The organism is Roseomonas sp. KE2513 (assembly GCF_016107305.1).
Classification (GTDB): Bacteria; Pseudomonadota; Alphaproteobacteria; order Acetobacterales; family Acetobacteraceae; genus Roseomonas.
In genome coordinates this window covers 57,672-107,485 of sequence record NZ_RCVR01000020.1, presented here as the reverse complement: position 1 = coordinate 107,485, position 49,814 = coordinate 57,672, and the positions used below count along the sequence as shown (strand labels likewise).

40 protein-coding genes (1 of these 40 only partly in view) are annotated in these 49,814 nt (G+C 70.0%); 22 read left to right on the top strand and 18 right to left on the bottom strand.

What is annotated here, in order from left to right; all coding sequences use genetic code 11:
- Positions 1-382 precede the first annotated feature (382 nt).
- From D9599_RS19315 to D9599_RS19280, 8 genes are read left to right on the top strand one after another with little or no spacing between them, the layout of a single operon-like run.
- Positions 383-1,990 carry an ABC transporter substrate-binding protein gene (locus D9599_RS19315; protein WP_198382915.1) on the top strand — a complete coding sequence of 536 codons (1,608 nt, stop codon included), beginning with the start codon at positions 383-385 and terminating at the stop codon, positions 1,988-1,990.
- Between the two features lie 7 nt (positions 1,991-1,997).
- Positions 1,998-2,993, top strand: coding sequence for an ABC transporter permease (locus D9599_RS19310; protein ID WP_198382914.1), 996 nt, complete (start codon positions 1,998-2,000; stop codon positions 2,991-2,993).
- Positions 2,993-3,832, top strand: coding sequence for an ABC transporter permease (locus D9599_RS19305; protein WP_232480688.1), 840 nt, complete (start codon positions 2,993-2,995; stop codon positions 3,830-3,832). The genes D9599_RS19310 and D9599_RS19305 overlap by 1 nt, the downstream gene beginning before the upstream one ends.
- Complete coding sequence (locus tag D9599_RS19300; RefSeq protein WP_198382913.1) at positions 3,829-4,830, top strand: ABC transporter ATP-binding protein; 1,002 nt, start codon at positions 3,829-3,831, stop codon at positions 4,828-4,830. Before D9599_RS19305 ends, D9599_RS19300 begins: the two co-directional genes overlap by 4 nt.
- Positions 4,827-5,777, top strand: coding sequence for an ABC transporter ATP-binding protein (locus tag D9599_RS19295; RefSeq protein ID WP_198382912.1), 951 nt, complete (start codon positions 4,827-4,829; stop codon positions 5,775-5,777). The genes D9599_RS19300 and D9599_RS19295 overlap by 4 nt, the downstream gene beginning before the upstream one ends.
- A 20-nt stretch (positions 5,778-5,797) precedes the next feature.
- A complete protein-coding gene (locus tag D9599_RS19290; protein ID WP_198382911.1) occupies positions 5,798-8,203 on the top strand; it encodes a xanthine dehydrogenase family protein molybdopterin-binding subunit in 2,406 nt (801 codons plus the stop codon).
- A 27-nt stretch (positions 8,204-8,230) separates the two neighbouring features.
- Complete coding sequence (locus D9599_RS19285) at positions 8,231-8,881, top strand: TetR/AcrR family transcriptional regulator (RefSeq protein WP_198382910.1); 651 nt, start codon at positions 8,231-8,233, stop codon at positions 8,879-8,881.
- Positions 8,878-9,507: a TetR/AcrR family transcriptional regulator gene (locus tag D9599_RS19280; RefSeq protein WP_198382909.1), complete on the top strand. Its 630-nt coding sequence runs from the start codon at positions 8,878-8,880 to the stop codon at positions 9,505-9,507. The genes D9599_RS19285 and D9599_RS19280 overlap by 4 nt, the downstream gene beginning before the upstream one ends.
- On the opposite strand, the gene D9599_RS19275 is transcribed toward D9599_RS19280, so the two are convergent.
- Positions 9,501-12,395 carry a PAS domain S-box protein gene (locus tag D9599_RS19275; RefSeq protein ID WP_198382908.1) on the bottom strand — a complete coding sequence of 965 codons (2,895 nt, stop codon included), beginning with the start codon at positions 12,393-12,395 and terminating at the stop codon, positions 9,501-9,503. The genes D9599_RS19280 and D9599_RS19275 overlap by 7 nt on opposite strands.
- Positions 12,396-12,904: 509 nt before the next feature.
- On the opposite strand from D9599_RS19275, the gene D9599_RS19270 reads away from it, so the two are divergent.
- Complete coding sequence (locus tag D9599_RS19270) at positions 12,905-14,392, top strand: glycosyltransferase family 1 protein (RefSeq protein ID WP_198382907.1); 1,488 nt, start codon at positions 12,905-12,907, stop codon at positions 14,390-14,392.
- Between the two features lie 16 nt (positions 14,393-14,408).
- On the opposite strand, the gene D9599_RS19265 is transcribed toward D9599_RS19270, so the two are convergent.
- The 3 genes from D9599_RS19265 to D9599_RS19255 all read right to left on the bottom strand — a co-directional run bounded on the left by D9599_RS19265 (position 14,409) and on the right by D9599_RS19255 (position 18,012).
- Positions 14,409-15,125 (bottom strand): ribonuclease activity regulator RraA, encoded by a 717-nt coding sequence (locus D9599_RS19265; RefSeq protein WP_198382906.1) that lies wholly within the window; start codon positions 15,123-15,125, stop codon positions 14,409-14,411.
- An 11-nt stretch (positions 15,126-15,136) separates the two neighbouring features.
- Positions 15,137-16,927: an L-arabinonate dehydratase gene (araD, locus tag D9599_RS19260; protein ID WP_198382905.1), complete on the bottom strand. Its 1,791-nt coding sequence runs from the start codon at positions 16,925-16,927 to the stop codon at positions 15,137-15,139.
- Between the two features lie 104 nt (positions 16,928-17,031).
- Positions 17,032-18,012, bottom strand: coding sequence for a S1C family serine protease (locus D9599_RS19255; protein ID WP_198382904.1), 981 nt, complete (start codon positions 18,010-18,012; stop codon positions 17,032-17,034).
- 254 nt (positions 18,013-18,266) lie between these two features.
- On the opposite strand from D9599_RS19255, the gene D9599_RS19250 reads away from it, so the two are divergent.
- Positions 18,267-19,553 (top strand): NCS2 family permease, encoded by a 1,287-nt coding sequence (locus D9599_RS19250; protein WP_309228665.1) that lies wholly within the window; start codon positions 18,267-18,269, stop codon positions 19,551-19,553.
- A gap of 10 nt (positions 19,554-19,563) precedes the next feature.
- Here the strand turns inward: D9599_RS19250 and D9599_RS19245 are convergent, their stop codons facing one another.
- Both D9599_RS19245 and D9599_RS19240 read right to left on the bottom strand, forming a co-directional pair.
- Complete coding sequence (locus tag D9599_RS19245) at positions 19,564-20,178, bottom strand: 2-dehydro-3-deoxy-6-phosphogalactonate aldolase (protein WP_198382924.1); 615 nt, start codon at positions 20,176-20,178, stop codon at positions 19,564-19,566.
- A gap of 14 nt (positions 20,179-20,192) precedes the next feature.
- Positions 20,193-21,143 carry a 2-dehydro-3-deoxygalactonokinase gene (locus D9599_RS19240; protein ID WP_232480686.1) on the bottom strand — a complete coding sequence of 317 codons (951 nt, stop codon included), beginning with the start codon at positions 21,141-21,143 and terminating at the stop codon, positions 20,193-20,195.
- A 125-nt stretch (positions 21,144-21,268) separates the two neighbouring features.
- Between D9599_RS19240 and rutC the strand changes: the two genes are divergently transcribed.
- From rutC to D9599_RS19225, 3 genes are read left to right on the top strand one after another with little or no spacing between them, the layout of a single operon-like run.
- Positions 21,269-21,655 (top strand): pyrimidine utilization protein C, encoded by a 387-nt coding sequence (gene rutC / locus D9599_RS19235; protein WP_198382903.1) that lies wholly within the window; start codon positions 21,269-21,271, stop codon positions 21,653-21,655.
- Positions 21,652-22,425, top strand: a complete 774-nt coding sequence (gene rutD / locus D9599_RS19230; protein WP_198382902.1) for a pyrimidine utilization protein D — start codon at positions 21,652-21,654, stop codon at positions 22,423-22,425. The genes rutC and rutD overlap by 4 nt, the downstream gene beginning before the upstream one ends.
- Positions 22,422-23,090 carry an SDR family NAD(P)-dependent oxidoreductase gene (locus D9599_RS19225; protein ID WP_198382901.1) on the top strand — a complete coding sequence of 223 codons (669 nt, stop codon included), beginning with the start codon at positions 22,422-22,424 and terminating at the stop codon, positions 23,088-23,090. The genes rutD and D9599_RS19225 overlap by 4 nt, the downstream gene beginning before the upstream one ends.
- A gap of 4 nt (positions 23,091-23,094) precedes the next feature.
- Here the strand turns inward: D9599_RS19225 and D9599_RS19220 are convergent, their stop codons facing one another.
- Positions 23,095-23,424: a DUF962 domain-containing protein gene (locus D9599_RS19220; protein ID WP_198382900.1), complete on the bottom strand. Its 330-nt coding sequence runs from the start codon at positions 23,422-23,424 to the stop codon at positions 23,095-23,097.
- Between the two features lie 88 nt (positions 23,425-23,512).
- Positions 23,513-25,228, bottom strand: coding sequence for an ABC transporter ATP-binding protein (locus D9599_RS19215; RefSeq protein WP_198382899.1), 1,716 nt, complete (start codon positions 25,226-25,228; stop codon positions 23,513-23,515).
- A gap of 118 nt (positions 25,229-25,346) precedes the next feature.
- On the opposite strand from D9599_RS19215, the gene D9599_RS19210 reads away from it, so the two are divergent.
- The gene (locus tag D9599_RS19210; protein ID WP_198382898.1) at positions 25,347-26,939 is read left to right on the top strand and encodes an MFS transporter; all 1,593 of its coding nucleotides are present in this window, start codon (positions 25,347-25,349) and stop codon (positions 26,937-26,939) included.
- 299 nt (positions 26,940-27,238) lie between these two features.
- Here the strand turns inward: D9599_RS19210 and D9599_RS19205 are convergent, their stop codons facing one another.
- From D9599_RS19205 to D9599_RS19195, 3 genes are all read right to left on the bottom strand, one after another.
- On the bottom strand, positions 27,239-27,970 hold the full coding sequence (locus D9599_RS19205; RefSeq protein WP_198382897.1) for a glycerophosphodiester phosphodiesterase family protein: 732 nt from the start codon (positions 27,968-27,970) through the stop codon (positions 27,239-27,241).
- Positions 27,971-28,032: 62 nt separating this feature from the next.
- The gene (locus tag D9599_RS19200; protein ID WP_232480685.1) at positions 28,033-28,980 is read right to left on the bottom strand and encodes a nucleoside hydrolase; all 948 of its coding nucleotides are present in this window, start codon (positions 28,978-28,980) and stop codon (positions 28,033-28,035) included.
- Positions 28,977-30,155, bottom strand: a complete 1,179-nt coding sequence (locus D9599_RS19195) for a M20 aminoacylase family protein (RefSeq protein WP_232480684.1) — start codon at positions 30,153-30,155, stop codon at positions 28,977-28,979. The genes D9599_RS19200 and D9599_RS19195 overlap by 4 nt, the downstream gene beginning before the upstream one ends.
- A 75-nt stretch (positions 30,156-30,230) precedes the next feature.
- On the opposite strand from D9599_RS19195, the gene D9599_RS19190 reads away from it, so the two are divergent.
- The 5 genes from D9599_RS19190 to D9599_RS19170 all read left to right on the top strand — a co-directional run bounded on the left by D9599_RS19190 (position 30,231) and on the right by D9599_RS19170 (position 39,116).
- The gene (locus D9599_RS19190) at positions 30,231-31,793 is read left to right on the top strand and encodes an ABC transporter substrate-binding protein (RefSeq protein ID WP_198382896.1); all 1,563 of its coding nucleotides are present in this window, start codon (positions 30,231-30,233) and stop codon (positions 31,791-31,793) included.
- Entirely contained in the window at positions 31,790-33,565 is a 1,776-nt protein-coding gene (locus D9599_RS19185; RefSeq protein WP_309228664.1) for an adenine deaminase C-terminal domain-containing protein, read from the top strand. Before D9599_RS19190 ends, D9599_RS19185 begins: the two co-directional genes overlap by 4 nt.
- Positions 33,566-33,768: 203 nt before the next feature.
- Complete coding sequence (locus D9599_RS19180; protein WP_198382894.1) at positions 33,769-35,190, top strand: MBOAT family protein; 1,422 nt, start codon at positions 33,769-33,771, stop codon at positions 35,188-35,190.
- Between the two features lie 7 nt (positions 35,191-35,197).
- Positions 35,198-36,322, top strand: coding sequence for an alginate O-acetyltransferase AlgX-related protein (locus D9599_RS19175; RefSeq protein ID WP_198382893.1), 1,125 nt, complete (start codon positions 35,198-35,200; stop codon positions 36,320-36,322).
- A gap of 64 nt (positions 36,323-36,386) precedes the next feature.
- Entirely contained in the window at positions 36,387-39,116 is a 2,730-nt protein-coding gene (locus D9599_RS19170) for a tetratricopeptide repeat protein (RefSeq protein WP_198382892.1), read from the top strand.
- Positions 39,117-39,191: 75 nt separating this feature from the next.
- Here the strand turns inward: D9599_RS19170 and D9599_RS19165 are convergent, their stop codons facing one another.
- From D9599_RS19165 to galE, 4 genes are all read right to left on the bottom strand, one after another.
- Positions 39,192-39,911 (bottom strand): ABC transporter permease, encoded by a 720-nt coding sequence (locus D9599_RS19165; protein WP_198382891.1) that lies wholly within the window; start codon positions 39,909-39,911, stop codon positions 39,192-39,194.
- Entirely contained in the window at positions 39,908-40,924 is a 1,017-nt protein-coding gene (locus tag D9599_RS19160; RefSeq protein ID WP_198382890.1) for an alginate O-acetyltransferase AlgX-related protein, read from the bottom strand. The genes D9599_RS19165 and D9599_RS19160 overlap by 4 nt, the downstream gene beginning before the upstream one ends.
- A gap of 362 nt (positions 40,925-41,286) precedes the next feature.
- Entirely contained in the window at positions 41,287-41,934 is a 648-nt protein-coding gene (locus D9599_RS19155; protein WP_198382889.1) for a GDSL-type esterase/lipase family protein, read from the bottom strand.
- A 264-nt stretch (positions 41,935-42,198) separates the two neighbouring features.
- Positions 42,199-43,203 carry a UDP-glucose 4-epimerase GalE gene (gene galE / locus D9599_RS19150; protein ID WP_198382888.1) on the bottom strand — a complete coding sequence of 335 codons (1,005 nt, stop codon included), beginning with the start codon at positions 43,201-43,203 and terminating at the stop codon, positions 42,199-42,201.
- A 119-nt stretch (positions 43,204-43,322) separates the two neighbouring features.
- Between galE and D9599_RS19145 the strand changes: the two genes are divergently transcribed.
- A complete protein-coding gene (locus D9599_RS19145; RefSeq protein WP_198382887.1) occupies positions 43,323-44,690 on the top strand; it encodes a glycosyltransferase in 1,368 nt (455 codons plus the stop codon).
- Complete coding sequence (locus D9599_RS19140; protein ID WP_198382886.1) at positions 44,687-46,216, top strand: DUF6212 domain-containing protein; 1,530 nt, start codon at positions 44,687-44,689, stop codon at positions 46,214-46,216. Before D9599_RS19145 ends, D9599_RS19140 begins: the two co-directional genes overlap by 4 nt.
- A gap of 64 nt (positions 46,217-46,280) precedes the next feature.
- On the opposite strand, the gene pcaF is transcribed toward D9599_RS19140, so the two are convergent.
- From pcaF to D9599_RS19125, 3 genes are all read right to left on the bottom strand, one after another.
- On the bottom strand, positions 46,281-47,489 hold the full coding sequence (gene pcaF / locus D9599_RS19135; protein ID WP_198382885.1) for a 3-oxoadipyl-CoA thiolase: 1,209 nt from the start codon (positions 47,487-47,489) through the stop codon (positions 46,281-46,283).
- 67 nt (positions 47,490-47,556) lie between these two features.
- Positions 47,557-48,684, bottom strand: coding sequence for an MFS transporter (locus tag D9599_RS19130; protein WP_309228663.1), 1,128 nt, complete (start codon positions 48,682-48,684; stop codon positions 47,557-47,559).
- A 107-nt stretch (positions 48,685-48,791) separates the two neighbouring features.
- A complete protein-coding gene (locus D9599_RS19125) occupies positions 48,792-49,379 on the bottom strand; it encodes a GvpL/GvpF family gas vesicle protein (RefSeq protein ID WP_198382884.1) in 588 nt (195 codons plus the stop codon).
- Positions 49,380-49,642: 263 nt separating this feature from the next.
- Here D9599_RS19125 and ugpA point away from each other — a divergent pair, with 263 nt between their 5' ends.
- Positions 49,643-49,814 carry the beginning of a sn-glycerol-3-phosphate ABC transporter permease UgpA gene (gene ugpA, locus D9599_RS19120; protein WP_198382883.1) on the top strand. 710 nt of this gene lie beyond the right edge of the window, so the window shows 172 of its 882 coding nt (coding positions 1-172); its start codon is at positions 49,643-49,645; the stop codon falls past the right edge of the window.

Below are 49,814 nucleotides of genomic sequence, written 5' to 3'. Positions count from 1 at the left end.
AGGTGACAAAGCGCGGCGTATAGACTGCCCTCTCCGTCGGCCGGGCTGTCCCCTGGGCCTGGGCCGGCGCGACCGGCAACTGCGTGAGCCCGACGGCCGCGGCCCCCAATCCGATCGCACGCCGCCTGCCTGCCGAATGCTGGCTCATCGTTTCCCTCTTCGCGATTTGTCCGGGCTAGCCAGGAAACGGCCGCCGCGCTCGATCCAAACTGACACCGAAAGCGCCAGCTTCAAAGCGGCCAGCTGAGCGCCCGCCTCATGGAATTCGCTCCTTGCGCTTTGTGACCAAGCGGTAAATAGTCACGTGACAGCCGGCAGCCGACACGCCTCCCGAGCAGAGGTCGCCACGCGCTGGAGTGCGTCATCTCCCTGGAGGGCAGACATGCTTCGTCGTCAGTTGTTGGGCTCGCTCCCCCTTCTAGGCATCGGAGCGGGAGGTCTGGCCTTTCCCGCGGCGTCTCGCGCGCAGGGCTCGCGCGGCAATACCCTCGTCGTGGTGACGACCCCGGAGCCGACCGTCCTCACCAACGCCATCAACTCCGCGCCCTCCGTCGCGGAGGTGGCGACCAAGATCTATGACGGCCTGCTCGAATATGACATGCAGATGCAGCCCCAGCCCTCGCTTGCCGAGTCCTGGGAAACCTCGGGCGACGGCAAGTCCGTCACCTTCCGGCTGCGCCGCGGCGTCACCTGGCACGACGGCAAGCCCTTCACCAGCGCCGACGTCGCCTTCTCGCTGCTCGAGGTCGTGAAGAAGTTCCACCCGCGCGGCCCCGGCAATCTCGGCCCGCTTGAGGCGGTGGACACACCGGACGAGCACACCGCCATCCTGCGGCTTGCCCATCCCTACCCGCCGATGATGAAGGGGCTGTCGAGCCTCGAATCCCCTATCGTTGCGAAGCACCTCTACGAGGGTTCGGATATCCGCAACAACGCGGCAAACAACCGACCTATCGGAACCGGGCCCTTCAAGTTCGCGGAATGGAACCGCGGCGCCTCCATCGTGCTCGAGAAGAACCCGAACTACTGGCGCCCCGGCCGGCCCTATCTCGACCGCCTCATCTTCCGCTTCATCAACGACCCTGCGACGCGCGCCGCGGCGTTGGAGAGCGGCGAGGTGGACGTCGCCTTCTTTGGCACCATCACGCCCGCCGAGATGCGCCGCCTGGCCGGGCTGCCGAGCATCGAGATCGCGCAGGGTGGCTACGAGGCGCTGGCGCCGATGATGTTGCTGGAGTTGAACACGAAGAAGAAGCCGCTTGACGACAAGCGCGTGCGGCAGGCCCTCGCCTACGCCATCGACCGCAAGTTCATCGCGGACAACATCTGGTACGGCTTCGGCAAGCCCGCGGTCGGACCGATTTCATCGGTCTACTCAGGCTCCGGCCTGTATACCGATCAGGTGCTGCGCTTCGACGTGCCCGACCGCGTGGCGCGCGCCAACGCCCTGCTGGACGAGGCCGGGTACAAGCGCGGCGCGGGCGGCATCCGCTTCGAGCTGACCCAGGATGTCGGCCCCTACGGCGACGACTACCGCCGCATGGGCGAGTACATGCGCCAAGCCTATAACCGCATCGGCGTTCGCCTGAACCTTCGCACGGTGGACCAGGCCACCTACGTCCGCCGCGTCTACACCGACTACGACTTCGACATGACCTCCGGCTGGTATGTCGGCATGGGCGATCCCACCCTCGGCGTGCAGCGCCAATACGTGACGAGCAACATCCGCCAGGGCATCCCCTTCAACAACGTCGCCCAGTACAGCGATCCCGAGAACGACCGGCTCTGGGCGCAAGCGGCCGTGGAGACGGACCCAGCAAAGCGCGCCGGGCTGTTCCACGCCATCCAGCGGAAGCTGGTGGAGGACAGTCCGATTATCTGGATCATGGAAATGGATCTCGTCGCGCTGCAGAACAAGCGCGTGAAGAACCTCATTACCACCGGCCTCGGCGTGCGCGGTGGGTTGTACGAAACACGGCTGGAGGGCTGAGGCGGGCATGGCCGGAACGCGCGCAGCCGGCAGCCGGTGGCGTTTCCTTGGCCGGCGGGCGCTTCAAGCCCTGCCGACGATCCTGGTGATCATCACCGTCAACTTCTTCCTTCTCCGCCTCGCCCCCGGTGACCCAGCCAGCGTCATGGCCGGGGAAGCCGGCGCCGCCACGCCCGAATACATGGCCCAGCTGCGCGCGCAGTTCGGCCTCGACCGGCCGCTCGCGCTGCAATACCTCACCTACGTCCGGAACGTCCTGACGCTCGATCTCGGCTACTCCTTCCGCTACCAGGAATCGAATCTTTCGCTGATCCTGGGTCGGATGTCGGCCACCCTCCTGCTGATGGGCGCCTCCGTCCTCATCTCCGTCGGTCTAGGCACGCTGCTCGGGCTGGTCGCCGCGCTCCGGCGGAACCGGATCGAGGCGGCGCTGATCCTTCTCGCGACGGTGCTCGCCTATGCCTCGCCGATCTTCTGGCTTGGCCTGATGTTCATCGTCGTCTTCGCCATCCAGCTCGGATGGGTGCCGACCAGCGGCATGACCACGGCCGGGGGGCCGGGCGGCGGCATTGCCTACGCCCTGGATGTGCTGCACCACCTCGTGCTCCCCTCGGTCACGCTCTCTCTCTTCTACATGGCGCTCTATACCCGGCTGATGCGCGCCTCCGTGCTGGAGAACCTGCGCATGAACTACGTCGTCACCGCACGGGCGAAGGGGGTTCCGCCGCGCCGCCTCGTGCTGCGCCACGTGCTGCGCAACGCGGTGCTACCGATCGTCACCATGGCCGGCGTGCAAATCGGTGGCGCACTGGGCGGCTCAGTCGTCGTCGAATCGGTCTTCGGCTGGCCCGGCCTAGGGCAGCTTGCCTTCGAGGCGCTCTTCTCGCGCGACCTGAACCTGCTCATGGGCATTCTTACCCTCAGCTCGGTGGTCGTCATCCTGGCAAACCTGCTGGTGGACCTCGTGCACTCCATCATCGACCCTCGCGTGGCGCTGGCCTGATGCGGATGCCTCCGGCGCTCCGCCGTTTCCTGCGCCAGCCGGCCGCCGTCGCCGGCGCGCTCTTGCTGCTCGCCGTCATCGCCCTCGCCGCCTCGGCTGACATTCTCTATCCCGAGGATCCCTTCGAGATCGTCGGCCGCCCCTATCTTCCGCCCTTCAGCGGCGAGTTCCTCCTCGGCACGGATACGCTCGGCCGCGACCTCGCCTCAGGCATCGTGCACGGGGCGCGCGTCTCACTCCTGATCGGCGCGCTGGCCGCACTCGTGGTGACGGCCATCGGCGTGCTAGTGGGTGGCGCGGCCGGGTATCTCGGCGGCAAGGTGGACGCGCTGCTCATGCGCCTCACCGAGCTGTTCCAGACCATTCCCTCCTTTCTCTTCGCCATCGTGCTCGTCGCCATCATGGAACCCTCGCTCGAGGCGCTGCTCATCGCCATCGTCGTTGTCTCCTGGGCGCCGCTCGCGCGGCTGGTGCGCGCGGAAGTGGCAGGCCTGCGCAGCCGTGACTACGTGCAATCCGCCATCGCGATCGGCATGGGTGACGCGGGCGTCCTGGTTCGTCAGGTCCTGCCGAACGCCTTACCCGCGATCCTCGTCGCGGCATCCGTCATGGTGGCTACAGCCATCCTGTTCGAATCCGGCCTCTCCTTCCTCGGGCTCGGCGATCCGAATGTCATGAGTTGGGGCCTGATGATCGGCGCCGGGCGCTCGGCCATCCGCACGGCCTGGTGGATGTCCGGCATTCCCGGCATCGCCATCCTCCTCACCGTCCTCTCGATCAACCTCGTGGGGGATGGGCTGAACGAGGCACTGAATCCTCGAGCCGCCGGTGCCGCATGAGAGAGGCCACCGAAGCGCCCGTGCTGCAGGTGGAAGGCCTTCGCACGGTCTTTGAGACGCCGGGAGGCATGGTCACCGCCGTCAGTGACATGGATCTGTCCGTCCATGCAGGCGAGACGGTGGCTGTGGTCGGCGAGTCCGGCTCGGGCAAGAGCGCCTTCGCCTATTCCATCATCCGCCTCGTCCAGCCGCCGGGGCGGGTCGCGGCCGGGCGTATCCTGCTCGGCGGGCGCGACATCCTGCCGATGGAAGAGGCGGCCATGCGCGACATCCGCGGCCGCGAGATGGCGATGGTTTTTCAGGAACCCTCAACCAGCCTGAACCCACTCATGCCGGTCGGCGCGCAGGTCGCCGAGGCAATCCTGCTGCACGAGAAGGGCGTGACACGCGCGCAGGCCCGCGCACGGACGCTCGACCTTTTACGCCTGGTCGGCATTCCCGCGCCGGAGCGGCGCGTGGACGAGTACCCGCACCAGCTCTCGGGAGGCATGCGGCAGCGCATTGTGATCGCCATGGCCCTCGCCTGCCGCCCGGCCCTGCTGCTGGCGGACGAGCCCACCACAGCGCTCGACGTGACGGTGCAGGCGCAGGTGCTCGATCTCATCGATCGGCTGAAGGCGGAACTGGGCATGGGCGTCGTGCTCATCACGCACGACCTCGGCCTCGTGGCGGATCATGCACAGCGCGTCGCCGTCATCTATGCCGGACGGAAGGTGGAGGAAGGGCCAGCGGAGGAGGTGCTTTCCGATCCTGCCCACCCCTATACCCGCGCCCTCCTCGCCTGCCGCCCCGATCCCTGGCAGGACGCCGCGCAACCGCTCGTCGAGATCCCCGGTGTCGTGCCCCCTCCCCTCGCCCGGCCACCCGGCTGCGCCTTCGCCCCGCGCTGCGCCCTGGCCGAGCCGGCCTGCCAGGAGGTGATCCCTGCTCTCGATCCGATCGGCCCGGGCAGGCAGGTCGCCTGCCTCGTCGCCAGCCGCGAGAGGGCTGCTGAATGAGCGGCACGGAACAGCTACTCACGGTGCGCGGGCTCCGCAAGTATCACCGCACTGCTGCCGGCAGGGTGCACGCGGTGGACGGCGTAGACCTCGACATTGCGCCCGGCGAGGTCCTCGGTCTTGTCGGTGAATCCGGCTGCGGCAAGTCTACCCTTGGTCGTACCCTGAACGGGCTGGACGCGGCAGAGGAGGGCTCCATCCGCTTCCAGGGCGCTGAGTTGGTAGGGCTCGGCCGCCGCGCGCTCCGCCCGCACCGGCGCGAGATGCAGATGGTCTTTCAGGACCCCTTCGGCTCCCTCAATCCGCGCGATAGCATCGGCACCATCCTGCAGGACCCGTTGCGCGTGCATGCCGTCGGCCGGCGTGGCGAACGCAGGAGCATGGCGGCCGCCCTGCTCGAGCGCGTCGGCCTCCGCGCCGCCGACCTTGACCGCTATCCCCATGAGTTCAGCGGCGGGCAGCGCCAGCGCATCAGCATTGCGCGCGCCATCGCGCTGCGACCACGGCTAGTGATCTGCGACGAGGCCGTTTCGGCTCTCGACGTCTCCATCCAGGCGCAGATCGTCAACCTGCTGCGCTCGCTGCAGCAGGAGTTCGGCCTCTCCTACCTCTTTATCTCCCACGACCTCGCCGTGGTCGGCTACCTATCCGACCGGATCGCGGTCATGTATCTTGGGAAGATCGTGGAGATCGGGCCGAAGGCCTCGCTGCTGGAACGGCCGCGCCATCCCTACACGCGCGCCCTCTTCTCGGCCCTTCCCGGAAGAGGCGGCGGCCGCGCGGAACGGCAGGCGCTGCGTGGCGAACCGCCTAGCCCGTTAGATCCTCCGCAGGGCTGCCGCTTCCACCCGCGCTGCCCCATGGCCGTGGAGCGCTGCCGCGTCGAACCGCCCGCCCCGCGCGAACTTGCCCCCGGCCACGCCGCCGCTTGCCACCTGGCCGCCTGAAAACATCACGAGCCATCCCCATGCCCGAGCAACCCCTCGCCCGTACCGAAACCGGGATCGGCCATTCCGTCCGTCGCCGCGAGGACCAACGCCTCCTGCGTGGCCAGGGTCGTTATGTCGGAGACATGGCGGTGCCGGGCCAGCTGCACGCAGCCTTCCTGCGCTCGCCGCACGCCCATGCGAGGATCCATGGCCTGCGGACGGAAGCAGCGCGGGCGATGCCAGGAGTTGTCGCAATCTTCACCGGCGCCGATCTGCGCGCCTCTGGCGTGGGCAGCCTGCCCTCTGGCTGGGTGGTGCGGGACCGCGCCGGCCGCCCGAACGCAGAGCCGCCGCACTACCCACTGGTCGTGGACAAGGTGCGGCATGTCGGCGAGCCTCTGGCCGTCGTGATCGCCGAGACCCAGGCCGCGGCGCGCGACGCGGCGGAGGCGATCGAGGCGGATTACGAGGTGCTGGAGGCAGCCGCCGATCTCGGCACCGCCCTCGCGGCGGAGGCTCCGCGCGTGTGGGATCACCTACCAGGCAACCTCTGCTGCGACTGGGAGATCGGCGACCTTGTGGCCGTGGAGACCGCCTTCGCCCGCGCCACTCACCGTGTTCGACTCTCCCTTACGAACAACCGGCTTGTCCCGGCGCCAATGGAGCCGCGAGCGGCGCTGGCGACCCATGACACAGCCATGGGCACCACCACACTCTGGACCACCAGTCAGAACCCGCACACCGTCCGCGGCACGCTCTGCGGAAGCGTGCTGAACATCCCCGAGACCGACCTGCGCGTCGTCTCGCCCGATGTTGGCGGCGGGTTCGGGACCAAGATCTTCCTCTATCCCGAAGAGACAACCCTCACCTGGGCCGCCCGCCGCCTGGGCCGCCCGATCCGCTGGGTGGGCGACCGCACGGAATCCTTCCTGACGGACGTGCAAGGCCGCGACCATCGTACGGAGGCCGAGCTGGCGCTCGATGCCGAGGGCACTTTCATCGGGCTCCGCGTCGTGACGCTCGCGAATGTCGGCGCCTATCTCACGGGTGGTGCGACGGCCATTCCCACCTACTACTACGCCCCGCTGCTCGCGGGCGTGTACCGGACGCCCGCGATCTGGTGCAACGTGAAGCTCACCTTCACCAACACCGTCAGCGTGGACGCCTATCGCGGTGCCGGCCGGCCGGAGGCAAGCTACGTGCTGGAGCGGCTGGTGGACGAGGCCGCGAAGGTCACGGGCATCGACCGCGTGGCGCTCCGGCGGCGGAACTTCATCGGGGCGGACCAGTTCCCCTACGCCACGCCGCTCGGCCTCGAATACGATTCCGGCGACCATGAATCGACGCTTCGCCTCGCATTAGAGGCGGCGGACCTGGACGGCTTCCCCGCCCGCAAGGAGGAGGCGCGTCGCCGCGGCCGCCTGCGCGGCTTCGGCATCTCCACCTATGTGGAAATCGCGGGCGGCACACCGTCCCGCGTGGTGGGGCAGCTTGGCGGGCGTGGCGCGCGCTCGGAATCGGCACAGGTCCGCGTGCATCCGAGTGGCGCTGTCACGGTCTTCAGCGGCGCGCACAGTCACGGCCAGGGCCACGAGACAACCTTTGCCCAGATTGTGGCGGATCGTCTTGGGGTGCCCTTCGAGCGCGTGCGGCTTGTGCAGGGCGATACGGATCAGGTTCCCTTCGGTCGCGGCACGGCCGCCTCGCGGTCGCTCGTGGTCGGTGGCTCCGCCATCATCAAGGCGATGGACAAGATCGTCGCGAAGGGCCGGCGAATCGCGGCACACCGACTTGAGGCCTCGGCCGAGGACATCGTCTTCGAGCCAGGCCTCTTCCGCGTGGACGGCACGGACCGTGCGATGACCTTCGCTGAAGTCGCCCGCGCGGCCTACACACCCCACGACTACCCCATCGACGAGGTCGAGCCCGGTCTGGACGAGACCGCCTTCTACGATCCGAAGAACTGGACCTATCCCGGCGGCTGCCATGTCTGCGAGGTGGAGGTCGACCCGGAAACAGGCGAGGTGGCACTGGAAAAGGTAGTGGCGGTGGACGACCTCGGCGCCATCATCAATCCGATGATCGTGCATGGGCAAGTCCATGGCGGCTTGGCCCAGGGAGCCGGTCAGGCGCTGCTGGAGGGCTGCTGCTTCGACGAGGCCGGGCAGATGCTGACCGCCAGCTTCCAGGACTACGCCATGCCCCGCGCGCACGACCTTCCCGCCTTTACGGTGCTGACACACGGCACGCCCTGCGAGCACAACCCGCTGAAGGCGAAGGGCTGTGCGGAGGTCGGCTCGGTCGGGCTTCCGCCGGCCGTTGTGAACGCACTGCTCGATGCGCTGCACGAGGCCGGCGTCCGCGACATCTCGATGCCCGCCACCCCGCAGCGGGTCTGGCAGGCGATCCAGGATGCATCCCACACCTCGGCGGCGAGGCTATAACGCCCCTCCGCTTCGAGAGGGACGCCGATGCCAGGGCCCAGAGCCGCCACGCCCCCGGCCGAACCGCGCCGGCCCCGCATCGCCGCCGCCGAGCGCGAGCGGATGATCGTCGATGCTGCCATCGGCTTTTTCGCGGAGGAGGGCTTCTCCGGACAGACGCGCCAGCTCGCTCAGTCGATCGGGATATCGCACTCGGTGCTCTACCGGCATTTCCCGGGAAAGGAGGAGCTTATCGCGACCGTCTGCGCCGAAATGTTCGAGCGCCGCTGGCGCGAGGAATGGACGGAGATCCTGCGTGACCCCGCCCCTTCCCTGGAGGAACGCCTCCTGCGCTTCTACCGCGAGGCCGGAACGCTGCTGCTCTCTCCGGAATGGATGAGGATCGCGGTGATGACCGGCCTTTCCGGCGCGGCCGCACCATCCGGGCTAAGTAGCCTCCTGCACGACCGGATCATCCGCCCGATCGCCGACGCCATCCAGGCCACATGCGCCGATCGCCCCCTCCCCCGCGACGTCGCCGAGCAACGTGCCTGGGCTCTGCATGGCCGCGTCTTCTATCTCGGCGCGCGCGGCGCGATCTGGCGCGGTGCCACGCCCCGCAGCCAGGACGCGGCGCTGGCCGCCGCGATCGCCGGCTTCTGCCGCGGTGCCCGCGCGCTGACCGAGGCCGAAGCTTGAGCGGCAACCGCGTCCCGCCGCGCGCGCAGCGGCTGCCGCCTGAGGAGCGCGAGCGCAGGATTGTCGCTGGCGCTATCGCCTATTTCGCCGAACACGGCCTCGACGCGCAGCTCCGCGACCTCGCGCAACATCTCGGCGTCACGCACCCCCTTCTCTACCGCTACTTCGCGACGAAGGAGGCACTCATCGAGCGCGTCTACGAGGAGTTCTACGCCACCCGGTGGCAGGGTGTCTGGGACGCGCTCCTCGGCGATGCCGACCTGCCGCTGGAGGAACGGCTGACGCGCTTTTACGCCGCCTATCTCGACGCTCTGGAGGACGGCCCCTGGCTGCGGATCTTCGCCTTCTCGGGCTTGGGCAACCAGAGGGCCAGCCAGCACTACATGGCCTCCATTCGCGCGCGCGTCATCCAGCCGGTCGCGGCGGCGCTGGAACGGAGGCCGCTGGATGGCGCGGCGCGCCCTGGACCGGTGGCGGTCGAGCTCGCCTGGGCCCTTCACGGTGAGCTCTGTTTTGGTCCCATCTGCCACCGCCTGCTGGGACTACCGCAGAAGCGGCTGAGCGAGGATGACATCCGCCGGCAAGTCGTCGCCTGGCTCGACGGCTGGCCACCCGCACCTCACTGACCCGAGCGCAGCGCCTTCGACAAACCCTCGACGGAATAAGGCTTGTTCAGCAGGTGGAAGTCGCGCGCCCCGCCTTTTGCGAGCACGTGGCTGTAGCCGCTGGTCAGCACGACACGCAGGTTGGGCCAGCGGCGGCGGATCTCATGGCCGAGCTCGACCCCGTTCATGCCCGGCATGACCACGTCCGAGAAAACCGTGTCGAAGCAGTCGGCATCCCTCTCCAGAATGCCGAGCGCAGCCTGCGCATTCGGCGCCCAGGTGGCGGCATAACCAAGGTCGTCCAGCAACTGGCGGGCGAACTCCCCGACCTGCGTGTTGTCCTCGACCAACAGCACGTTCCGGCGACCAGCCTCCGGCCTGCCGGTCTCGGTGGCCTGATTCCTTCTTTCGCGATCCGGTCTTGCCGCCACCCGCGGCAGGTAGAGCGTGAAGGTCGTGCCGCGGCCCACCTCGCTCTCGACCAGCAACTCGCCGCCGGATTGCTTCGCGAAGCCATAGACCTGCGAAAGTCCGAGCCCGGTCCCCTTCCCCACCTCCTTCGTCGTGAAGAACGGCTCGAAGATCCGCCCGAGCAGTTCCGGCTCGATACCGGTGCCCCCGTCGGACACGGAGGCCGCCACGAACTCGCCCCGCGTTCCCGCATGGCCGCGCGTCGGGGGCAGCTCGGAGGCAAGCCAGGTACGGAGCGCGATGCGCCCGCCGTCCTCCATTGCGTCGCGCGCGTTCACCGCGAGGTTCACCAGAGCCGTCTCGAACTGGTTCGGGTCGGCCTCCACGGCGCAGCCCTCACACTCGATGCTCGTCTCGATGGCGATGCGTGCGCCCACCAGCGGGCGGATGAGATCGGTCACCGCCTGCACCCGCTCCCCCACGAGGAACACCTCTGGCTTGAGAGGCTGGCGCCGTGCGAAGGCGAGGAGCTGGCCGGTAAGCTTGGCCGCGCGGTTGGCCGTGTCCGAGATTGCCTCGACATACCGTTGCTGCCGCTCCGCCGAGAGGTTGGGACGGCGAAGTAGGTCTGCCGAGGAGCGGATGATCGTCAGCAGGTTGTTGAAGTCGTGTGCGACGCCGCCGGTCAGCTGCCCCACGGCCTCAAGCTTCTGCGACTGGCGCAGCGCCTCCTCATGCTGGTGCAGCTGCTCTGTCCGGCGCGCGACCTCGGCCTCCAGGTGCTCGTTGATCTGCCGCAGCTCCCTTTCGGAACGCTGCCGCTCCGTGACGTCGAGCATGGCCCCGATTATCCGCAGCGGCTCGCCACCCGGCCCCCGGACCATGAAGCCGCGGTCAAGGACGTCCGCGTAGGAACCATCGGCGCGCAGGAACCGGTACTCGTCGGACCACCGGCTCGCCGCCCCGTCGATCACCTCATGGATCGAGCAGCGGATCCGTTCGCGATCCTCCGGATGAATGTGCTGCAGCCACCAGTCACCGCTCGACACGCCACCCGCCAGCTGATGGCCGAAGGCATTCCCGAGCGCCTCGTTCCACTCGACCCGGCCGGCTTGCAGATCCCAGTCCCATACCGCGTCGTTGGTGGCGCGGACGGCGAGGCGGTGCCGCTCGTCGCTCGCTCGCCGGGCCTCCTCCGCCCGGCGCTGCTCCGTGATGTCGATGTTCATACCGACCCATTCTCGGAGGCTTCCGTCCGGATTTCGGACCGGAACCGCCCGGACAGAGGTCAGCCGCCACTCGCCGGAGGCATGGCGCAACCGCAACTCCGTCTCCAGCGACGAACCCTTGTCCACGGCATCCGCCCAGGCCGCCGCCACCCTGGCACGGTCCTGCGGGTGGAGGGCGTCGAGCCAGCGGCCGCCCAGCAGATCCTCGCGCGACTGCCCGGTGAGCATGCGCCAGCTCGGCGAGTCCTCGCGCGCCATGCCCTGGGCGTCGGTGGTCCAGACCGCCGCCGCCGAGGCGTCCACCAGGGCCCGGAAACGCGCCTCACTCTCCCGCACTGCCTGCTCGGCCGCCCTGCGGCCGGAGACATCACGGAAATAGACGGAGAGCCCGCGCTCGCTCGGATAGATGCTCACATCCAGCCAGTGGTGAACGACGGGGGACAGCGTCTCGATCTGAACCACGCGCCGCTCGCGCGCGGCGCGCAGATGCGCGGCATGGGCCTCGCTTCCGACGGCCTGCGGGAACTCCTCCCAGCAGACCTTGCCGATCAGCTCGTCCCGCTTCCGTCCCCACAGCTCCTCGGCCCGGCGGTTGACGTAGGTGAAGCGCCAATCGTGGTCCACGGCGTAGAAGGCGTCGCTGATGCTCTCCAGGATCTCGCTCGTGCGGGCTAGGGAATTGCCCAGCGAAGCCTCGGTGCGAAGCCGCCCGACCGCCAGACCCAGCAGGTTCGCGACCGCCTTTACGAAGGCGAGGTCGTCTTGCGCGAAGTCGTCCAGGTTCGGGCTGTCGGCCTCCACGACGCCCCAGGGCTCGCCATCCGTGCGGATCACGACATTCATGGCCCGGCGGATGCCGTGCTCGGTGAGCATCGCGGGGGTGCGGAAGCGCCCATCGGCGGAGAGGTGGCCGGAGATGATCGGCTCCCCGGTCCTGAACGCATATCCGGTGGGCGAGGCGAGGTCCGCGCCTGTCCTGTACTGGCCAACGATCCCTTCCCGCCAGCCAACGCCAGCCCGAACAAGGAGCTGATCCTCCTCGGGGCGGTACTCCATCACCTTGGCGAAGGGCGTGCACAGGCCGAGCGCGACCAGCCGCGTCGCTTCCTGCAGCAATGCGCCCAGATCCGCACTGCTGAGAGCATAGGCACCCAGCTCCGCGAGGATTTCCTGCTGCCGGAGGCGGAAGCGGAGGCTCCGATCAGGGTCTTCGGGCTCCGTTCGCCCCCCCTCGAGGCCGGATCGGCCGCTAGTCTCGCCCTCACTCATTCCCGACCTGCCCAGGCGCGCCGCCTCGGTTCCGCCGACACCGCGCGTGGTCGTGGCGAAGGGCCGGCGAGCGCACCGGCGGCAACCGGCAGCGCCAGGGCGGACTGCTCGCGGGCAAGCACCGGCAGCGTGGCCGGGGCGACGCGAGGATCAGGTCTGGCTGGCATTCTAGGGTGCACCTTCAGCGCCAAACTCGGGTGCTGGCGGATGGTTGCGTGCTCGGGAAGGGCGGCTGCGCCCGGGCTTGCCGGGAGCGGCCCCAGCACCCTCCCGGACGCCTCCAACGCGCGGCGCGCCACCCTCGTTGCCGCGCCGGCAGCATCCGTCCCGCTCCTGGGCGCGGCGGCGCTCCGTCCGTTGCTCAGCCTGCCGGATACATGAAAATGCGCCCACAAGCCTTGCTTCCCGCGCCGATATCAGCGACCAGCCGGCGTTGAAAACGTGATTTGCGGAGACCTGCCGTCCCCCAGGATGCGCGTGCCGCTGCCCCAGGCCGGAGCGACCAGCCGATGCAGACCATTTGGATCGATGTTGAGGATCTGTTCGACTACGCGCGGGCGAACCCGCGTCCGAGCGGCATCCAGCGCGTCGAGTTCGAGATCTGCCGCTGCCTGGTGAAGGCCGCCGGAGAGGGGCCGGTGCGCTTCCTCCGCCACACGGCCGGCGGCACTGGCTTCCGCGCGGTTCCCTGGTCGGCCGTGGAAAGCCTCTTCGCCGGCCTCTCCAGCACTGCCTCGGCCGAGGAGGCGGCGGAGGGGGCGATGCTCGCGACCGGGACGCAGTCCGCCTCGATCCCCGAATCGATCGTCCCGCCGCCACCCCGACGCCTGCGCCGCCGCCTGCTGAGCTGGTGCGCCCGGCGGGTGCCGGAACGGGTGCGCCCGGTGCTCGGCAATGCCGTCCTGTTGCAGATCGGCGCCCTGCGGCAGGCTGTGCAGGCCGGACAGATTGCCTGGGAGGCAATGCTGCAGCGCCGTGAGCCCGTGCTCCTCCAGCAGAAGCCGGCCGCGCCCGCCGAGAGCGGCCCGCAGGACGCGGCCGCCGAAGCGCCCGACGATTTCCGCGATGCGCAGCCGGGCGACATCCTTCTCGTGCTGGGTTCGCCCTGGTTCCATCAACGCTACGCCGAGCTGGTCGCCTCCGCGAAGCGGGAGAAGGGCATCCGCTTCGGCGTCCTCCTCTACGACATCATCCCGCTCCGTCGCCCCGAGTTCTGCGACCACTCCCTGGTCGACCTGTTCAGCGGCTGGCTCGGCTCCACCCTGCCGCACGCGGACGTGGTCATGGCCATCTCCCAGGCCAGCGCGGACGACATTGCCCTCTACGCCAGCCAGAACGGCTGGAAGCTGCTGGCCCGGCCCGTTGCCATCCCCATGGGCACCGGTTTCGGCCATCCGGCTCCGGCAGCGCGCCTGCCCGGCCGCGAGTACCCCGAAGCCGGCAGCTACGCCCTCATCGTCTCGACCATCGAGGCCCGCAAGAACCACCTCCTCCTCTTCCGCGTCTGGCGGCGCATGCTGGAGGAGATGCCGCGCGAGCAAGTGCCCACCCTCGTCTTCGCTGGGCGCGTCGGCTGGATGGTTCAGGACCTGATGCAGCAACTGAAGAACGCCGACTACCTCGACGGCAAACTCGTGCTGTTCCAGGACCCGACGGACGGGGAACTGACCACCCTCTACCAGGGCGCGCAGTTCACCCTCTTTCCCTCCTTCTACGAAGGATGGGGCCTGCCGGTGACGGAGAGCCTCTCCTTCGGTAAGCCCTGCATCATCTCCAACACCACCTCCCTGCCCGAAGCCGGCGGCGCGCTAGCTCGCTATTTCGACCCCGAGAACACAACCGAGGCCTATCGCGTGGTGCGCGAGGTGGTGGAGGATCCCGAGGGCCTGCGCAACTGGCAGGCCCGCGTCGCCCGCGACTTCCGCCCGGTGGTCTGGGACGAAGCCGCGGCCGCCGTGCTGCGCGCCATCGAGCAGCCTGCGGAGGCGCCGGTCTAAGGACCGGCGCCGCTCCTCAGCGCCCCTTTTCTTTCCGCCAGGCGGCGAAGGCCTCGAGGTTCTTCGGGTCGGTTGCAGGATAGAGGCCCGGCAGCCCCTGCCCGGCCCGCACCCGCTCGGTCGCGAAATCCTCGTAGGCGGTCATCTCCACCGCCTCGGCCGCGACCTCGTCCGCGATCTCCGCGGGAATGACGATCACCCCGTCGCCGTCGCCGAGGATTACATCCCCCGGGAAGACAGGCGCATCGCCGCAGCCGATCGGCACGTTGATGTCGATCGCGTGGTTCAGCGTCAGGTTTGTCGGTGCCGAGGGGCGGTGGTGATAGGTCGGTATGTCGAGCTGCGCGATCTCGGCCGCGTCGCGAAAGCCGCCATCCGTCACCACGCCGGCAACACCGCGAACCATCAGCCGGGTGATAAGGATCGAGCCCGCCGAGGCGGCGCGCGCGTCCTTGCGGCTGTCCATCACCATGACAGCGCCGGGCGGGCAGGTCTCGACGCCCTTGCGCTGCGGGTGGCTGGGGTCCTTGAACACTTCGATGCCGTTCAGGTCCTCGCGCGCGGGAATGTAGCGCAGCGTGAAGGCCTCTCCGACCATGCTCTCGGTGCGGACGCGAAGTGGCTGCACGTCCTGGATGAACTGGCTGCGCAAGCCGCGCTTGAACAGGATGGTGGCGACGGTTGCGGTGCTGACGGTCTTCAGCCTCGCGCGCGTCTCGTCGGAAAGGGCCATGCTCGGTTCTCTCAGTAGATGACGGGTTCGGGCACGGGGGCGCCGAATTCGGTGCGCAGGAAGTCGAAGTCGCAGCCCTCGTTCGCCTGCTGGATGTGCTTGCTGAACATGTAGCCGTAGCCACGCTCGAAGCGGGGCTCGGGCTCCTTCCACTCGGCGCGGCGGCGCGCCAGCTCCTCGTTGGAAACCTCCATGCTGATCGTCCGCGCGTCCACGTCGAGCGTCACGATGTCGCCCGTCCGCAACAGGGCCAGCGGACCGCCGATGTAGGATTCGGGCGCGACGTGCAGCACGCAGGCGCCGTAGGAGGTGCCGGACATCCGCGCGTCGGACATCCGCAGCATGTCGCGGTGCCCCTCCTTCAGCAGCTTCTTCGGCATGGGCAGCATGCCCCATTCCGGCATCCCCGGTCCGCCCTGGGGCCCCGCGTTGCGCAGCACCATCACCGTGTCCGGCGTGAAAGGATAGCTCTCGTCGTCCACCGCCTTCTTCATGGAGGGGTAGTCGTCGAAGACTACCGCGGGGCCGGAGTGCTTGAGGAAGCGCTGGTCCATCGCCGCCGGCTTGATGACGCAGCCGTCGGGCGCGAGGTTGCCCTTAAGCACCGCGAGCGAGCCCTCGCCGTAGATCGGGTTCTCCGTCGTGCGGATCACGTCGTCGTTGTAGACGCGCGCGCCCTCGATGTTCTCGCCGATCGTCTTGCCGGAAACAGTGACGCAGGAGAGGTCGAGGTGCTCCCGGATGCGCCCCATCAGCCCGCGGATGCCACCGGCATAGAAGAAGTCCTCCATCAGGTAGGCGTTGCCCGACGGCCGCACGTTGCCGATCACCGGCACGCGACGGGAAAAGCGCTCGAAGTCCTCGAGCCCGATCTCCTGCCCGGCGCGGCGCGCCATCGCGATGAGGTGGATGATGGCGTTGGTCGAGCAGCCCATCGCCATCGCAACCGCAATGGCGTTCTCAAAGGATGCCTTCGTCTGGATGCGCGACGGCGTCAGGTCCTCCCACACCATCTCGACAATCCGCCGCCCGCTCTCGCTCGCCAGGCGGATATGCCCGGCATCGGCGGCCGGCACCGAGGAGCCGCCGGGCAGCACCATGCCCACGGCCTCGGCGATCGCCGTCATCGTGCTCGCCGTGCCCATGGTCATGCAGGTGCCGTAGGAGCGCGCGATCCCGCCCTCGACGCCCAGCCAGTCCTGGTCCGTGATCTTCCCCGCGCGCAGCTCGTCCCAGTACTTCCAGCTGTCGGAGCCCGAGCCCAGCACCTTGCCCTGCCAGTTGCCGCGCAGCATCGGCCCGGCCGGCAGGAAGATCGCGGGAATGTTCATGCTGGTGGCTCCGAGCAGCAGCCCGGGCGTCGTCTTGTCGCAGCCGCCCATCAGCACCGCGCCGTCCACGGGGTGGCTGCGCAGCAGCTCCTCCGTCTCCATCGCGAGGAAGTTGCGGTACATCATCGTGGTCGGCTTCACATAGCTTTCCGACACCGAGATCGCCGGCAGTTCCACCGGGAAGCCGCCGGCCATGAGAATGCCGCGCTTCACGTCGTCCACGCGCTGCTTGAAGTGCACGTGGCAGGGGTTGAGGTCAGACCAGGTGTTAACGATCGCAATAACCGGCTTGCCCGTCCATTCCTCGGGGCTGTAGCCCATCTGCATGGCGCGCGAGCGGTGCCCAAAGGAGCGGAGGTCGGCCGGACCGAACCAGCGGGCAGACCGAAGCTCGGCCGCGGTCTTGCGCGCGGGCCGTGCCGTGCCGGGATCGGCCTCCAGCGCATCAGGAGGCAGGTTGGGGTCGGCCATGGCATTTCCTCCGCTCATCGATGAGGTTGACATAGCAGACTTACCGCGCGCCGCCAGCGCACCCACGCGAGCGTCCGGCGGAGGAGCGGGCCGGCCGCGCAACGCTAGTGCAGCGGCGCCGCCTTCAGGAATCGCTGCCGGTCCCCGGAGGCTACGGTGACCTCGAAGCGGTCGCCCTCCCGCTCGACGACGAGCGGCACGTCCACCCCGGCCTCGCCGAGCGCCCAGATGCTGCGGAAGAAGCGCGGCAGGTCGGCCACCGGTTCCTTGGCCACGGCCAGCACTGCGTCGCCCCGCCGCAATCCGGCCCGCGCCGCCGGCCCGCGAGCGGCGGTGGAGAGGATGACCACCTGCCCCTCGTCCGCGCTGACGGATATGCCCAACCAGGGCCGCGGCGGGCGATCGGGCCGCCCCAGCGTCAGCATCTCCCCCATGATCGGCTTCAGCAGGTCGATCGGAACGCTCATGTTAAGGATCCGCACCCGCCCGTCCCCGGCATCGTGGCCGAGCTGGAGCGATCCGATGCCGATCAGCGCGCCATCCGGCCCGATCACCGCCCCGCCGCTCCAGTGCGGATGGGCGGGCGCCGTGAACAGCGCCTCGTCGAGGAGGTATTCCCAGTAGCCGGCGAATTCCTGCTTAGCCACCACCCGCCCCGCCAGCGCGCCCGGGCGGCCGCCCGCGCCGGCGAAGACGATATCCGCCCCGACCGGCACCTCGCCCGAAGCGCCCAGGGGCAGCGGCGGAACCCCGATCTTGCCGAGCGCCTGGACCAGCCCGAAGCCCGTCACCTGGTCGTAGCCGATCACATGGCCGGGCACCGCCTGCCCCTCGGCCGTGGTCAGCCACACCTCCTGCGCCTCTGTGATGAGATAGCCAATCGTCGCAAGCAGCCCGTCCTCGCGGATGAGCACCGCGTTGCCTACCCGCTCCGTCCCCAGGGTGGCCGCCGTGAAGGCATCGTCGGGGATGCGCGCGCGCAGCCCGACCACCGCCGAGAGCGCGAGATCGATATCGTAGCCGTAATCCTCGGGGTGGGGCCGCAATGAGGTCGGCACGCCCTTGCCTTCCGCTGGTGGCGCCATGCTTCCTGGTTCCCCGAAACGCTCCGGCACCGTGCCCGCCGGGTCGGGCCGGAGCCTAGGTCAGGACCACGCGGCCTGTCTCCCCGCAATAGGAGCCGTTCCGCCCGCGCTGTGTCCGCGACGGCTCGGCGCGCCCAGGCCGCGGGCGTACGGCCGTTCCTCGGACAGGAAGCCGGCACGTCGCTTGCTGGCCTTGCCGCGCGAGAGGCGGCACCGTAGCACCAAGAGGCCGCTGCAGATTGGAGTTTCCACGAGTGGACCGCTTCTTCGACATGGCCGCGCGCGGCACAACCCCGCGCCGCGAGGCCGTCGCCGGCCTCACCACCTTCCTCACCATGGCCTACATCATCGTGGTGAACCCCCAGATCATGGCGACGGCCGGGATCGACGCAGGCGCCGCCTTCGTGGCCACCTGCCTTGCCGCGGCCATCGGTTGCGCGCTGATGGCCTTCCTCGCCAACCTGCCTATCGCCCTCGCTCCGGGAATGGGGCTGAACGCCTATTTCGCCTTTGCCGTGGTGGCGGGCATGGGCATCTCCTGGCAGGTCGCGCTCGGCGCCGTCTTCATCTCCGGCGTGCTGTTCTTCCTGGTCTCCATCGCCGGCTTCCGCGAATGGCTGATCAACGGAATCCCCATCTCGCTCAAGCTCGGCATCGCCGCGGGCATCGGCTTCTTCCTCGCCCTCATCGGGCTCGAGAACCTCAAGCTGGTCGTGGCGAACCCCGCCACCCTCGTCTCGCTTGGCTCCGTCCGCTCGGGTCCGGTGCTGCTCGGCGCGGCGGGCTTCGTGCTCATCGCGGGCCTGGCCGCACGGCGGGTTCCCGGTGCCATCCTCATCGGCATCGTGGCGACCGCCCTCGCCGGCCTTCCCTTCGGCCTCACCACGTTGAACGGCGTCTTCTCCGCCCCACCCTCCCTTGCCCCGACCTTCCTCCAAATGGACATCGCCGGCGCGCTCAGCCTCGGTGTGCTGCAGGTGGTCGGCACCTTCTTCATGGTGGACCTGCTGGATAACGCTGGCACGCTGATCGCGACGACGCACCGCGCCGGCCTCATGCGGCCGGACGGCTCAGTGCCCCGCCTCGGGCGCGCGCTGATGGCAGACAGCGGCGGAGCCATGCTCGGCGCCGTGCTCGGTACCTCGACGACCGTCAGCTATATCGAGAGCGCGGCAGGCATCCAGGCAGGCGGGCGCACGGGACTGACGGCGCTCACCGTCGGCGCGCTCTTCCTCCTCGCGCTCTTCCTCGCGCCGCTCGCGACCTCCGTCCCGGCCTTCGCGACGGCACCGGCGCTCATCTTCGTCGCCTGCCTCATGGCCCAGTCGCTGAAGGACCTCGCCTGGGAGGATCCCACCGAATACATCCCGGCCATCCTCGCCGCGATGGCGATGCCCTTCACCTTCTCCATCGCGACGGGCATCGGCCTCGGCTTCATCGTCTACGCGGCCGTCAAGGTCATCGCCGGCAAGGCGGGCGAGGTGCACGGTGCCGTCTGGCTGATCGCGGCGCTCTCCACCGTTAAGTTCGCCTTCACCTGAAGGTGGGGCATCAGCCCTGCCGCCGCAGCGCCCTCCAGGCCTCCACAAAACGCCGGGCCCGCTCGCCCACCTCATCCGCGGTGGCGCCCGGCTTGTAGAGGGCGGAGCCAAGACCGAATCCGGCCGCCCCCGCTGCCACGAACTCGCCCATCCCCTCCGGCACGATCCCGCCCACCGGCAGGAAGCGCGTGCCGCGGGGAAAGACGCTCAGCATCGCCTTCAGCACGCGCGGCGTCAGCAACTCCGCCGGGAAGAGCTTCAACGCGTCCGCCCCGGCTGCGAGAGCCGCGAAACCCTCAGTCGCCGTCGAGACGCCCGGGACGCAGAGCAGCCCGGCCGCCTTGGCCGCCCGGATCACGGCGGGGTCGCCATGCGGCATGACGATGATCCGCCCGCCTGCCGCGGCCACCTCCGTCACCCCCTCGGGCGCCAGGACGGTGCCCGCGCCCACCAGCACTTCAGGCCCGAGGTCCTCCGCCAAAGCTCGTATGCTCTCGAGCGGCCGCGGCGAGTTCAGGGGGACCTCGATGATCGAGAACCCTGCCTCCACCAGGGCGCGCCCGATCGGCACCACCTCCTCCGGCGTCACGCCGCGCAGGATCGCGACCAGCGGCAGCCGGTCCATGAAGCGTTGCAGAATCAAGGATTCGTCTCCAACCCGGCGCCGGTGAGCCCGGCCGCCTCGGCGATGCGCCAAAGCCCGGCGGCGGCCGTGTCACCGAGCAGTTCGACCGCGGTGACGCCAAAGATCGCGAGCGCCTGGCGGTACCGCTCGCAGAGCGCGGGATCGCCGACCAGGGCCAAGCTGTCCCGCATTTCGTGGAGCCCCGCGCGCAACTCGTCCCCGATCAGCAGGCCAGAGAGGTAGTCGAGGCTCGCCTCCCTCGGCAGCCCACCCGTCAGCACGAGGGAGCGCGCGGAGAAGAGCAGCGGCGAGAGCCCCGACGGGGCATCGCGCAGCGCCTCGACCCCGCGCTCGAAGGCCGCCCGCGCGACCTCGGCCGACGACGGCGGGTCATCCTCCCCGACGAAGCGGCCGAGGATGGAGTGCCGCCGCAGCACCGCGAAGAGCTCGCCGGTCATATGCGTCCCGAAGCGCTCGATCCGGCCGCCCGTAACCTCCACCCATTTCGAATGGGTGCCCGGCATCACGAAACGCCCATCGCCGTGCGACGGGAGGGCACCAAGGATCTGCGTCTCCTCCCCGCGCATTACGTTCGGCACGTCGCCGTGCTGCACGACGCCCGGGATGATCGACAGCGCCCCTCCCGGCACCGGCATCAGCCCGCCGGCCAGTTCGGCGAGGCCGGCGGGGCAGGGTACGTAAGGCGCCTCCACCCAGCCCTGGGCGCTGCCGATCATGCCCGCGGCGAGCGCCGGCAGCCCTGGCCAGCGGCGGCGCCAATCCCCAACCGCCCGCTCGGAGGCACCCGCGAAGTCGCGCCCCTCCACATGCATGATGCCGAGCGGCAGGCGGTGCGTCTCCAGGACCGCGCCCCCCTCCCCCATAAGATACGCGCGGAGCGAGGAGGTGCCCCAGTCGAGCGCGATCAGTCGTGGCGCGGCGTCGGTCAGGACGTCCTCCGGCAAGCTGTTCCCTTGGGGGAGCGGCGCCACCCCGGCTGGTCAGGCTACGGCGCCCGACCCTAGGCTGGGAAGGCCGGCGCCCCGCCGTTCAAGCCCCGCAACGACCGAGCCCCGAGAGGCAGTCCGCCATGCCCATGAAGGCCATCATCCCCGCCGGCTCCGGCAAGCCCATCGCGCCCTTCTCGCCCGGCGCCATGGCGGACGGCGTGCTCTACGTCTCCGGCACCCTGTCCTTCGACAAGGAGAACAATGTCGTCCATCCCGGCGATGCCGCCGCCCAGACCCGGCACGTGCTGGAACTCATCAAGTCCGTCATCGAGGCCGCTGGCGGCACCATGTCCGACGTGACGATGAACCACATCTTCGTCACCGACTGGGCGAACTACGCCGCCGTGAACGCCGTCTATGCCGAGTACTTCCCAGGCGACAAGCCCGCCCGCTACTGCATCCAGTGCGGCCTGGTGAAGCCCGAGGCGCTGGTGGAAATCGCGACCGTCGCCCATATCGGCCGATGAGATACGAGGTTACCGGCAAGCCCGGCGCTCCGGCTGTCGTCCTCTCGGCCGGCCTCGGCGGGGCCGCCGCCTTCTGGACCCCGCAGCGCGCTGCGCTCGAGGAACACTTCCAGGTCGTCGCTTTCGACCAACGCGGCACCGGCCGCAACGCGGCGGGTCTGCCGGACGGCTATACCATCGGCCACATGGCCGACGACGCGGCGGCGGTGCTCGACAAGGCCGGCATCGCGCGCGCCCACTTCATAGGCCACGCGCTGGGCGGCCTTGTCGGCCTCGAACTTGCCCGCCGCCACCCGGCACGGTTGGACCGCCTGGTGCTCGTCAACGCCTGGGCGAAGGTGGAGCCGCACTCGGAGCGCTGTTTCGACATCCGCCTCGGCATCCTCGCGGCGCAAGGGCCCGCGGCCTATGTCGCGGCCCAGCCCCTCTTCCTGCACACCGCGCCCTACATGGCAGCGAACTTCACCCGCGTCGACGCGGAGATCGCGCACGGCACCGCGCATTTCCAGGGCGCCGAAAACCTCCGCCGCCGGATCGCGGCACTCCGCGCCTTCGACGCCCGCGCCGACCTCGCGCGCATCGACGCGCCCACCCTTGTCACCGCCTCGCGCGATGACCTCCTCGTGCCCTGGACCGCCTCGCAGGTCCTTGCCGAGGGCCTGCCGAAAGCCCGCCTCTGGATAACCGAGACCGGCGGCCACGCCTTCACCGTGGAGCAGCCCGGCCCCTTCAACCGCGCCGCCATCGAATTCCTGGAGGAAGACGCATGAAGACCATCCTGATCGTGGGCGCCTCCCGCGGCCTCGGCCGCGCCCTGGCGGAGGAACACCTCTCGCGCGGCTGGCACGTGATCGCGACCGTGCGCGACCCCGCCGCGCTGCGCGACGCACCACCTGGCAAGCTGGAGGTCCACACCCTCGACGTGACGGACTGGGCCGGGGTGGACGCCTTCGGGCGCGCCCTGAAGGACCGCAGCCTGGACGTGCTCTTCGTCAATGCCGGCATCGCCGACGACAAGCGTCCCATCGGCGAGGTGCAGCCGGACGTCTTCGCCCGGCTGATGCTCACCAACGCGCTTGCGCCGCTCCGCCTGATCGACCGCTTGGTCCACCTCGTCCCGCGCGAGGGAACGGTGGCGGTCATGTCCTCCGGCCTCGGCAGCGTGGCCGGCAACGGCACTGGCGGCTGGGAGGCCTACCGGATGAGCAAGGCCGCGCTGAACACCGGCCTGAAGAGCATCGCCGCGCGCCGCGCGGCGGAGGGCCGGACCTATATCGCCACCGCCCCCGGCTGGGTTCGCACAGAGATGGGCGGCGATGAAGCGGCGCTCTCCATCGAGCAGAGCATCCCCCGCGTTACCGACATGCTGGAGAAGCGCGCGGGCGCCGGCGGCGTCGCCTACGTCAACTATGACGGCAAGGATCTGCCCTGGTAGCGGCTCAGGATACCCCGGCCCGGCGCAGCTCCCGGTCCAGCCGTCCTCTCAGGAACAGCCAGGCCATGCGAAGATCGGAACCAAGCGACCAGAGCGGATGGCTGAAGGTCGCCGGGCGGTTCCGCTCCACCAGCATGTGGCTGCCCCAGGCGAACAGATAGCCGCTCACCACCCCCGCCAGCACGGTCCACCAGCTGCCGAACAGGATGCCGCCGAGGAAGAGCGCGACGCCGAGCACCGTGCCCGCGACATGCACGCCCCGCGTCACCGGGCTCGCGTGCTCCCGCAGGTAATGCGGCCAGAACTCGGCATAGGTCGTGAAGCGCGCCGCCATGGCTTCCCTCCCGAGAATGGCCGCGCGGACCGCGCGGCTACCCTGAGTATAGCCGTCCCGGACGGCGAAAGCAGCGACCGCGTCGCGCTCACCCCGCCTGTTGCGCGCTATGCAGCCGGCTGTAGATGCCGCCCGAGGCCACCAGCTCCCCGTGCCGGCCCTGCTCGGCCAGGCCCGCCGCGTCCACCACCACGATTCGGTCGGCATCCCGGATCGTCGCCAGCCGGTGCGCGATCACCAGCGTCGTTCGCCCCTCGGAAAGCTCGGTCAGCGAGGCTTGGATGGCGCGCTCCGTCTCGGTGTCCAGGGCGGAGGTCGCCTCGTCGAGGATGAGGATCGGCGGGTTGCGAAGGAAGATGCGGGCGATCGCCAACCGCTGCTTCTGCCCACCCGAGAGCTTCACCCCCCGCTCCCCCACGACAGTATCCAGCCCCTTCGGCAGGGCGGCGATCACGGTGTCCAGCCGGGCCCTGCGCGCCGCCTCCATGATCTCCTCCTCGGAGGCACCCAGCCGACCGTAGGCGATATTCTCTCGCACCGTGCCCCCGAAGAGGAACACGTCCTGCTGCACGATCCCGATCTGCCCGCGCAGCGAGGCGAGGGTGAGGTCGCGGATGTCGATCCCGTCCACCGTGATCCGCCCGCCCGTCACCTCGTAGAAGCGCGGCAGCAGGGAGCAGAGCGTCGTCTTCCCTGCACCGGAGGGGCCGACGAAGGCGACCGTCTCCCCGGGCAGGATCTCCAGGTCCACCCCGTCGAGCACCGGCGCGCCGTTCCCGTAGGCGGAGCGCACCCCCTCGTAGCGGATCCTGCCGGAGAGGCGAGGCGCCACGTGCGCCCCAGGCCGGTCCTCGATGTCCGGCGCCGTGTCCATCAGCTCCGTGTAGCGCCGGAAGCCCGCGATCCCCTTCGGATAGGTCTCGATCACCGAATTGATCTTCTCCACCGGCCGGAAGAAGACGCCCACCAGCAGCAGGAATCCGACGAAGCCGCCCGAGCTGAGCTGCCCGTGCAGCACGAACCAGCTGCCGGCCACCATCACCACCATCTGCGTCAGCCGCATGGAGAGGTAGGAGAGCGCGTTCGTCGCTGCCATCAGCCGGTAGGCCTCAAGCTTCGTCTCGCGGTAGCCCTCGTTGTCGCGCGCGAAGAGGCCGCGCTCGTGCTCCTCGTTGGCGAAGGCCTGCACCACGCGGATGCCGCCGACATTCTCCTCGATACGCGCGTTGAAGCCGCCCACGCGCCCGAAGATCGTCTGCCAATTCCGTGTCATCCGCCCGCCGTAGCGCGCGGTTAGCCAGCCTGTGACCGGCACAACCGCCGCCGTGATCAGCGCCAGCTCCGCATTCACCGAGAACATCAGAACGAAGGCGCCGACGAAAGTCATAACCGCGATGAAGAGGTCCTCCGGCCCGTGATGGGCCACCTCCCCGATCTCCTCCAGGTCCTTCGTCAGCCGCCCGACTAGGTGCCCCGTCCGCTGGTTGTCGTAGAAGGAGAAGGAGAGCTTCTGCAGGTGCGCGAAGGCCCGGCGCCGCATCTCCGTCTCGATGTTGATGCCGAGCATGTGCCCCCAATAGGTCACCACCGCCATCAGCCCGGCATTCAGGAGGTAAACGACGAGCAGCCCGGCGGCGGCCAGCCCGATCAGCGCCCAATCCTGCCCCGGCAGCAGCCGGTCCACGAAAGCCTTCACCGCCAGGGGGAAGCCCAGCTCCAGCAGCCCGGAGAGCACGGCGCAACCGAAGTCGAGCAGGAACAGCCGCCGGTGCGGCCGGTAGTAGGAGAAGAAGCGTCGAAGCATGAGCGCCCCTTAGCAGCCCCCGTGCCGCCCCGCACGGAGGATCCTTCCGCCCCCCCTTGCGACACGCCCGATTGCCGGGCACGGGAGAGAGGACACCTTCCGGTCCGCCCTGTTCCAGATGCCTGCCCCCGCCGCCTTCATCCCCTTCCGGCACGCCGTATTCCGGACCCTCTGGTTCGCCACCCTCGTCAGCAATATCGGCGGCTGGGTGCAGAGCACGGGCGCGGGCTGGCTGATGACTTCCCTCTCGCCTTCCCCCGTCATGGTCAGCCTAGTGCAGGTGGCCGCGCTCCTGCCCGTCTTCCTCCTCGCCCTGCCGGCGGGGGCGCTGGCGGACATCATGGACCGCCGCCGCTTCCTGCTGATGACCCAGTTCTGGATCTTCGGTACCGCTCTCCTCCTCTGCGTCCTCACAGGCGCCGGGCTGCTCGGGCCCTGGGGCTTGCTGGCGCTTACCTTCTGCATCGGCGTGGGGGCGGCGGCGAACTTCCCGGCCTTCGCGGCCACCACCCCGGAACTCGTCCCCCGCACGGATCTCGTGCAGGCCATCGTGCTCAACGCCATGGGCTTCAACCTCGCCCGGGCGATCGGCCCCGCCCTCGGCGGCGTGGTGCTCGGCTGGGCAGGGGCGGAGGTCGCCTTCGGCCTCAACGCCGCCTGCTTCCTCGTCCTTATCACCGCCCTCTTCTTCTGGAAGCGCGTGCCGGAGCAGGACACGACCCCGAAGGAGCGCCTGCTCCCGGCCATCGGGAGCGGGGTGCGCTACGTCCTGGCCAGCCCGGTGATGCGCGGTGTCATCATCCGCTCCACCCTCGCCTTCTTCGCGGGCTCGGCGGTCTGGGCGCTTCTGCCGCTGATCGTGCGCTTCCGGCTTGGCCTCGGTCCCTCGGCCTTCGGGCTGATGCTCGGTGCCATGGGAGTGGGCGCGGTCGCCGCCAGCTTCTGGCTGCCGGCGCTGCGCAACCGGCTTAGCCGCTCGGCCACCGTGGTCGCCTGCTCGAGCGGCGTGGGCGCCTCGATCATTCTCCTCGCCCTCGCCCAACACTGGGTGCTGGCGGCAATCGCGATGCTGCTCTACGGCGCCTTCTGGCTCGGGATGACCTCGACGCTTTCAGCCTCGTCGCAGCTCGGTGCGCGACCCTGGGTGCGGGCAAGGGCCATCGGGCTGTTCCAGGTCTGCACCTTCGGCGCCATGGCAGCGGGCACGGTGCTGGGTGGAGTCGGGGCGGAGGTGATCGGCATTCCGGCGACGCTCATCGCATTTGGGGTGACCGGCATCGTCCTCGCCGTCGCCGTCCGCCATCTGCCTCTTGAAGCGCCGCCATCCCTCCCCTCCGCCACCAACCTGGCGGAGCCGCAGCCCGAAGCCCCTGCGGCCGAACTCCTCCCCGCTCTCCGCGGAGACGAGGGGCGGGTGCTCGAATCCGTTCGCTACGCGGTGCCCACCGCCTCCCGGGAGGCCTTCCTCCGATCCATGGCGGAGGTCCGCGGCGTGCGCCTCCGCGCCGGCGCCATCGTCTGGCGCCTTTACGAGGATGTCGCCCATCCTGAGCGCTACGTGGAACTCTGGGCAGTCCGGTCCTGGTCGGACCATCTGCGCGAACAGTCGCGGCTGAGCGAGGCCGACCACGCCATCCTCGCTGCGGCGGTCGCCTTCCAGATCGAGGGCACGAAGCCGGAGGCGGAGCGCTTCGTTCAGCTCTCGGTTTGATCGGTCGGTGAGCGTGCTTCGAGGGAGGAAGAAGGAATCTCCCTCTCCGCCCCTCCAGCATCTTTTTCTTCGGGCTTAGGATAGCTTCACGACCGATGCGCCGCGGGTCCACGACCGGAGGCGACTGCACGCGCAGGAAAGGCGTCGGGAAACGGAACAGGCCTGCAATCCCAGCATCCGCGAGAGCCAAGTGGGAATCCGAGTGCCTCAGGCCCCGGGTGTCCGCCGGAAGAAGGTTACGTGTTCGCCCGGGAGGCCCGGAGACGGCAGCGCCCACTCCGCGGCCCCAGGCGCCGCCCCTATGCCGCGCGAAGCGAGAGCGCGAGTACCGGATCATCCGTCGCGATGGCGTCCAGACCGAGGTCCAGCATACGGCGGATGGACGGCGCATGGTTCGCTCCCCAGGCACCGACGCGCAGGCCGGCGTCGCGCAGGGCACCAAGCAGTTCGGCATCCATGGCCGCCTCGTGCGTCTCGACCATGCGAACGCCGGTGCGGCGCGCGGTGGCGAGGATACCCTCCAGCCCGATGTAGCGGATCATCGGCGGGCTGAAGAGCCAGGCAACGTTGCGCAGCCCACCGGCGGCGACGGCGGCGGCGGCCACCTCCGCCTCGAAGACGATGATCTCGGTGCGCGAGCGGAGGCCCGTCCGGTCAAGCGCGGCCAGAACCTTCTGCAGCAGCGGCAAATCAAGACGGCCATTCCGATCGGCCTTTACCTCCACCTGGAGCCCGGCAGCCCCGGCAGCTACGAAGTCCAACAACCGGGAGAGGCGCGGCACTCCCTCCCCGCCCGCACCGATGAGGTGCAGCGCAGCCAACTCATCGGCGCTGCGCTCGGCCAGCGGGCCGCGACCATTGCTTGTGCGGTCGAGGTTGGCGTCGTGCATCACCATCGCCTCGCCGTCGGCGGACAGGTGGACGTCGCACTCCACCGCATCCACCCCGGCGGCGATGGCACCCCGGAAAGCCTGCAGGCTGTTCTCAGGCCAGAGAATGGCGCCGCCCCGATGCGCGATGATCTCGGTCAAGCTCGCTTCCTCCCCTGCAGTGGCGTCGGGCGGTAGCACGGGGTCCACCAAGCTTCCAGGTGTCAGGGCAGGCGCGAGAGGCGTGTTCCAAGAAGCGCGAAGAAGCCCTCGGTGTCGAGGGTTTCGGGCAGTGTCACCTGCGCTTCGGCCTTGCTGCGCCCCCAACGGTCTACATGAGTGCGGCCGCGCGCGGGACCGGGGCCGCAATCGACCTCCACGCCCACCCGCTCGGCATGGAAGAGCGCGGGCGCGACGAGCCAGGCGATGGCACAGGCATCATGCAGTGCGTGCCCTTCTCCCCCGAGCCGGCGTGAGGGAGGTACGGCCGCCATGATGTCGCAAGCCGCCCGCAGGCAGGCCCCGCCGCCCAGGCGCCGGATCGCCTCGACCCGTGCGGGCGTTACCAGCGCCTGCATCGTCAATTCCAGCGTCACCAACGTCACCGGCGGGCCGAGGGAGAGAAGGATGTCCAGCGCCTCGGGGTCGCTCGCCGCGTTGAACTCGGCGGCGGGCGTCCAGTTCCCCTCTCCCCAGGCGCCTCCCATCAGCACGATCTCCCGCACCCGCCCGGCCAGGGCTGGCTCGGTGGCAAGCGCGAGGGCGAGGTTGGTCACGGGGCCGATGCCGACGAGCGTGACGCTTCCGGCCGAGGCGTCGCGGAGAACCGCGCGGATCGCATCCGCTGCGAGCGCCTGAACGGCCGGCGGCCCCTCGGGCAGGACCACGCCCGCCAGCCCATCATCGCCGTGCACCGCCCGTTCCCCGGCGAAGCGACCACGGAGCGGGCGCTCGGCACCGGGCACCACCGGCACCGGGTTACCGGCCAGCCCCACGATGGCGCGGGCATTCGCCACGGTGCGCGCGAGCCCCGCATTGCCGCCCACCACCGTCACCAGCCGAAGGTCGATCTCCGGCGAGGCAATCGCGAGCCATAGGGCGAGGGCATCGTCCGTGCCGGGGTCGCAGTCGATGATGACGGCCCGGCGCCCGACCGGCAGGGCGCCGCTCAAGCCCCCAACTCCGCCTCGACGATGCCGCAGAACAGGGCGGCGCCAGCGGTCAGCGCCGCGTCATTGAAGTCGAAGCGGGGGTTGTGGTGCCAGCCCTCGGGGTGGGCCGGATCGCCCGTGCCGAGCCAAGCATAAGCGCCGGGTCGGGCCTCAAGCATGCAGGCGAAGTCCTCGCCCGCGGTGACCGGCGGGTGGTCGTCCAGCGCGCGCTCGGCACCGACTGTCGCCGTCGCGGCTCGGTGCATCAGCGCGGCCTGGCTGGGATGGTTCACCGTCGGCGGCAGGCGGCGGGTATAGACCGGCTCGGCCTTCACCCCGTGAGCGGCGGCGGTGCCGCGCGCGATTCCGGCGATCCGCGCCTCCAGCAGATCGCGCACGGGCGCCGAGAGCGCCCGCGCGGTGCCGCGCACCAGCACCTCCGCCGGAATGACGTTCGGCGCCTCCGGATGCCCGGCCGCGAGATGGCCGACGCTGATCACCCCCGCCTGCATAGGGTCCAGCTCCCGCGCTACCACCGTCTGAAGGGCCAAGATGAAAGCGGCGGCGGCAAGCGTCGCATCGGTGCCGAGATGCGGCTTCGCGCCGTGCGTGCCGCGCCCGCGGAAGGTCACCTCCCAGGTGTCGGAACTGGCGAGAACAGCGCCCTTCGGCACAGCGACCGTACCGAGCGGTAGGCCCGGCAAGTTGTGCATCCCATAGACCGCATCCACGGGGAAGCGCTCGAACAACCCGTCCGCGAGCATCGCCTGGGCGCCGCCGCGCGACTCCTCTGCCGGTTGGAAGATGAGGTGGACGGTGCCGGCGAAGCGGTCCCTGTTCCCGGCGAGCCATTTCGCGGCGCCGAGCAGCATCGCCGTATGCCCGTCATGCCCACAGGCATGCATCCGGCCAGGCGTGAGGCTCGCCCAGGGTGCGCCCGTCATCTCTGCCATGGCCAGCGCGTCCATGTCGGCACGCAAACCAATGGCGCGGTTTCCGGCCCTTCCCCGGATAGTCCCGACGACGCCGGTGCCCGCGATCCCCTCCTCCACGGCGATCCCCGCCGCGCGCAGTTCCCGCGCGACGAAAGCGGCAGTGCGGTGCTCCTCGAAGCCGAGCTCCGGATGGGTGTGCAGGTCCCGGCGCCAGGCCGTCATGGCTTCGGCGAACGGCTCCAGTTCCAGGGGGCTGGGCATGGGCGGCTCCGTTGCGGGGTGGCCGCGGACCATGCCAGCTTGCCCCCCTCACCACCAGATAACCCCGAGGTTCCGATGCGCCTGCGCGCCGCCCTTCTTGCCGCCGCCATGGCCCTGCCGGAGACCGCGGGCGCCCAGGACCTGCTGCGTATCGGCGTCGAGTCCGGCCCGACGAGCCTCGACCCGCATTACGCGAGCCTCATCACCAACATCGCCTTCGCCCGCCATGTTTTCCAGCCGCTGGTGCAACAGGACGCACGGCAGGAGCTGCGCCCCGCCATCGCCAGCGCCTGGCGGGTGGTGAACGACCTCACCTGGGAATTCACCATCGACCCCCAGGCACGCTTCCACGACGGCGCGCCGGTCTCCGCGGAGGACGTTGCCTTCACCATCCAGCGGGCGGGCAACGTGCCCAATTCCCCCTCCTCCTTCGGCTACGCGACACGGGTGGTGACAGCGGTCGAGGACGCGGGCGGCGGCGTGGTTCGCATCCGCACGCGGGTGCCCACGCCGCTGCTGGCGAACAATCTTGCCCTGGTGATGATCGTGTCGAAGAAGCACGGCGAGGGCGCAACGACCGCCGACTATAATGCCGGCCGCGCCATGATCGGCACCGGGCCCTTCCGCCACGTCTCCTGGCAGCCCGGCAGCCCCTTCGTGGCGGAACGCAATCCCGCCTTCCACGGACCCGCCCCTGCCTATGCCCGGGTGGAGTTTCGCCCCATTCCCGCCGCGGCCTCGCGTGTCGCGGCGCTCAGCGCCGGCGATGTGGACCTCGTCGAGATCGTGCCGCCCGAGCAGTTCGAGCGTTTCCGGAGCGACACGCGCTTCACGACGAGCGAGAGCCCTTCGAACCGCCTTATCTTCCTCACCCTGGACAGCAACCGGGCGGAGAGCCCCTTCGTACGAGCGAAGGACGGCTCGCCCATCCACAATCCAATGCGCGACGCTCGCGTCCGCCGGGCGCTCTCCCTCGCCATCAACCGCCAAGCCCTGGCAGATCGCATCCTGCGCGGCCAGGCTTTGCCTGCCGGCGACCTCGGCCCACCTGGCTATTTCGGCACCTCCCCCGACCTCACCGCTGAGAGACTGGATCTGGAAGGGGCCCGCAAGCTGATGTTAGAGGCCGGTTTTCCGCAAGGTTTTGCGGTACAGGTTAATGGCCCCAACGACCGCTTCGTGAACGACGAGCAGATCGTGCAGGCCATCGCCCAGATGTGGACGCGCTTGGGTATCGCCGCGACCGTGGAGACCAAGCCCCGCGGCACCTGGCTGAGCGAGGCCGCCCAACTCAAGTACAGCGTGAACCTCGCCGGCTTCTCACCCAACCCCGAGGTTCTAGGAATGCTGGAAACACAAGTGCATAGCTGGAACACTTCGCTCGGCCTCGGAACGGCGAACCGTGGCCGCTTCAGCAATCCAGGCATCGATGGGCTGATCCAGCAGGCCCGTCAGACCATGAACAACGACGATCGCGCCCGGGTGACGCGAGAGGCGACACGTCAGGCGATACGTGAGCAGACCTCTCTCATCCCCCTGTATTTTCAGGTTAATACATGGGCCATGCGCCGCGGCGTGACCTACGAGGCGCGAACCGACGAGATGACTCTCGCCCAGTCCGCTGGGCACGCGCCGTGATCCCCGCCGAGACCCGCCGCGCCGCCGTGCTGGCCGCCCAGGGTAAGGCGCCGTTCGACCTCCTTCTTACCGGGGGAATCCTGGTGGACGTAGCGCTGGGAGAGCTCCGCCCTGCCGACATCGGCATCACCGGCGGGCTGATCGCCTCCGTCCACCCGCCGGGCACGCGCTCGGACGCCGCCGAGGTCCACGACCTCTCCGGCCGCTTCCTCTCGCCGGGCTTCGTGGACAGCCACCTGCACTTTGAATCCTCCTTCATGGCCCCGGCGGACTACGCCTCGGTCGTGGTGCCTCAAGGCACGACCACCACGGTCTGGGACCCGCATGAGCTGGCCAACGTTCTGGGCGTGCCCGGCGTGCGCTGGGCGGTGGAGAGGGCGCGCGGGCTGCCGCTGCGTGTGCTGGTCGCCGCCCCCTCCTGCGTGCCCTCCGCCCCTGGCCTGGAACTCGCGGGCGCAGAGATCGGGCCGGAGGAGATGGCGGAGATGCTCTCCTGGCCCGAGGTATCCGGCGTGGCCGAGGTCATGGACATGGCTGGTGTCCTCTCCGGCAGCGCGAGGATGGAGGGGATCGTCGCGTCCGGCATGGCCTCCGGCAAGAACGTGAACGGCCACGCGCGGGACCTGATCGGCCCGGCGCTGCAGGCCTACGTCGCCTCCGGCGTCACCTCGGACCACGAGATCATGGGGCCGGAGGACTTCCTCCAGAAGCTCCGCGCCGGGCTGACGGTGGAGCTGCGCGGCAGCCACGACGCGGTGCTGCCGGGCGTGGTCGCCGCGATCAACGCCCTGCCCTCCCTGCCGCCCACCCTCGTCACCTGCACGGACGACATCTTCCCCGACGAGCTCGTCGAGAAGGGCGGACTGCGGGACACGCTCGCGCGGCTGGTCACCTACGGGCTGCCGCCCATCCACGCGCTAAAGATGGCGACGCTGCACGCCGCGCTCCGACTGAAACGGGACGATATCGGCCTGCTCGCCCCCGGCCGGCTGGCCGAAGTCGTCGTGCTCTCGGACCTGACGGGCATGGTGGTGGAGCGCGTCTATGTCGGCGGGCGGCTCGTGGCGCGGGACGGGGCCATGCTCGCACCCCTGCCCCGCGACCTGCCCGCGGACTCGCCGCGCGACACCGTCCACATCCCGCCCCAGCCGCCCGAGGCCTTCGAGCTGCGTCCCCACGGCGTGGCCAACGGCCGCGTCCGGCTACCGGTGGTCGGCGGCGCCCGCGTGGTCCACTGGGCGGAGGCCGAAGTGGAGGTCACGAACGGCGTCGCCGCAGTCCCGCCGGGCCACGCGCTGATCGCGGTGCTGCACCGCCATGGAAGGCGAGACCCGGCGCCCGTGGTCTGCCTGGCGGATGGCTGGGGAGAGCCCCGCGGTGCCGTCGCCACCACGATCAGCCACGACAACCACAACCTGCTCGTCATCGGCCGCGACGTGCGAGACATGGCGGCCGCGGCCAACGCCCTCATCGCCTGCGGCGGCGGCATAGCCGTGGCACAGGGAGGCGAGGTGCAAGCCGCGATGCCCCTGCCGATCGCCGGGCTCCTGGCAGAAACGCCGCCGGCCGAGACCGCAGCCGCCTTCTCTCGGCTGCGCGCGGCGGCCGACCGCGTGATGGACTGGAAACCGCCCTTCCGCGTCTTTCGAGGCATCACCGGCATCTCGCTCGCCTGCAATCCGGGCCCGCATCCGACCGATCTCGGAATTTCAGATGGCGGAACGGGCGCGCTGCGCGATCCGGCCGAGCCTGTCCTCGCTGCCACAGGCTGACGGCATTCGCATGGGTGGGCCACGTGTTCCGCCCGTGCTTGACTGCTTCTCCTTGCGTAACCACGAAATCGTGAATTAAACCCGCGGCTGCCCTCCTGGGGAGGAGGGTTTGAGGGCCCTTTGCGCGTAACGGGCCGGCCGAGGGGAATCCTGATGCTGCGGACGCAAGGCCCGGTCGGGCCCGACAGGGGCTGCGGCGGCCGATGATCTTCGCCTCTTTCGAGTTCCTCTGCCTCTTCCTTCCCTTCTTCTTCGCCGCCTACTTCCTGACGCCGTTCCGTTACCGGAACTGGCCTATCCTCATTCTCTCCTGGGCCTTCTATGCCTGGTGGCGAGTCGACTTCCTGCTGCTGCTCATCTTCTGCACGATCTTCACCTTCTATACCGTGCGCTGGATGGACGCGGCCGGGCCGAAGACGCGGCTGGGCACCTGGCTGCTCGTGCTCGGCCTTGTCGGCAACCTCGGCGTGCTCGCCTATTTCAAGTACGCGAATTTTGGCGTCGGTGCCTTCAACGATATCCGCGCCGCCTTCGGCCTGACCCCGGTTCCCTGGACCGAGATCATCCTGCCGATTGGCCTCTCCTTCTACGTGCTTCAATCCGTTTCATACCTGACGGACATCTGGCGCGGCACCGTGCCCGTCACGAAGCGGCTGGTGGACTACGCCACCTACAAGGCGATCTTCAGCCAGCTTATCGCCGGCCCGATCGTGCGCTACGCCGAGATCAAGGACGAGCTCGTCTCCCGCCCGCACACGCTCGCGCAGTTCGGCACCGGCGCACGGCGTTTCATGATCGGCTTCGCGATGAAGGTCTGCCTCGCGGACACGGTGGCGCTGGTGGCCGACGCCGCCTTCGCCCTGCCCGCGCCGACGCTCGCCGATGCCTGGACAGGCGCCATCGCCTACACGCTGCAGCTCTACTTCGATTTCGCGGGCTACTCGGCGATGGCGATCGGCCTTGCGCTGATGATCGGCTTCCACTTCCCCGAGAACTTCAACCATCCCTACCTCTCGGGCTCCATCCAGGCCTTCTGGCAGCGGTGGCACATGACGCTGTCGCGCTTCCTGCGCGACTACCTCTATATTTCCCTCGGCGGGAACCGGCGCGGCGCCTTCCGGACCTACCTTAACCTCTTCCTGACGATGGTGATCGGCGGCCTTTGGCACGGCGCCAACTGGACCTTCATCGTCTGGGGCGCCTGGCACGGCGGGCTGCTGGCGCTGCACCGGCTCTGGCAAGCGGCGGGCAACCGGCCGATGAACTACGCGCTCGGCAACGCGCTCACGATGCTCGCGGCCATCATCGGCTGGGTCGTGTTCCGCGCGCACGATATCGGTAACGCCGGCACCATGTATGGCGGGATGCTCGGGCTGAACGGCGCCGGGCTCAGCGACACACTTGCCTGGCAGGTCACGCCGGACCAGTGGTGGACGATGCTCATCGCGGTGGCGATCGTCTACCTGCCGCTGCTCGGCACCCGCCTGCCCTTCCAGCGGCCGCCCGAGGCGATGGGCTCGTTCTGGCGCGGAACCTGGGTCATCGCCCCGCTGCTCGCCTTCCTCCTCGGCGTCGTGCTGCTCTACAGCCGCGCGGCCGTTCCCTTCCTCTACTTCCAGTTCTGAGGGCGAGATGAGCGACACCCCCTGGAAGAACGCCCATCGCGCCGCCGTCCTGCAAGGTGTGGCCGCCGTCGTCCTGCTCGGGCTTGGCGCCTGGCAGGGGATCGAGGCGATCGCGAGTCCGCAGGGGCAGCAGCGGCTCCGCCCGACGCTCGACCTCGCTTCCTTTCTCTCGGGCAAGCTGACCGGCGCGGTGAACCACGTCATGGCGCACGAGCTGCCTGCGGACCCTTTGCTGCGGGCGGCAGGCGGCGTGTTCCGGTACAGGCTCTTCGGCTCCGGCGGCCCAACGGTGCGCGTCGGCTGCGGCGAGACGCTCTTCCTGACCGAGGAGTTGCGCCCCTGGCCCGGCGCCGAGGCCGCGATGGCTGAGCGCGCCGCAGTTGTCCGTCGGGTGCGAGACTCGCTGGCCGCCCGCAACATAGCCCTGGCCGTCGCCGTGGTGCCGGACAAGGCGCGGGTGGAGCAGGCGAAGCTCTGCGGGGCGCCGCGCTCCGCCCAGGCCGAGGCGCGGCACGACGCGTTCCTTGCTGCGCTGCGCGGCGAGGGGCTGCGGCCGATCCCGCTGCTGCCCGCCCTCTCCGCCGTCGAAGCGCGGGGCGCCGCCTACTACCGCACCGACACCCATTGGAACCAGGAGGGTGGGAAGGCCGCTGCCGCCGCGATCGCCACGGCCGTCGCCGAGGTGCCGCTAACCCGCGGAGACGATTACCGCACCACTGCCGCGGCGGCGGAGACCGACGGCCCAGGCGACCTGCTGCGCGTGACGAGCCTCGACCGCGTACCGGACGCACTGCGCCCGCACCCGGACCGCCAGCGTCTCGAGCGCACGGAGAAGGCGGAGGACGGCGCGGGCGGCGGGCTGCTCGACGAAGCGCCGGCGCCGGAGGTGGTGCTGATTGGCTCCTCCTACTCGGTGAATGCCAACTTCCATGGCGCGCTGCAGGCGGCGCTCCGCAGCACCGTCCTGAATGCGGCCACGGCCGGCGGCGGCTTTGCCGGCAGCGCGGCCGCCTACCTCGCCGGCGAGACCTTCCGCGAGTCACCGCCCCGGCTCTTGATCTGGGAGATCCCAGAGCGCGTCGTGGCGCAGCCGCTGACCGCCGCCGAGCGCGAGTTCATCGCGCGATGGTAGGCCGGTGCCGCACTGCCCCGCCGGCGCCCGCGCTTTCCGCCCTGCGAAGCGGATACCGCTGGGCATGGAACGGCGTGCCGATTATTATGAAACCGGTCAGGTTGAGATCGGCATGCTGGAGAGTTCAGTAATGGTCTCGCACCCGCCTCGCCCCACGCCGTGCCGGCGAGGGCTCCGGGTGGCAGGTGCCGCCCCCTCGGCGAGGCTCTCCCTTCTTGCCGGCGCCGGGATGATGGCGCTGCTGGCAAGCCTGGCCACCGGCCCGGCAACGGCCCAGACCGCCGAAGCCGGCAGCCCCCAGTTGGCAGGAGAGGCACCGCCGCGCCTCGGCAGCCGCGGCGCCGCGATCCTCCTCGACCAGGCGAACTACTGGAGCGCACAGGGGCGGCCCCAGCTGGCGCAGCAGGCCCTCGACCGGCTGCTGACGCTGGAGCCGAACAACCCAGGCGTGCTGGCGGCCGCCACCGAGGTAGCCGCGCTGAACGGCGACCGCACGAATGCTGAGATCTACACCGCCCGCCTCAACCAGATCGCGCCCGACACGCCCGCCGCCCTACGCGCCGCCACCTCTCTGCGCGCGCTGCTGGTGGACCAGGCGGTGCTGGCCGAGGCACGTCGCCTCGCCTTGGCCGGGCAACGCGAGGCGGCAATGCAGCGCTACCGGGAGTTGTTCCCGCGTGGCGAGGTGCCGCTGATCTTCGCCGCCGAGTACTATCAGACGCTGGCCGGCACCTCTCCCGAGAACTTCGAGGAGGCGAGGCGGGGCATGGAGGCGGCGGTAATGGCCGCGGGCGAGAACCGCCCGCTCCAGCTCGCCTATGCCCAGATGCTCACCTACAACGAGTCCTATCGGTTGCAGGGGATTGAGCGGCTACGGCAGCTCGCGGATGTTCCCGCGATCAGCTCCGCGGTCCGTGCCGCGTGGCGTCAGGCCATCCTCTGGATGCCCGGTGATCCCGATGCTGCCGAAGCCATCGGAATTTACCTTCAGTCCAACCCGCCGGACCCCGAAATCGGGGCGAAGTACGACGAGGCTAGGGGCACGCTCGTCCCCCAATGGGTGACAGAGCGTCTCGCGGGCTGGGACGCAATCGCGGCCGGCCGCGTGAACGATGCTGAGCGGAACTTCAACACCGCTCGAGAAGGCGATCCGAACGATCCGGAGGCGGTCATCGGCCTCGCGATCGTCCGTAAACTGCAGTTTCGCTTCCCCGAGGCACGCACACTGTTTGAGGAGGGCGTCGCCCTCGCTCCCTTCCGGCGGGAGGAGTTCACGGAGCGGGTGGGCAGCCTCGACGGTTATTCGAATGCGGCCCCGCCCGGGAATGTCAGAGGCAACGGGCGTGGGAGGGATGGCAACGGCAACCGCGCGGCCGCGCCGGTGGCGCCCAGCAGCGCCGTCCAGGCTTGGCGCAGCCTCAACCGGAACGATGCGGACAAGGCAGAGGAAGCCGCGCAGCGTGCGCTCCGCGGCAGTGCCAACGAGAGGTTGCAAGGCGAGCTCGTCCTCGGCTTCCTGGCTATCCGACGCGATGATTTCTCAACCGCCGAGACGCGGTTCCGCACGGCGCTGACCATCCAAAGGACGAACACTGCCGCCCAGGGCGGCCTGTACGAGGCGCTTCAGCGCCAGGGGCGCTTCGCCGAGGCGGACCGGCTGCTGACGGAGAACGGTTTTCGCCCGCCGGCGGGCTCCCTTGCCTTCCGCTCCGCCGCCCTACGCCAGGAGGCGCAGCGCACGACGGATCCGGACGCAAAGATTGTCCTGCTGCGAAACGCGCTTGCGGCCGATCCGAATAGTACTTGGGCAGCCATTGACCTCGCGCGTACCCTGAAGGAAAGGGGCCAAGCGGACGAGGCACGGCGGGTGGAGCGGGAACTAGCCGCCCGCAGCGCCCCGGACGCACTCTTCGCCTCCGCGCTTCTGTCGAACGCGGACGGTCGGATTGCGGAGACGGTGGATCGCCTCGGCGCAATCCCGCCCGGTGCCCGCACCGAAGATGGCAACCGTCTGCTCGAGCAGAATCGCCGCGCCCTCGAATTGCGTCAGTTGGAAGCGGCTGCTCGGGGCAACCCGCGCTCTGACGCAGCCCGCCGGCTTCTGGCACTTGCCTCTCAGCCCGACGCGACGGGCGAAACCCAGGCCGGCGTCATCCGCGCCTTCACGCGCCTGCGCCAGCCAGCGAATATCGAGGCAGCGGCGCGGGCGGCAAGCCCTGGCCCGAGCGCTCCAGCAGCAGCCCGCATCGCCATCGCGGGTGCGCTGTTAGATGCTGGTCGTGCGACAGAGGCTCAAGCAGCGGTGGCCAACCTCGCCCGCGACCCGGCGCTTACGGGCGAGGCGCGCACCCGTGCCGCGACAGTGCGCGCCACGTCGTCCACAACCATCACGGACCGGCTGAACGACAGCGGCGGTCGGCAGGGCGCGTTGGACCGGCTGGCACCCTCCTCTGGTCAGGCGAACGCCGATATCGACGTCCAGCTTTCCCTTGCGCGGGTTTATTCCGGTTCCGGCCGAGGCACCGACGCGGTGCGCATCGCCGAGCCAATTCTCGAGGCTAACCCGGACTACGTGCGCGCACGGGCCGTGGCCGGCGAGGCGGCAGTGGCGAACAATTCGATCGGCCGCGCCGAGCAGATCCTGCGCGAGGGACGTGCGCGCGGTGCCGACGAGTTGCAGATGGCTCTGCTCGAGGCTCGCATCGCACGGGCGCGCGACGACCACCTGCGCGCCCGTCGGGCTCTCGAAGAGGCCGCCCGGCTACGCGCGATGCAGCTGCGCGAAGGCAACTAGCGGGCAGCTAGCGCCGCGGCGCCCTTCCCTTCCCATCCAGAAGGCGCCGGCGCCCCCTCGGGGGCGCTGCGCGCGTCAGTTCCTCCAGCGCGCCGTCGTGTCGCGGCCGACAAAGGCCACGAGCGCGCGCCCCTCGGGACGCATGAGCCAGATGCTGTACATGCCGCCGGCCTCCAGACCCTCCAACGGGACATCGGGGGCGACCTGGCCCGCGCAGCCCGCGCGAAGCTGGGCTGCAACGGGCTGGACCGTGCGGCTTACCGTCGTCCCGGGTGCCACGGGCGGTGGAAAGACGGCAGGGCCGCTCGGCGCGAGCAGAACGGAGGCGTCGGGACAGTCGGGCGCCGCGTTGTAAAAGCTGAGACGCGCGCGGGCACGATTGAAGTCGGCCTGATCCACAATTGGCGTCGCAGTGATCCCGCCGTCACCCTGGGGCTGCAGGAGCACCGTGTTGAAGCTCTTTGGCTGTAGACGCAGCACAATCCTGCCGGTGCGACGGCCGGCTGAGGCTTCTACTACCATCTCACGGTTGCCCGTAACGCGCTGGGCGACGTTGTAGACTGTCACGCGCTCCGCAGGGCGGGTGCCAAGCTTTAGGGCCGGCAGGAAGGCTGGCCGGAGGGAGACTTCCTCGCCCATCGTGTTCACGAAGCGCACATAGGCGGAGTCCGGCGGCGGCTCAGGGTCGTAAACCTGTGCCTGGCCTGACGGCGTCTGAGCCCCGGCCGAGGTCGCTCCCACCAGGGCGGCGAGGAGGGGCGCGAAGGCCTGCCGAAGGGAGTTGGGCTTGGTCATGCAGATACCGCCTGGCGCAGATTGTTGAGGAATTGGTCAGAGCCCATTGCATTGTTGCCCCAGCCGGAGCTGCTCGGACCTGCGGTGAGATCAACCTCGAGATAGGTCCAGATCAGCAGCTTCGGCCGCTGCTCACGGAACCCTGGGCTCGTTACGTACTGAAGGAGAATCGCGTATGCCCCAATATTATTTGGCTTCCAAAACAGCGAGACCGGCCGACTCAGCTGGTTCGAGAGGATGGGCTGAAAGCCGTACTTCGGCTCCATGTAGCTGTTGCCGACGAGGGTAACGTCCGAGGTGTCGTCAGCGAGAAGGGCGTTCTGCCCACCCGACGCGACGACGTCGCGCGACACGAAGGGTTCTGCTCCGTAAGTGGCGCGCTGCGCCTCCGGAAGGTTACGGACGAGGTCGCCGCGCGGGGCGACCCGACTGATCGGCGCCGAGACCTGAAGGCCTGGCCGGGCGCTCGCTGGCAGCGTTGGGCCAATTGCCTTCGCGGCCTCGACGGCCGCGAGTTCGGCGCCCATCGGCGTCCAGTGAGTATCGGTCTTGAAGAAGAGTTGTGTGCCCGCCGCATGCGCCCGGAAGGCGGTGTCGAGGTCCGGCGTGATCGCGCCAGCTTTCCGGAACTCGGCCTGCACGCCGGCATAACGACGGTCAACTGTGGAGGCGACCCTCATGCTGTCAGGCAGGAACTGGCGATAAGTTCGCGCCTTCGAGGGAACAAGTACCATAGCCACGTCAATGCCCGCAGCCTTCAGGGTCGCGACCGCGCGTGAGATGACCTGCACGACAGGACGGACCTGCGGGGCGTCGTCATCCGCGATCTTGTCCCAAAGTGGGAACAGCCAGCCCTCCTTGCCGACGACAGCAAGCGAGGGCGCGCTCTGCGCCAGAGCGATGTGGGGCGCCGCGAGCGCGGCACTGAGGCCAGTAGATGCGGCGGCCAAGAAGTGGCGACGGTTCGTCAGCGTGCCGGACCCGGTTCGGGACCCATGCAAGGTGCCGCTCATCAGAGGACTCCGCGATAGGTTGGGCGGTGGTGGTCCCGCCCATCCAGATGAGAAGAATCGGGCAAGCAGGACGGCCGGGCCGCTGGCGGTGGCTGACCATCCGGGCCTGCCGGGAGGGTTGCGCGAGTGCGGCTGCCGGACTCGGATGGTGGAAGCCGGAGAGGAGCCGGAAGGATGCGGTTCGCCGCGCGGTTCCGGCCTCGCGGCCGCAGTTGCCCATCGACAACCCTCATCCAGCGCCGTTCCCCGCCACCTCACGTCCTCGAGATTGTTAACATACTAACGCGCCCGGGAAACCGAGCCTGTCGAGACAGCGGCGATCATGGCTATAATGCAACAGCTGTTCGGCCTGCGCGCCCCGCTCAGGGCGTGAGGATCGCCCGCAGGCTTGGCTCGATGGCCGCGGAAAGCCTCGCATAGCCCTCGGCGGAGAGATGCAGCCGATCCGGGGCGATGGAAGGTGCAAGGCGCCCCTGAGCGTCCACCAGCGCCGGCCCAGCATCGAGGTAGAAGACCGATCGCCCGTCCGCGCAGCGCGCGATCAACTCGTTCACCTGAGCGTTCAGGCGTCGCCCCGGGTCATTCGCCTCGGCACCGCGCGGGAGGATGCCGAGAAGGAGGATGCGCGTCTCCGGGGAGCGGCGGCGGACCTCGCGCAACACCTCGGCGATGCCGAGCGCCGTGCTCTCGGGCGGCGAGTTGTAGGAGGCGTTGTTGGTCCCGATCAGCAACACCGCGAGCCGCGGCCGAAGGGTTGACGGCCACTGTCCCCCAGCCGTTAGCCTCCAGAGCAAGCCCTGGACGAAGTCACCCGACACGCCGAGGTTGAGTGCGCCGTACCGGCCGTAATTCGCCTCCCAGTCCCGGCGGTCCCAGTTCTCCGTGATTGAGTCGCCGAGGAAGACAAGGTTTACGCGGGAGAGGTCGCCCGCGGCCATCCGGCTCAGCGCCACGCTGCGGCTGCGCCAATAGGGCTCCTCCAGCCGCTCCGGGCGGGCCTCGCGCGGCATCGGCTGTTGGGGCAGGCCTGGGCCATCACCGCGCCCGGCACGGCCGAGAGGAGGGCCGCGAGGGTGAGGAAGGTGCCCCGGCGGCGGGGCCGCGACAGGCGTGCGGGGCGCGCGTCATCGAGATGGCCCATGGGCGCGTCCTGCTTCCCCGGCGTGCCCACCCGCGCGGGTACGGGGCGTCGCCGCACGGCGCGGCAGGGCCGGTCCTCGCACGAAGGGGTGGCAAGGACCAGTCCCGCCCGTGACGGGGGAACGCGCGGTGCGTCAGGCCGCGGCAGCCACGTCGCCGTAGCCGCCCGGGTTCTTCATCCGCCAGGCGCAGGCCGTGCCGACAATGCTATCCAGCGCGCCCAGCTGCGGCACCCAGCCCGTGTCGCGGCGCAGCGCCGCGTTGGAGGCGACGAGCACCGGCGGGTCGCCCGCCCGGCGCGGGCCGAGCACATGCGGCACTGGGCGGCCCGTCGCGCGCTCCACCGCCGCGATCACCTCCATCACGGAGGCGCCTGTCCCGCTGCCCACGTTGTAGCGGCAGGATGGACCGTCCTTCAGCCGGTCGAGCACGCGCAGATGCGCGTCTGCGAGGTCCGTCACATGGACGTAGTCGCGGATCGCGGTGCCGTCGGGCGTGTCGTAGTCGGTGCCGAAGACGGTCAGCGCCGGGCCAAGCCCGAGGGCCGCGTTGATCGTGTTAGGGATCAGGTGGGTCTCCGGATTGTGATCCTCGCCCAGCCGTCCGCCGGGGTCAGCGCCCGCCGCGTTGAAGTAGCGCAGCGCCGCGGACCGCAGCCCGAGCACCTGGTCCGCCCACTCGAGGCCGCGCTCGACCATGAGCTTCGATTCGCCGTAGGCCGAGACCGGACCAACCTTCTCGGCCTCGTCGATGGGGATGCGCGTCGGCATGCCGAAGAGGGCGGCTGTGGAGGAGAGGACGAATCGCCGGACGCCCGCGCGCACGGCCGCCTCGGCCAGCCAGAGCGAGTTGCCGACGTTCTCGGCAATGTATCGCAGCGGCTCGCGCATGCTCTCGCCGACGAGCGAAAGCGCCGCGAAATGAAGCACTCCGTCGAAGCGCCAGCTTGCGAAGACCTCCTCCACGCGCCGGCGGTCGGCCAGGTCCGCGACCACCAGCTCCATGCCCGGCTGGACTGCGGCGCGGTGTCCCTGGCGGAGGTCGTCCAGCACGACCACGTGGTCGCCCCGCTCCTGCAAGGCGAGTGCAACGTGACTTCCGACATAGCCGGCGCCGCCCGTGACCAGGTACCGTCCCATCAATCCTCCTCAACCATCCGCGCACCGGGGTGGCGGATCGCCGGCCCGGGGGCTGGACGGCTTCGCTTATCCGGGTGAGACGGTCCAATCACATAAGATAGGGCGGTACGGGCTCGACCATGCGGATAGGGCGCCTGCTGGTTATCCTCCCGGGGGACGCATTCGGTACGCCCGAGGCGCAGGCGCTGCGCATCCTCGGCGCCGCGGTCGCGCTCGGCGCCACCGGGACCGTGGCAGCGGAGGCGGGCCTGATCGCCGGACTTCGCCAGACCTTGCCGGCGGAGGGCGGGCCCGCGCTGCTCGACCTGCCCCTCGCCTGGCGCCGCGGTCCGCAGGAGGAGGTGCGCCGAGGCCAGGCCCGCGCAACCCGTGCAGCGCTGGTTGCGGCCCGCCCGGACGCGGTGATTCTAACACTGCCCTGGCCGGACCGCGCGGTGGGCGCCATGGCTGTCCTCGCGCAGACGCGCACCCCTTGCCTCGTCCTCGCCCATGTCGCCCCGCGCGGTGCAAGGCCGGCCGGGCTCGACGCCGCCGCCCTTCAGGCCGCGGCCGCCCTGCACGCCGAATGGATCGCCCCAAGCGCGCCGACCGCCGAGCGGCTGGCGCGGCTGCTGGGCCTCGCGGAGGACCGCGTCTCCACCATCCCCCTCGACGCGGAGCGCCCGTCGCCGCCGGACCGGGAGGCCTGCCGGGAGGCGCTGCGCGAGCGGCTGGGCATCGGTCCATCGGCGCCGGTCGCACTCTTCCTTGGACGGCTGGACGCGGCCAGGGGCGCGGACCGCCTTCCCGCCATCGCCGAGGCCTTTGCGGCGCGCACGGGCGGGGTGGTCGCCTGCCGCGGCGCAGGAATCCTGGAGGCAGCGCTGCGCGACGCGGCCGGCGAGGGCAGCACGCTGTGCATGCTCGACCCCGGCGCGGAGGAGGCGTCACTGCTGGCAGGCGCGGACATGCTGCTCATGCCTTCCCGGCTGGAAGGACCGCCGGTCGGCTATCTTCGCGCCGCCCGCCTGCGCGTTCCGGTTGTGGCGAGCGCGGAGGCGCTGGAGGCCCTCGGCGAGGACGCGCCCCGCTTGGCGGCGGTCGTGGATGCGGAGGACCCCGAGGCGGTGGCCGAGGCGCTGGCCGCCTGCCTGGATCCGGGCAGCCCGGCTGCCGAGCTCATTGAAGCGGCTTGGCAGCAGGTGGAATCCCTCGACCCCGCGGTGACGATGGCACGCCTTCTCGGGCGGCTGCGGCGCCTTGCCGCCCCTCCGCCGGAGGCCCCGCCCTTCGCCGCGCCCGCCTTCGCGTGGGAGGCGGCCGAGGAGCGTTCGGAAGCCCGGCCCGAGGCTCCAGCGGCCAGGGAAGAGGCTAAGCGGGACGTCGAGGGCGCCGCCCCGCCTCCGGAAGCGCTGGTTGCGGAGGAGGAGGCCATCCCGCACGCAACCACTCCTTCCATATTCCCCGCGCCCGATCAGGGGCCGACAGACGAGGCTCGCATTCCTTGATCCCGCGCGCCGCCCCCGCTCACCTGACGCGTCTGGCCGAAGCGTCGCCACGTTTCCTCGTCGCCGAAGGCGTGGTGGACCCCTCTCCGATCGCCTCTGCCGCGCTCCATGTCTGGATCCTCGCGCCGCGTGGGGAAAATATGCTGATCCATCCGCTCGGCACCCGCGCGCCGGAGATGGCGGCCACCGTTCCCCTCCCCTCCCCGCCGGTGGGCACCATCGGCCTCGTCGCCCCGGACTGGCAGCCGCTGGCCGCGCTCGGCACCTGGTGGTCCGCGGCCGAGGGGCTTCCGCCGCCCTTCGTTCCCGCCAGCTCCGGCGCGGAAGCGCTGCCGGGCGTGCTCGCCATGACCGCGGAGGCGCTTTCCGCCGCCCTGTTGCGCGAGGCCGCCGCCGTGCGCGCCGAGGGAAGCGCGGAGGAGCCCGACGGGATCCTCGCTGACGAGGCCACCCCTCCCCCTGCCCCACGCGCCCTCGACTGGGCGAAGGCGCGGGCCCTGAAGGGAGGTGTTGATTCCGTAGCCATTGGCGACGAGGCGCTGCGACCGTTGCTGCGCGCCCCCGCGCAGGGCCGCTCCATCCTGCTGCTGCCGGACCTTGGCACGCGGGGAATGCGGCGATTGCGGATCACGCTCGCCCATGGAACGGGTCGCGGTGCAGCGGTCGCGGCCTGGATCAGGCCGGGCGGCCCTCCGCCAGATGATCTTACCGACCTCTCGCACGCCGTGCCCGGCTCGGCCTGGACCGGATGGCGGCCGATCGGGGAGGACGCGGTGACGCTGGACCTGGCCTTCCAGCCACGACTCGGCGAGGAGGCCATGCTCGCGGTGGGCCTGCGCGCGGGCGAGGCAGAGGCCGTCGTGGAGCTGGAGGCCGGAACACTCTCGGCCGAGGCCTGGCCCGAGCCGACCAAGGCCCCACTCCCGGTAGCGGCGCCCTGGGCAAATCTTCAACCCCTCGAAGCGATGGCCACCGGGCCCTGGCCCCCCGCCGCGCCGCAGGATCACCCTACCGAGGCGCCATCGGCGGGCGGGATGGCCATCCCCGGAACCTTGGCCGGAGGTGAAAGGCCACGCCGCCTCCTTGCAACCGGTGCGCAGTACGAAGGGCTGCGCCTGAACGATTACGAGAACGACGGGACCTACCGTCATCTCGAGTTGGACATGGCCGCGCTGCGCACCGGCAGGCGCGAATGGGCGCCCGTCCGGCTGAAATTTGCCATTGAGGAAGGCGAGCCGCGGCTTGAATTCCGCCTCGCCGCCGGCTGGCCCGCGATGTTCGAGGAATGGCTGGGTCGCCAGAGCGACCGGTTCGGCCCCTTCCTGCGCGTGTTCCAGAGCGACATTCAGGAATTCCTGGAACTCGTTTCGGACGAGCGCGACGCCGCTCTCATGGCCGCGCTGCTCGAGATCCTTCCGCGCGTGGTGGAGGAAGGATGCCACCGGGCCGGCGTTGCCGCGGCTGAAATTCCGGGCTGGCTCGCTGCCGCCCAGGCGCTGCGGGCGGAGGGCACCCGTTCCGCGTGAGGGGCCGGGGAGAGGAGGAATTCCTTTTCCCCTCCCCAAAGTCACCCACGCTGCCTGAGCGGTATCAGACCCGCTCGACGATCATCGCGATCCCCTGGCCGACACCGATGCACATCGTGCAAAGCGCGTAGCGGCCGCCGCGGCGGTGCAGTTCGTGCACGGCGGTCTGCACCAGCCGAGCGCCGCTCATGCCCAGCGGGTGGCCGAGCGCAATGGCACCGCCGTTGGGGTTCACGTGGTCGGCGTCATCCGGCAGGCCGAGGTCGCGAGTGACGGCGAGCGCCTGGGCCGCGAAGGCCTCGTTCAGCTCGATCACGTCCATGTCGGAGAGCTTCAGCCCCGCCTTTTCGAGCACCTTGCGCGTGGCCGGCGCGGGGCCGAAGCCCATGATGCGGGGCGGCACGCCGGCGGTCGCGCTGGCCACCACGCGGGCGCGCGGGGTCAGGCCCTGGCGGCGCGCCATGTCCTCGTCAGCCAGGATGATGGAGCAGGCGCCGTCGTTCACGCCCGAGGCGTTGCCGGCGGTGACGGAGCCGCCCTCCTTGCGGAAGGGGGTAGGCAGCCTGGCCAGGGCCTCGGCGGTGGTTTCGGGGCGCAGGTGCTCGTCCTGCTCGAAGATTACCGGGTCGCCCTTGCGGCGGGGGATGGTCACCGGGACGATCTCCTCGGCGAAGCGGCCGGCTTTCTGCGCGGCGCCGGCCCGCTGCTGGCTGCGAAGCGCGAAGGCGTCCTGGTCGGCGCGGTTCACCTGGAAGTCCTGCGCCACGTTCTCCGCGGTCTCGGGCATCGAGTCGACGCCGTGCGCCTTCTTCATGGCGGGGTTCACGAAGCGCCAGCCGATGGTGGTGTCGTAGATCTCGGCGTGGCGCCCGAAGGCCTCGGCGTTCTTGCCCTGCACGAAGGGGGCGCGGGTCATGCTCTCGACGCCGCCCGCGATCATGAAGGAGGCCTCGCCGGCCTTGATGGCGCGGGCCGCGATGCCGACCGCGTCCATGCCGGAGCCGCAGAGACGGTTCACCGTACTGCCGCCGATGCTGTCGGGCATCCCCGCCAGCAGCAGGGCCATGCGGGCGACGTTTCGGTTGTCCTCGCCGGCCTGGTTGGCGCAGCCGAAGACGATGTCGTCCAGTGCGGCCCAGTCCGCGCCCTCGTTCCGCGCCATGAGCGCCTTGAGGGGAACGGCGCCGAGGTCGTCGGCCCGCACGGCGGAAAGCCCGCCGGCGTAGCGCCCGATCGCGGTGCGGGCGGCGTCGCAGATGAAGGCCTCGGCCATGGCATTCCCTCTCTTCCGGTCTGTGGCTGGCAGGAAGCCCATCCGGGGCGTGCTGCCAAGGGGGCGGCTAACCCGGGCGGCGCAGCGCCGCGAGGGCGAGCAGCGAGATGAGCCCCACGCCCGCGAAGATCCAGAGGGCCTGAAGGCCGAGCCGCTCCAACGAGAGGCCGAAGGCGAGCGGCGCGAGCGCCTGGATGAGCCGCATGGGCGCGAGAATGATCCCTTGCCGCGCCCCATAGCCGCGGGCTCCGAAAAGAGCGAGCGGCAGGGTGCCGCGCACGATCGTCAGCAGCCCGTTCCCGGCCCCGTGGAGGATGGCGAAGGCCGCGGGCCCCAGCCCGGCCGCGAGGGCCAGCGCCGCCGCGGGGTGCCCGGCCGTCGCCAGCCGCGCGGTGGTCAGCGGGTGCAGCCGGCGCAGAACGAGCACGTCCAGCACGCGGGCGAGGACCTGCATGGGCCCGACGAGGCTGGCGGCGAGAAGGGCCAGCTCTTCCGAGGCGCCGCTCCGGGTGAGCAGGCCCGGCAGATGGGCCGCCATGGCCGCGATGTTGAAGCCTGAGCCGGTCAGCGCCAGCGCGAGCAGAGCGAGTTGCCCCCAGCCCGCCGCCCCCTCCGGCTCCTCCGCGCTGGCGGCGGCGGTGGGCGGCGGCGGCGCGGGTGGGACGAGCAGAAGGTGCAGGGGCAGGCCGAGCAGGAGTTGCAGCACCGCCCAGGAGGCGCAGGCGCCGCGCCAGCCGAGCCAGGCGCTCAGCCAGGCGGTAAGCGGCCAGCCGATCGTGCTCGCGAAGCCCGCCATCATCGCCACGCCCGAGATCGGCCCGCGCGCCTCTTTGCCGTAGAGGCCGGCCAGGGTAGCGAAGGCGGAGTCGTAAAGCCCGAGCGCCATGCCCAGGCCCAATAGTCCCCAGCCGAGGAAGAGCACGATCGGCCATTCCGCCGGCGCCAGTGCCATGGCCCCGAGGCCCGCGGCGAGCGCCAGATTCGACCCCGCCAGCACGCCGCGCCCGCCCCGGCGGTCGATCACGCGCCCGACCCAGGGGCCGAGGAGCGCCGTCAGCAGGAGGGAAGCGGAGAAGGCGCCGAAGATGGCGCTGGGCGGAAAACCGTAGTCCTCGGCCATCGGCGCGGCGACGATGGCAGGAAGGTAGTAGGAGGAAGCCCAGGCAAGGGTCTGCGCCACGCCGAGCGCGCCCACCACGCGGCGCCTGCCGGACGTCCCGGCCGCTGGCGGAATGTTCCTGGTCTTTTGCACGGAGCCATGAAGCGGGATGGGAGGCCCTGCATCAAGCCCGCACCGGGGCGTCAGGCGTCCTGCAGGATGGCCTTGGCCAAGCCGTTCGGCTTGCCGGGCGGACTGACGCGAAGGGAGAGGCCGGTGCCGGCGAGCCGGTGAGCCTCCAGCTCCAGCGCGGCGCGCAGGCGCTCCACCGCCGCCCTCGGCACGGCGACCGACCAAGTGGCGGGGTCGGCGCCCGGGGCGGGGCGGACGGCCGCGCGGGCCTCGCTGGAGAGGATGGTTTCCACCCGCTGCCCGATGAAGAGGCGCCGCGCCACCCGGGCCGGATCCGCTTGGGCCCCGGGGGCCAAGCCCTTGTCCCGCTGCCGCAGCCAGGCGGCGTGGCGTGGCGCGTCCTCGTGCAGTTCCAGGCCGACCTCGCGGCAGCCGGACAAGGCGTGGAGGGCGGTCGCCAGGCGCGGCTCGCGCGCGACGAGCCAGGCGCGGACTTCTTGCAGGTTAGCGAAGCCAAGGGGCTCCGGCAGGCGAAGAGCAGAGGGCGGCAGGCTGGCGGCACCGCGCCAACCAGCCAGCAGGCCCGAGATCCGTCCGACCCGCACGGCCGGAAGCTGCGGCGCTTTTTGCAGGCCGACGCCGAGGAGAAGGAGGGGCATCGCGGTATCCATGGCCAGGATGATGCAGGAGAGGGATGAACGGAGAGTTCATGACGCTCCCCTCACGGCCGGTGTTGGACCCTCCACAAAATTCTGGCCGGGCTGTAGTCTCCGCGCTCATCGGCGTGCCGAGGCCAGCCGCGCGGACACGCGGCGCCCCGGCACGGCGGCGGTTACACGGCCAGGCGGCCTTCCCCGGCCCGCTCAAGAATGGACAGACTTGCGCCGCGCGGGCTTCCGCGTCCGGCGCGCGGGAGGGCGTGATGCAGAGAAAGGTCATCTTCCGGGGCAGGCTCCTCCCCGTCGCGCTGCTGCTCCCGCAGTTGGCGATCACCTTCGTGTTCTTTTTTTGGCCGGCCGGGCGGGCGATCTATCAATCCCTGCTGCGGGAGGATGCCTTCGGGCTATCCCAGGAGTTCGTCGGGCTGGAGAACT

Excerpts from the sequence above, each read along its gene's own strand:
- D9599_RS19190 (WP_198382896.1), top strand. The coding sequence starts at position 30,231 with ATGCGCCTGCGCGCCGCCCTTCTTGCCGCCGCCATGGCCCTGCCGGAG.
- D9599_RS19305 (WP_232480688.1), top strand. The coding sequence starts at position 2,993 with ATGCGGATGCCTCCGGCGCTCCGCCGTTTCCTGCGCCAGCCGGCCGCC.
- D9599_RS19225 (WP_198382901.1), top strand. The coding sequence starts at position 22,422 with ATGAAGACCATCCTGATCGTGGGCGCCTCCCGCGGCCTCGGCCGCGCC.
- D9599_RS19210 (WP_198382898.1), top strand. The coding sequence starts at position 25,347 with ATGCCTGCCCCCGCCGCCTTCATCCCCTTCCGGCACGCCGTATTCCGG.
- D9599_RS19255 (WP_198382904.1), bottom strand. The coding sequence starts at position 18,012 with ATGGCGCCACCAGCGGAAGGCAAGGGCGTGCCGACCTCATTGCGGCCC.
- D9599_RS19175 (WP_198382893.1), top strand. The coding sequence starts at position 35,198 with ATGAGCGACACCCCCTGGAAGAACGCCCATCGCGCCGCCGTCCTGCAA.
- galE (WP_198382888.1), bottom strand. The coding sequence starts at position 43,203 with ATGGGACGGTACCTGGTCACGGGCGGCGCCGGCTATGTCGGAAGTCAC.
- D9599_RS19220 (WP_198382900.1), bottom strand. The coding sequence starts at position 23,424 with ATGGCGGCGCGCTTCACGACCTATGCCGAGTTCTGGCCGCATTACCTG.
- D9599_RS19285 (WP_198382910.1), top strand. The coding sequence starts at position 8,231 with ATGCCAGGGCCCAGAGCCGCCACGCCCCCGGCCGAACCGCGCCGGCCC.
- D9599_RS19155 (WP_198382889.1), bottom strand. The coding sequence starts at position 41,934 with ATGCCGCGCGAGGCCCGCCCGGAGCGGCTGGAGGAGCCCTATTGGCGC.
- D9599_RS19165 (WP_198382891.1), bottom strand. The coding sequence starts at position 39,911 with ATGACCAAGCCCAACTCCCTTCGGCAGGCCTTCGCGCCCCTCCTCGCC.
- D9599_RS19315 (WP_198382915.1), top strand. The coding sequence starts at position 383 with ATGCTTCGTCGTCAGTTGTTGGGCTCGCTCCCCCTTCTAGGCATCGGA.
- D9599_RS19125 (WP_198382884.1), bottom strand. The coding sequence starts at position 49,379 with ATGCCCCTCCTTCTCCTCGGCGTCGGCCTGCAAAAAGCGCCGCAGCTT.
- D9599_RS19160 (WP_198382890.1), bottom strand. The coding sequence starts at position 40,924 with ATGAGCGGCACCTTGCATGGGTCCCGAACCGGGTCCGGCACGCTGACG.
- D9599_RS19180 (WP_198382894.1), top strand. The coding sequence starts at position 33,769 with ATGATCTTCGCCTCTTTCGAGTTCCTCTGCCTCTTCCTTCCCTTCTTC.
- D9599_RS19215 (WP_198382899.1), bottom strand. The coding sequence starts at position 25,228 with ATGCTTCGACGCTTCTTCTCCTACTACCGGCCGCACCGGCGGCTGTTC.
- D9599_RS19245 (WP_198382924.1), bottom strand. The coding sequence starts at position 20,178 with ATGGACCGGCTGCCGCTGGTCGCGATCCTGCGCGGCGTGACGCCGGAG.
- D9599_RS19145 (WP_198382887.1), top strand. The coding sequence starts at position 43,323 with ATGCGGATAGGGCGCCTGCTGGTTATCCTCCCGGGGGACGCATTCGGT.
- araD (WP_198382905.1), bottom strand. The coding sequence starts at position 16,927 with ATGGCCGACCCCAACCTGCCTCCTGATGCGCTGGAGGCCGATCCCGGC.
- D9599_RS19300 (WP_198382913.1), top strand. The coding sequence starts at position 3,829 with ATGAGAGAGGCCACCGAAGCGCCCGTGCTGCAGGTGGAAGGCCTTCGC.
- rutC (WP_198382903.1), top strand. The coding sequence starts at position 21,269 with ATGCCCATGAAGGCCATCATCCCCGCCGGCTCCGGCAAGCCCATCGCG.
- D9599_RS19195 (WP_232480684.1), bottom strand. The coding sequence starts at position 30,155 with ATGCCCAGCCCCCTGGAACTGGAGCCGTTCGCCGAAGCCATGACGGCC.
- D9599_RS19295 (WP_198382912.1), top strand. The coding sequence starts at position 4,827 with ATGAGCGGCACGGAACAGCTACTCACGGTGCGCGGGCTCCGCAAGTAT.
- rutD (WP_198382902.1), top strand. The coding sequence starts at position 21,652 with ATGAGATACGAGGTTACCGGCAAGCCCGGCGCTCCGGCTGTCGTCCTC.
- D9599_RS19270 (WP_198382907.1), top strand. The coding sequence starts at position 12,905 with ATGCAGACCATTTGGATCGATGTTGAGGATCTGTTCGACTACGCGCGG.
- pcaF (WP_198382885.1), bottom strand. The coding sequence starts at position 47,489 with ATGGCCGAGGCCTTCATCTGCGACGCCGCCCGCACCGCGATCGGGCGC.
- D9599_RS19275 (WP_198382908.1), bottom strand. The coding sequence starts at position 12,395 with ATGAGTGAGGGCGAGACTAGCGGCCGATCCGGCCTCGAGGGGGGGCGA.
- D9599_RS19310 (WP_198382914.1), top strand. The coding sequence starts at position 1,998 with ATGGCCGGAACGCGCGCAGCCGGCAGCCGGTGGCGTTTCCTTGGCCGG.
- D9599_RS19170 (WP_198382892.1), top strand. The coding sequence starts at position 36,387 with ATGGAACGGCGTGCCGATTATTATGAAACCGGTCAGGTTGAGATCGGC.
- D9599_RS19265 (WP_198382906.1), bottom strand. The coding sequence starts at position 15,125 with ATGGCCCTTTCCGACGAGACGCGCGCGAGGCTGAAGACCGTCAGCACC.
- D9599_RS19290 (WP_198382911.1), top strand. The coding sequence starts at position 5,798 with ATGCCCGAGCAACCCCTCGCCCGTACCGAAACCGGGATCGGCCATTCC.